52 protein-coding genes (1 of these 52 cut by a window edge) are annotated in these 57,316 nt (G+C 69.7%); 30 read left to right on the top strand and 22 right to left on the bottom strand.

Annotated features, from left to right (window positions below):
* The 9 genes in view from IT359_08375 to IT359_08335 are tightly spaced (at most 31 nt apart) and all read right to left on the bottom strand, a layout consistent with a single transcriptional unit that may run on beyond the window.
* Positions 1–1,404, bottom strand: partial view of a type II/IV secretion system protein gene (locus IT359_08375; protein ID MCC6928987.1) — the 5' portion only. It extends 222 nt beyond the left edge of the window; only the first 1,404 of its 1,626 coding nucleotides appear in the window; it begins with the start codon at positions 1,402–1,404; its stop codon lies beyond the left edge, outside the window.
* Positions 1,401–3,263 (bottom strand): hypothetical protein, encoded by a 1,863-nt coding sequence (locus IT359_08370; GenBank protein ID MCC6928986.1) that lies wholly within the window; start codon positions 3,261–3,263, stop codon positions 1,401–1,403. The genes IT359_08375 and IT359_08370 overlap by 4 nt, the downstream gene beginning before the upstream one ends.
* On the bottom strand, positions 3,260–3,787 hold the full coding sequence (locus tag IT359_08365) for a hypothetical protein (GenBank protein ID MCC6928985.1): 528 nt from the start codon (positions 3,785–3,787) through the stop codon (positions 3,260–3,262). The genes IT359_08370 and IT359_08365 overlap by 4 nt, the downstream gene beginning before the upstream one ends.
* Positions 3,788–3,800: 13 nt before the next feature.
* On the bottom strand, positions 3,801–4,364 hold the full coding sequence (locus tag IT359_08360; protein MCC6928984.1) for a hypothetical protein: 564 nt from the start codon (positions 4,362–4,364) through the stop codon (positions 3,801–3,803).
* The gene (locus IT359_08355; protein ID MCC6928983.1) at positions 4,345–5,511 is read right to left on the bottom strand and encodes a hypothetical protein; all 1,167 of its coding nucleotides are present in this window, start codon (positions 5,509–5,511) and stop codon (positions 4,345–4,347) included. The genes IT359_08360 and IT359_08355 overlap by 20 nt, the downstream gene beginning before the upstream one ends.
* Before the next feature lie 31 nt (positions 5,512–5,542).
* Positions 5,543–6,310 (bottom strand): general secretion pathway protein GspK, encoded by a 768-nt coding sequence (locus IT359_08350; protein MCC6928982.1) that lies wholly within the window; start codon positions 6,308–6,310, stop codon positions 5,543–5,545.
* On the bottom strand, positions 6,307–7,029 hold the full coding sequence (locus IT359_08345) for a prepilin-type N-terminal cleavage/methylation domain-containing protein (GenBank protein MCC6928981.1): 723 nt from the start codon (positions 7,027–7,029) through the stop codon (positions 6,307–6,309). The genes IT359_08350 and IT359_08345 overlap by 4 nt, the downstream gene beginning before the upstream one ends.
* Positions 7,026–7,364, bottom strand: coding sequence for a type II secretion system protein (locus IT359_08340; protein ID MCC6928980.1), 339 nt, complete (start codon positions 7,362–7,364; stop codon positions 7,026–7,028). Before IT359_08340 ends, IT359_08345 begins: the two co-directional genes overlap by 4 nt.
* Entirely contained in the window at positions 7,361–7,915 is a 555-nt protein-coding gene (locus IT359_08335) for a prepilin-type N-terminal cleavage/methylation domain-containing protein (protein ID MCC6928979.1), read from the bottom strand. The genes IT359_08340 and IT359_08335 overlap by 4 nt, the downstream gene beginning before the upstream one ends.
* Before the next feature lie 142 nt (positions 7,916–8,057).
* Here IT359_08335 and solA point away from each other — a divergent pair, with 142 nt between their 5' ends.
* From solA to IT359_08295, 8 genes are all read left to right on the top strand, one after another.
* Positions 8,058–9,230, top strand: coding sequence for an N-methyl-L-tryptophan oxidase (gene solA, locus IT359_08330; GenBank protein MCC6928978.1), 1,173 nt, complete (start codon positions 8,058–8,060; stop codon positions 9,228–9,230).
* 249 nt (positions 9,231–9,479) lie between these two features.
* Positions 9,480–12,059 (top strand): carbohydrate binding family 9 domain-containing protein, encoded by a 2,580-nt coding sequence (locus IT359_08325; GenBank protein ID MCC6928977.1) that lies wholly within the window; start codon positions 9,480–9,482, stop codon positions 12,057–12,059.
* 89 nt (positions 12,060–12,148) lie between these two features.
* Positions 12,149–13,432, top strand: a complete 1,284-nt coding sequence (locus tag IT359_08320) for a histidine kinase (GenBank protein MCC6928976.1) — start codon at positions 12,149–12,151, stop codon at positions 13,430–13,432.
* An 81-nt stretch (positions 13,433–13,513) separates the two neighbouring features.
* Positions 13,514–14,323, top strand: a complete 810-nt coding sequence (locus tag IT359_08315) for a response regulator transcription factor (protein MCC6928975.1) — start codon at positions 13,514–13,516, stop codon at positions 14,321–14,323.
* Between the two features lie 296 nt (positions 14,324–14,619).
* Complete coding sequence (locus tag IT359_08310; GenBank protein MCC6928974.1) at positions 14,620–15,255, top strand: Ig-like domain-containing protein; 636 nt, start codon at positions 14,620–14,622, stop codon at positions 15,253–15,255.
* 168 nt (positions 15,256–15,423) lie between these two features.
* Positions 15,424–16,281: a hypothetical protein gene (locus IT359_08305; GenBank protein MCC6928973.1), complete on the top strand. Its 858-nt coding sequence runs from the start codon at positions 15,424–15,426 to the stop codon at positions 16,279–16,281.
* Positions 16,278–16,739, top strand: a complete 462-nt coding sequence (locus IT359_08300) for a hypothetical protein (GenBank protein ID MCC6928972.1) — start codon at positions 16,278–16,280, stop codon at positions 16,737–16,739. The genes IT359_08305 and IT359_08300 overlap by 4 nt, the downstream gene beginning before the upstream one ends.
* On the top strand, positions 16,709–17,386 hold the full coding sequence (locus IT359_08295) for a YceI family protein (GenBank protein MCC6928971.1): 678 nt from the start codon (positions 16,709–16,711) through the stop codon (positions 17,384–17,386). Before IT359_08300 ends, IT359_08295 begins: the two co-directional genes overlap by 31 nt.
* Here IT359_08295 and IT359_08290 read toward each other — a convergent pair.
* Entirely contained in the window at positions 17,343–18,380 is a 1,038-nt protein-coding gene (locus IT359_08290) for an alanine racemase (protein ID MCC6928970.1), read from the bottom strand. The two genes, IT359_08295 and IT359_08290, sit on opposite strands and share 44 nt — an antisense overlap.
* A gap of 264 nt (positions 18,381–18,644) precedes the next feature.
* Positions 18,645–20,081 (bottom strand): DASS family sodium-coupled anion symporter, encoded by a 1,437-nt coding sequence (locus IT359_08285; protein MCC6928969.1) that lies wholly within the window; start codon positions 20,079–20,081, stop codon positions 18,645–18,647.
* A gap of 245 nt (positions 20,082–20,326) precedes the next feature.
* On the opposite strand from IT359_08285, the gene IT359_08280 reads away from it, so the two are divergent.
* The 9 genes from IT359_08280 to IT359_08240 all read left to right on the top strand — a co-directional run bounded on the left by IT359_08280 (position 20,327) and on the right by IT359_08240 (position 30,062).
* Entirely contained in the window at positions 20,327–20,836 is a 510-nt protein-coding gene (locus IT359_08280; GenBank protein ID MCC6928968.1) for an RNA polymerase sigma factor, read from the top strand.
* Positions 20,833–21,663, top strand: a complete 831-nt coding sequence (locus IT359_08275; protein MCC6928967.1) for a hypothetical protein — start codon at positions 20,833–20,835, stop codon at positions 21,661–21,663. Before IT359_08280 ends, IT359_08275 begins: the two co-directional genes overlap by 4 nt.
* Before the next feature lie 12 nt (positions 21,664–21,675).
* Positions 21,676–23,439 carry a HEAT repeat domain-containing protein gene (locus tag IT359_08270; GenBank protein ID MCC6928966.1) on the top strand — a complete coding sequence of 588 codons (1,764 nt, stop codon included), beginning with the start codon at positions 21,676–21,678 and terminating at the stop codon, positions 23,437–23,439.
* On the top strand, positions 23,436–24,248 hold the full coding sequence (locus IT359_08265) for a HEAT repeat domain-containing protein (GenBank protein MCC6928965.1): 813 nt from the start codon (positions 23,436–23,438) through the stop codon (positions 24,246–24,248). Before IT359_08270 ends, IT359_08265 begins: the two co-directional genes overlap by 4 nt.
* 206 nt (positions 24,249–24,454) lie before the next feature.
* Complete coding sequence (locus IT359_08260) at positions 24,455–25,651, top strand: PAS domain S-box protein (GenBank protein MCC6928964.1); 1,197 nt, start codon at positions 24,455–24,457, stop codon at positions 25,649–25,651.
* Positions 25,651–27,021 carry a sigma-54-dependent Fis family transcriptional regulator gene (locus IT359_08255; protein ID MCC6928963.1) on the top strand — a complete coding sequence of 457 codons (1,371 nt, stop codon included), beginning with the start codon at positions 25,651–25,653 and terminating at the stop codon, positions 27,019–27,021. The genes IT359_08260 and IT359_08255 overlap by 1 nt, the downstream gene beginning before the upstream one ends.
* A gap of 174 nt (positions 27,022–27,195) precedes the next feature.
* The gene (locus IT359_08250; GenBank protein ID MCC6928962.1) at positions 27,196–27,756 is read left to right on the top strand and encodes a hypothetical protein; all 561 of its coding nucleotides are present in this window, start codon (positions 27,196–27,198) and stop codon (positions 27,754–27,756) included.
* A gap of 20 nt (positions 27,757–27,776) precedes the next feature.
* The gene (locus tag IT359_08245) at positions 27,777–29,492 is read left to right on the top strand and encodes a hypothetical protein (protein ID MCC6928961.1); all 1,716 of its coding nucleotides are present in this window, start codon (positions 27,777–27,779) and stop codon (positions 29,490–29,492) included.
* A 66-nt stretch (positions 29,493–29,558) separates the two neighbouring features.
* On the top strand, positions 29,559–30,062 hold the full coding sequence (locus IT359_08240; protein MCC6928960.1) for a GTP-binding protein: 504 nt from the start codon (positions 29,559–29,561) through the stop codon (positions 30,060–30,062).
* A 32-nt stretch (positions 30,063–30,094) separates the two neighbouring features.
* On the opposite strand, the gene IT359_08235 is transcribed toward IT359_08240, so the two are convergent.
* Positions 30,095–30,568: a hypothetical protein gene (locus IT359_08235; protein ID MCC6928959.1), complete on the bottom strand. Its 474-nt coding sequence runs from the start codon at positions 30,566–30,568 to the stop codon at positions 30,095–30,097.
* Positions 30,569–30,630: 62 nt separating this feature from the next.
* On the opposite strand from IT359_08235, the gene IT359_08230 reads away from it, so the two are divergent.
* From IT359_08230 to IT359_08210, 5 genes are all read left to right on the top strand, one after another.
* A complete protein-coding gene (locus tag IT359_08230) occupies positions 30,631–31,257 on the top strand; it encodes a hypothetical protein (GenBank protein ID MCC6928958.1) in 627 nt (208 codons plus the stop codon).
* A 144-nt stretch (positions 31,258–31,401) separates the two neighbouring features.
* Positions 31,402–32,475, top strand: a complete 1,074-nt coding sequence (locus IT359_08225; GenBank protein MCC6928957.1) for a beta-propeller fold lactonase family protein — start codon at positions 31,402–31,404, stop codon at positions 32,473–32,475.
* 132 nt (positions 32,476–32,607) lie between these two features.
* The gene (locus IT359_08220; GenBank protein ID MCC6928956.1) at positions 32,608–33,477 is read left to right on the top strand and encodes a D-amino acid aminotransferase; all 870 of its coding nucleotides are present in this window, start codon (positions 32,608–32,610) and stop codon (positions 33,475–33,477) included.
* Positions 33,478–33,479: 2 nt separating this feature from the next.
* On the top strand, positions 33,480–34,574 hold the full coding sequence (locus IT359_08215; protein ID MCC6928955.1) for an asparaginase: 1,095 nt from the start codon (positions 33,480–33,482) through the stop codon (positions 34,572–34,574).
* Positions 34,575–34,614: 40 nt separating this feature from the next.
* Complete coding sequence (locus IT359_08210) at positions 34,615–35,895, top strand: M20/M25/M40 family metallo-hydrolase (protein ID MCC6928954.1); 1,281 nt, start codon at positions 34,615–34,617, stop codon at positions 35,893–35,895.
* Positions 35,896–36,258: 363 nt separating this feature from the next.
* On the opposite strand, the gene IT359_08205 is transcribed toward IT359_08210, so the two are convergent.
* Positions 36,259–37,845 carry a response regulator gene (locus IT359_08205; GenBank protein ID MCC6928953.1) on the bottom strand — a complete coding sequence of 529 codons (1,587 nt, stop codon included), beginning with the start codon at positions 37,843–37,845 and terminating at the stop codon, positions 36,259–36,261.
* A gap of 295 nt (positions 37,846–38,140) precedes the next feature.
* Positions 38,141–38,830: a hypothetical protein gene (locus IT359_08200; GenBank protein ID MCC6928952.1), complete on the bottom strand. Its 690-nt coding sequence runs from the start codon at positions 38,828–38,830 to the stop codon at positions 38,141–38,143.
* A gap of 139 nt (positions 38,831–38,969) precedes the next feature.
* Here IT359_08200 and ggt point away from each other — a divergent pair, with 139 nt between their 5' ends.
* Positions 38,970–40,730, top strand: a complete 1,761-nt coding sequence (gene ggt, locus IT359_08195) for a gamma-glutamyltransferase (GenBank protein MCC6928951.1) — start codon at positions 38,970–38,972, stop codon at positions 40,728–40,730.
* On the opposite strand, the gene IT359_08190 is transcribed toward ggt, so the two are convergent.
* On the bottom strand, positions 40,707–41,435 hold the full coding sequence (locus tag IT359_08190; protein MCC6928950.1) for an amidohydrolase family protein: 729 nt from the start codon (positions 41,433–41,435) through the stop codon (positions 40,707–40,709). The genes ggt and IT359_08190 overlap by 24 nt on opposite strands.
* Positions 41,396–42,037, bottom strand: a complete 642-nt coding sequence (locus IT359_08185; GenBank protein ID MCC6928949.1) for an amidohydrolase family protein — start codon at positions 42,035–42,037, stop codon at positions 41,396–41,398. Before IT359_08185 ends, IT359_08190 begins: the two co-directional genes overlap by 40 nt.
* A gap of 305 nt (positions 42,038–42,342) precedes the next feature.
* Between IT359_08185 and IT359_08180 the strand changes: the two genes are divergently transcribed.
* The gene (locus IT359_08180) at positions 42,343–44,037 is read left to right on the top strand and encodes an amidohydrolase family protein (GenBank protein ID MCC6928948.1); all 1,695 of its coding nucleotides are present in this window, start codon (positions 42,343–42,345) and stop codon (positions 44,035–44,037) included.
* Positions 44,038–45,001: 964 nt separating this feature from the next.
* Here IT359_08180 and IT359_08175 read toward each other — a convergent pair.
* The 4 genes from IT359_08175 to IT359_08160 all read right to left on the bottom strand — a co-directional run bounded on the left by IT359_08175 (position 45,002) and on the right by IT359_08160 (position 50,167).
* A complete protein-coding gene (locus IT359_08175; protein ID MCC6928947.1) occupies positions 45,002–46,228 on the bottom strand; it encodes a hypothetical protein in 1,227 nt (408 codons plus the stop codon).
* Positions 46,229–46,253: 25 nt separating this feature from the next.
* A complete protein-coding gene (locus tag IT359_08170; GenBank protein MCC6928946.1) occupies positions 46,254–46,826 on the bottom strand; it encodes a DUF4126 domain-containing protein in 573 nt (190 codons plus the stop codon).
* A gap of 87 nt (positions 46,827–46,913) precedes the next feature.
* Positions 46,914–48,884, bottom strand: a complete 1,971-nt coding sequence (locus IT359_08165) for a PQQ-binding-like beta-propeller repeat protein (protein ID MCC6928945.1) — start codon at positions 48,882–48,884, stop codon at positions 46,914–46,916.
* A gap of 5 nt (positions 48,885–48,889) precedes the next feature.
* The gene (locus tag IT359_08160; GenBank protein ID MCC6928944.1) at positions 48,890–50,167 is read right to left on the bottom strand and encodes an amidohydrolase family protein; all 1,278 of its coding nucleotides are present in this window, start codon (positions 50,165–50,167) and stop codon (positions 48,890–48,892) included.
* Between the two features lie 263 nt (positions 50,168–50,430).
* Here IT359_08160 and IT359_08155 point away from each other — a divergent pair, with 263 nt between their 5' ends.
* Positions 50,431–51,807: an amidohydrolase family protein gene (locus IT359_08155; GenBank protein MCC6928943.1), complete on the top strand. Its 1,377-nt coding sequence runs from the start codon at positions 50,431–50,433 to the stop codon at positions 51,805–51,807.
* A gap of 20 nt (positions 51,808–51,827) precedes the next feature.
* A complete protein-coding gene (locus IT359_08150; GenBank protein ID MCC6928942.1) occupies positions 51,828–52,352 on the top strand; it encodes a GNAT family N-acetyltransferase in 525 nt (174 codons plus the stop codon).
* A 159-nt stretch (positions 52,353–52,511) separates the two neighbouring features.
* Here IT359_08150 and IT359_08145 read toward each other — a convergent pair whose 3' ends face one another.
* Complete coding sequence (locus IT359_08145) at positions 52,512–53,579, bottom strand: DUF882 domain-containing protein (protein ID MCC6928941.1); 1,068 nt, start codon at positions 53,577–53,579, stop codon at positions 52,512–52,514.
* 260 nt (positions 53,580–53,839) lie between these two features.
* Here IT359_08145 and IT359_08140 point away from each other — a divergent pair, with 260 nt between their 5' ends.
* A complete protein-coding gene (locus IT359_08140) occupies positions 53,840–54,163 on the top strand; it encodes a hypothetical protein (GenBank protein ID MCC6928940.1) in 324 nt (107 codons plus the stop codon).
* 72 nt (positions 54,164–54,235) lie between these two features.
* Here the strand turns inward: IT359_08140 and IT359_08135 are convergent, their stop codons facing one another.
* Positions 54,236–54,616, bottom strand: a complete 381-nt coding sequence (locus IT359_08135) for a cupin domain-containing protein (GenBank protein ID MCC6928939.1) — start codon at positions 54,614–54,616, stop codon at positions 54,236–54,238.
* A gap of 133 nt (positions 54,617–54,749) precedes the next feature.
* On the opposite strand from IT359_08135, the gene IT359_08130 reads away from it, so the two are divergent.
* The 3 genes from IT359_08130 (at position 54,750) to IT359_08120 (ending at position 57,157) form a co-directional block, all read left to right on the top strand.
* Positions 54,750–55,235, top strand: a complete 486-nt coding sequence (locus IT359_08130) for a MarR family transcriptional regulator (protein MCC6928938.1) — start codon at positions 54,750–54,752, stop codon at positions 55,233–55,235.
* 134 nt (positions 55,236–55,369) lie between these two features.
* Positions 55,370–56,446, top strand: coding sequence for a VOC family protein (locus IT359_08125; GenBank protein MCC6928937.1), 1,077 nt, complete (start codon positions 55,370–55,372; stop codon positions 56,444–56,446).
* Between the two features lie 39 nt (positions 56,447–56,485).
* Complete coding sequence (locus IT359_08120; protein ID MCC6928936.1) at positions 56,486–57,157, top strand: dienelactone hydrolase family protein; 672 nt, start codon at positions 56,486–56,488, stop codon at positions 57,155–57,157.
* Positions 57,158–57,316: the final 159 nt, after the last annotated feature.

Genomic DNA, 57,316 nt, shown 5'->3' with positions numbered 1-57,316 from the left:
AATGAAGCGGCGGTCGCGATCGTCGGGGACGTACAGCTCGTAGATCCCGGTGCGACCGCGATAGCCGGTCCCGCCGCAGGCGTCGCAGCCGGCGCCGCGGCGGGCGTGCGTCGTTGCGGAATTGCGCAGGTGGGGGCCACCGAGCCCGGCGAGCGAGGCATCGCCAGGTGCAATGGGTTGCGCGCACGCCGGACAGGTGATGCGCACCAGCCGCTGCGCCAGGACACCGTGCACGGTCGCGGCCACGAGATACGGCTCGATTCCCATGTCGATGAGGCGCGTGATGGCGCCGGGGGCGTCGTTGGTGTGCAGCGTGGTGAGGACGAGGTGGCCGGTGAGCGCCGCCTGCACCGCCATCTCGGCGGTCTCGCGATCGCGCAGCTCGCCCACCATCACGATGTCCGGGTCGTGACGCAGGATCGACCGCAGCACGTTGGCAAAGCCAAGCCCCGCCTTGCGGTTCACGGGGACCTGCGTGACGCCGGCGACCTGGTACTCCACCGGGTCCTCGACGGTCACGATCTTCACCCCGGGCTCGTTGCGCCTGGCGAGCGCTGCGTAGAGCGTCGTGGTCTTTCCCGAGCCCGTGGGGCCGGTAACCAGGATGAGTCCCGACGATCGCAGGACGAGCGGTTCGAAGGCGACGCGCAGCGCCGGCGGCATCCCGAGCGCTCCCAGGTCGCGGACGCCGCCGGCACTCGTCCCCTGGTCCAGGACGCGCAGCACCAGGCTCTCGCCGTGCAGCGCCGGGAGTGTCGAGGCGCGCAGGTCGACCTCGCGGGACCCGAGCTTCACGCGGGCGCGCCCATCCTGCGGCAGTCGCCGCTCGGCGATGTCGAGCCCGGCCAGCAGCTTGAGGCGCGACATCACGCCGCCTTGCAGCGCGGCGGGGTACGTGGCCACCTCGCGCAGGACGCCGTCCAGCCGCAACCGCAGGCGCAACCCGCCGCGCGTGCATTCGAGGTGGACGTCGCTTGCCCCGCGCTGCAGCGCGTCGCCGAGGAGGGCGTTCACCAGCTGGACCACCGGGGCGTCGTTGGCCTGCGCGCGCAGGTCGCCGAGCCCGGCGTCGCCAGCCGCAACGCCGTCGCCGGCGCCTGCTCCCTCGATCGTCTCCCGCCGCGCCCCCAGCAGCGCGGCCTGCACATCGGAGGGCGGCGCCTCGACCACGCGAACCGCGCGGGCAAAGAGCCGCGCCAGTTCGTCGGTGACCGTGACGTCGGGCGTACGCCCCGCGGCGACGACGAGCGCACCGTCAGCCGCAACCTCGAGCGGCACCAGCGCATGCTCCTCGAGATATGCCGGTGGAAGGCGTGATGCGAGCTCGCCCATGGCGGCGACGCGCAGCGCCTCCGCCGTCACCATCTCCCGTCCCCCGTCCCCCGTCTCCCGGGCGCCGTTCACGGCTTCTTCTTCGGCAGGTTGGACAGCGAGTCGAGCGCCCCCGGCTGCGCGCCGTTGATCCGCCCGCGCACACGTTCGCGGATGGTGTCGGCGTCGGCGTCGGAGCGCACGATGAACGGCGTCACGAAGATGGCGACCTCGCTGCGGTTGCGGCTGGTGGTGCGCCGCTTGAAGAAGGCGCCCAGGAGCGGGATGTCCTTGAGGAGGGGGACGCCGCTCTCGATCACTTCGCGGTTGTCGCCGATGAGCCCCGCGATCACGACCGTCTGCCCGTCGCGAATCACCGTGCGCGTCGTCGCCTCGCGCGTGGAGATGACGGGGGCGTTGAGCGCCGACTGGATCGTCTGCGACGTGAGGGTGCTGACCTCCTGCAGGATCTGCACGCTCACGTAGTCGTCGTCGTTGATGGTCGGGATGATCGTCAGCTGCGTCCCGACGTCCTCGAACTGCACGGTGCGATCGATGGCGACATCGTTGCCCAGCCGCGTCGACGCGATGAAGGGGACGCGGCTCCCCACCAGGATACGCGACTCGCGGTTGTTCACCGCGAGGATGGACGGCGTGGAGAGGACGCGCACCTGCGAACGCGTGGAGAGTGCCCGCAGGATGGCGCGCACGTTGGCGTTGCGCAGCGTCACCACGCGCACGGCGAAGTCGCGGAGCGAGCTGGAGTCGGCGGCGTCGGGGTTGCCGGACGAGATGTCGGTGCTCCCCCCCACGCTGCGCCAGTCCACGCCGAACTGGTCGCCCGTGCCTAACGTCACCTCGGCCACGGTGACCTCGAGCAGCACCTGCGCCGGCCGCGCATCCAGCGCCTGGATCGTCTCCTGCAGCAGCGGGAAGTTTGGGGGACTGGTACGGATGAGGAGCGAGTTGGAGGGCCCGTGCGGGACCACCGTGGTCTGCCCGGTGAGCGCCCCCGGCGTTCCGGGCATGGCGCTGTCGCTGGGTGCCGCGCCGGCGGCGGAGGCGGCCGGCGCCGACAGCGGGACGGACAGCGGGACGTCGCGCCGCATCCGGAAGGCATCGCCTTCGCGCTGGCGGAACGACTCCAGCGTGCGCGAGAGGGCGAGATCGTCCAGCGAACGGCGCCCCGAGCGCGACACCGTCACCCCGAACAGCTGACCTAACGACTCGGCGAGGTCGTCGGCGTTGGCATACTTGAGGTTCACCACGTAGGTCCGCAGCCCCGCCTCGCCCTGCGGCTTCTCGTCCAGCCGGCGCAGGAGATCCAGGAAGCGCGCGACGTTGGCGCCGCGGTCGGTGATGAGGAGCGCGTTGGACCGCGGCACCGCTTCGATGCTCGCCCCGGGACCGGCCACCTGCCGAAGCGCCGTGGCCCCCTCGTCGGCGCGAATTCCCTGCAACGGGACGAGCTGCGTGACGAGGCCGAACGGGGGCGGATCGGGGAAGTCGAGTCCCGTGCGCACCTGCCCGGTTTTCGGCGCCTTGTCGGCGGGATACACCTGCGCCACGCTCCCCCGCACCACGGCAACGAGTCCCTTGGACTCGAGAATCCCCTCCAGCAGTGCGCCCAGTTCACCTGGCGGCACGGGTGCCGGCGTGGAGAAGGTGATGCGCGCGTCGGCCGGAACCTCGGAGGTGACCGCCGTGAGTCCCATGGCCGCGGCCAGCGACCGGATCACGTCGCCTAACGGGGCATCGCGAAAGTCGAGCCGCGTGCCAGCGGCTGCGCCTTGTTGGGCGGCGAGCGCCGAGGGGACCGCTGCCAGCGCCGCACCGAGCAGCGCGCCAAACCTCGGTGTGCAGAGCGTCAGCGCGCCGAGCGTCAGCGTGCGCCGCGCTCCGCGCCGCGCGCGATGGAGACGGTCTGGTACCACATGGTGGGAACGCCTCACGGGCGGTCCTCCGGGGAGACGAGTCGCAACGTCAAGCGCCCCTGCGGACCGGCCAGCACGACCGAGCCCGGGGCAATGGAGATCACGCGATATCCGCCCTCGCGGTCGCCCACCGAGTACAACCGGGCGCTTCCGCCGAGCGGGTCCAGCTGCAACAACGCCTGCGTCCCGCGGGCGCCGACCACCGTCCCGAGCAGCTGCGGTTCACCGGTCGCACCCTGCGGAGGGACGCCCATCGCGGCCGTGTCGGCCACCACGCCGCCTGACGAGTCCATGGCAGCGTCGGGGGGCGAGTAGCGTGACGTGGGCGGGGAGCGCCGCGGGGAGAAGACGTTGGCGATCACCACATCCTCGGCCAGCGCGGGATTGCCGGGGGCGAGGGTGGGGAGCGCCGGCGTGCTGTCACCGGCGAGGAGGGGGGGCGCGGCGTCGTTGCCCACGGCGGGCGGGAGGACGAGGAAGATCCCCCCCAGCACCGCCCCGAGAGCGGCCACGGCGAAGAGTGTGGCACGGCGTCGGCGCATCAGCGGTCTCCCGTCATGGCTCGAGGACGAACGGGGCGCGAATCGCCACCGACAGCTGCAACAACTCGCCGCGCAGCGACGGGTTGGGCGATACCGATAGCTCGGTCACTTCCACCCATTCCCCGCCATGCTCCAGCCGCGACAGGAAGTCGGCGAGGCCGTACACGTCGCTCACCGCCGAGACCAGCGCGGGGATGGCGGGGGTGGCGCCGGAGTCGGGCGTGCTGGCGACGTCGAGGCGCGTCACGCTCACGCGGGAGGCCGAGGCGTACTCCTGCAGCAGCGCCTGCAGCGCCGACGCGGCGAGCGCCGGGGTGCGTCCGCGCACCAGGCGCACGGGGAGCGCTCCGGCCTGCTGCGACCGCAGCTGCACCGCCGCCTCCAGCGCGCCGCGCTGCGCGCCTAACGCGACGAGCTGCGCGCGCTGCCGCCGCAAGGCGTCGATCATCGCCTCGCGGTCGCGCCAGCGCGCGGCGGTGGGGAGGACGACCATCGTGACGAAGGCGGCGATGGCGAGCACCGCGCCCCCGAGGGCGATGGTCCGGCGCTCGCGCGCGTCAGGCGCCAGGACGGACACGGAGGGCAAGGGAGAAGGTCTCGCGCGTGCGCGCGCCGTCGCGGAAGCGCGAGCTGGCCGCGCGCAGGCGCACGTTCTCGAAGCGTCCGTCCTTGTCGAGCGCGGGGACGAGGGCGGCGGCGCTCGACGCCGTTCCGTCGATCTCCCAGTCGCGTCCCACGGCGTGCGCCCCCTGGATGACGGCGTCGGCGGGGAGGGCGGCCGAGATGGCGGCGAGCGCCCCCAGGGTGCCGTTGCGGCTGGCGGCCAGGCGCCCGAGCATCGCGACCTCCTGGTCGAGGCGCGCGCGCGCCGCCAGCGCCGCCTCGCCGGGGGCCGCCGCCTCGCGCCGCGACGCGACCTCCGCCTCGAGCGCCTGCAGCGTGCGTGAGCGCCACCGGTCGGCCGCGAGGAGCGCGAAGGCGAGGCCGGCCACCGCGGCCACGACCGCCACGGCCAGGCGCCGCCGCCGCCGCGCCGCGAAGCGCCGCCGCCGCGCGGTGGGCGCGAGCGTTCCCCGCTCATCCTCGTCCTCGCCCAGCAGCGCCCCCCACGCCGCCAGGTGCGTGGCCGGCACGGCGCCCCCGGGGGGAAGCGTTGCGCCTGACGGGACACCGGCGGCGCGCGGGATGCGGCGCGCCGACACCAACTCGCCGCCACGCAGCGTCACCACCCCATGTTCCCCCGCTCCCGCGTCGAGCGCGAAGTCGCCCGCGATGGTCGCGCCGCCGTGCGCCAGCGCCCGCGCCAGCGCCACCGGCGCGGCGTCCACGCGCACCACCGGCGCCCAGCGCTCCACCGCGAGGGTCCACCGCTCCAGCGCATCGGCATCGACGGCGAACGCCACCGTTCCGCCAGGTGCAAGGGCGACGGTCACCGGGGCGCTGGCGGCAAAGAAGCGATCGCCCTCCAGCGCGAGGATCCGCTCGCGATCGGCGTGCGGCGCCGGCGGGAGTTCCACCCGCTTCACGTGCAGGAAGCCGAGCCCCACGGCGACCGCAATGGCATCGACACTCCCCACCTGTTCGCGCAGCCGCGCGATGGCGCCATCGGGCTCGGCGGGGTTCCACGCGACCTCCACGGTGCGCAGCGCCACGTCGCGCCACCCCGACGCCACGACGGCGCGGAGGTGCTCGGGGGTCAGCTCGAGGGCAACGCGTGGGCTCACAGACAATGGCTCGCGGTGGTCGTGATGCGGATCACAGGGGACGCTCCCGCCAGTGCACCAGGACGAGACGGTCGGCGGCAATGGCGTACACGCCCTGAATCTCGTGGGTCATGGCGTGTCCGTGCAGCCATCCCCGCGAGATGACCACCAACCGAGATGGCGCGTCACGCACGTCGCCGAACGCGGCGTCCATCACCTCGGCGCTGGCCGCGGCGCGGTTGATCGTCCCGTCGCCGTCGACGGTGAGAAAGGGCGCCGCCAGTTGCAACAGCTCGTCGTCCGCCCCGGGAATGGTGCGCAGCTCCTCCAGCGAGCGAATCGGGTGCACGGTGCGGCCGTCGCGCTCGATCCAGGTGCGAATGGCGCGGGCCAGCGCCTCGCCGCGCGGCGCGCCGCCCAGGCGCGAGAAGAGCCGTGCCAGCCGCTCCTCGGGGGCAGCGTTCACGTCCAGCCGCGCGCTGGCGTCGACAATGGCCACGGCAAAGCGCGCGTCGCCCAGCGTGACCGCGTCGGCGCGGTTGGACGGTTCCAGCGCATTGAGGAAGGCGCGCCGCGCAACGCTGTCGGTGAGGACGGCGAGCGAGTCGTCGATCGCGGCGAGGGTGGCCTCGATCCCGCTCTCGGCGGCGTAGCGGGCCACCACGCGGGCGCGCGCGTTGGCGGTGAGGCGCGAACTGTCGCGCGTGCTGGCGACCACGGACGCGCCGATGGCGCCGAGGATGACGAGGAGCCAGAGGACGAGGACGAGCGCTACCCCGCGCCGGCGGGCGAGCGTTGCAACTGGCGGCGGCGCGGTCACGGGGCACGCTCCAGGCCGCGACGGGTCAGCAGCTGCAACGACGGTGCGCCGGCGCGCTGCACCACCAGGGCCACGGCGTCCGGGGCCACGTCGCCCTCCGGCCACTGCGAGCGCCACGCGGCGGTCACCCCACGTCCCAGCGCCTGCACATCCACCCCCGTGACCCCGGCAAGCGAGGCCGAGAGCGGGACGGCGGCGTCGCTCGCCGTGGGGTAGGCGTCGCGCGCCGTGGGGTCGCGCCGCCCGGCGTCGCGCATTTCGGTGGGACGCGCTTCGACGCGCAGCGTGTCGTGCGAACGCCAGAGTGCCACGCGCCACGCCACCCCCGTCCCATAGGGCGCCGCGATGCCGCGCGAGAGAAAGGCCAGCGAGTCGGCAGCGCTCCCGTCATCTGCCACGCGGTCGGCGAGGGCGAAGACCACGTCGCCCCCCCGCAGCCCCTCCTCCTGGTGGCGCAGCGCATCGCCCAGCAGGGCGCGGACTGCCATGACCCGCTCCGTACCATCGCGATGCTCGCCCAGGCGCAACTCGGTGTCGAAGCCCGCCTGCGTGGTGGCGTACGCCAGCGTCACCACCAACCCGCTCACCACCAGCGCGACCATCACCTCGAGCAGCGTGAAGGCGGCGCGCAAGCCGCGGGTGGCCCGCGTAGCTCGCGTGCCGCGCGTTGCCCGCACGGTGCGCGAGCCGCCAAACGCTCGGCAGCGACGACGTGTCACGGGCGACGCTCCCGCGCCAGCCGACGCAGCGTGAAGGTCGTCCCGCGCGGCGACGTCACGGTGACCACGACCTGCGAGACGCCGGGACTCCACGGCTGCACCGCGATGCGCTCCTGGTATCCGTCGCCCCGATCGAGCGGCGACACGCTCCCACGATCCGCCTGCAACGCATCGCCCAGCGTTGCCCCCTCCATCGCCGACTCGGCAATCGCCACGATGCGTCCCCACTCCTCGGCGTCGCGCACCGCGCCGCTGGAGGTGCGGAATACGTCGAGGTATCCCACTGCCGACAGCCCGAGGATCACGAGCGCCACCAGCGCCTCGAGGAGCGTCATCTCCCTCCTTCGCGCAACGGGCGACGCGCGTTTGCCTGCGCAGCGATGCCCGGCGCCGTGCACCCGGCGGCATCCCATCCCGCCAACTCGGCGGGGAGGCGTGACACCGCGACGCAGGCGCCGAGGGGGGTGAGTTGCAGCCGGAAGGGCGCCGTCGGCGGCGTGCGAAGCGCCCCTCCCGTCAGGCGCAGCGAATCGTCGGGGGGGAGCGCGCGTACCTCCCACACGCCCTCAGCGTCGACGGCAAGCGAGAGGAGCTGCCCCCGCGCCACGGCGGCGCTTCGGGCCGCGCGAACGGCGTCGGCCACGGTCGCCCCGCGTGGCGGGGGAGGGGCCAGCGCCGGGAGCGCGAAGGCGGCGACGACTGCGAGCAGCGCCAGCACCACCATCAACTCGAGCAGCGTGACCCCGTGACGCGCACGCCCCCCCCACAGCCGCCACGCGACGACGGCATGCAGCGCCCTCCCCGCTCCACCCGATACTGGGGAGGGAGAGTGCTCGTGAATGGCGTGAAATGTCGTCAGGGCGCGCGCGTGAAGGTCGACCGGCATAGCTCGCTGGAAGAACTAACACTTCCGCTGTGCCCCGCCGCATGGCGTACGTCACGTTCCGCCCGCGACCGGCACTCGCTACGATACTGCAACGCCGCCCGTTCTTCACGCGCCCCCTCGCACCCGATACCTCGGCAACCCTGTGAGCAGGTCGTACAACGTCGCCATTCTCGGACTCGGCGCCATGGGCGGGGCGGCCGCGTACCACCTGGCGAAGCGCGGGCAGCGGGTGATCGGGATCGACCTGCACTCACCGCCGCACGCCGTGGGGTCGTCCCACGGCAAGTCGCGGATGATTCGCGAGGCCTATCACGAGCACCCGCTCTACGTCCCGCTGGTGCAACGGGCCTATGCGCTGTGGGGAGAGTTGGAGCGCGCCGCCGGTGACCGCACCTTCTTCATCAGGACCGGCGGGTTGATGGTGGGCGCCGCGGACGGCGCCCTGGTGCGCGGGACTCGTCTCAGCGCCGAGGAACATCAACTCCCGCACGAACTCCTCACCGCCCGCGACCTGCACCGTCGCTATCCGGCGTTCTCCCCACTGGACGACATGGTGGGGGTGCTGGAGCACCGCGCCGGAATCCTCCTTCCGGAGGCGATCGTGCAGGCGCACCTCGAACTGGCCGCCCATCACGGGGCCGACCTGCACCTGGAGACGCGAATCCAGGGGTGGGACAGTGGGCCCAACGGTGTGACGCTCCGGCTGGGCGAGGAAACGGTTCACGCACGCCAGTTGGTGGTAGCGGCGGGGGCGCAGGTGGGCGACCTGCTCCCCGACATCGGGAAGCTCCTCAGGGTGGAACCGCGCACGATTCACTGGTTCGACCCGGCGCGCTTTCCCGAGTACCACACCCCGCAGCGCATGCCCGTCTCGATCTGGGAGCTGGAGAACGGGACGCTCTTCTATACCAAGCCCGACCTTGGCGACGGTGTAAAGATCGGGATCCACCACGGGGGCGACGCCATCGGACGGCTGCCGGGCGAGAATCCCGTGTCCGAGGCCGAGGACGCCGAGATCTACGACCTGCTGCGTCGCTTCGTCCCCTTCGCCAAGGGGCACCCGCGGGAGCGGGCAACCTGCCGGTACACGATGACTCCCGACGCTCACTTCATCGTCGACTGGCACCCGCGCTCCGAGCACGTCCTGGTCCTGAGCCCGTGCTCGGGTCATGGCTTCAAGTTCGCGAGCGTGATCGGTGAGATTACGGCCGACCTGTTGACCAGCGGTACATGCGCGTTCGACCTGACCCCGTTCGCGCTGCGCCGCTTCGGTGAACGTGGTTCGGCGGTGTCGCAAGACATTGCGAGTCAATAGGTTGATACCGCGTTCGCAATCATGCGTTTGCGTCGACTGGGCGCGCCGTTCACCACGCGCCAACTTCGCGTGCGGGGCGTTCGTGGTGCCGCGGACGAGTCACGGCCGCTGCGATCTCCCCCCAATCCTTCGCCTTTCCGCGACATGCTGATGTCTCTCGCCCGCCGCTTGATCCTGGCGGGGTGCTCGACCGCCGTTCTACCTGCAGTAGCCCATGGTCAGCAGGCTGACTCGCTTCCTCGCCCCACGATGCGCGCCGAGTGGCGCACGGGGGCGATTCGCGTAGATGGGCGGCTGAACGAGGATGATTGGCGCCGCGCGGAACCGGCGACCGACTTTCTCCAGTCGCGCCCGAACCCGGGGGCCAAGGCATCGTATCGAACCGAGGGGCGCGTGCTGTACGATCGCGACGCGATCTACGTCGGGGTCCGGATGTTCGACCCGCGCCCGGACTCGATCGCGCGCCAGATCGCCCGTCGCGATTCCGACGACATCTACTCCGACTGGATCCGGATCGCGCTGGATTCGTACCTCGATCGCCGGACCGCGTTTGTCTTCGCTGTCTCGCCGCGGGGGCTGCAGCGCGACGAGTTCCGCTACAACGACGTCGAGAATGACCCGTTGTGGGATGCGGTGTGGGCGAGCGCGGCGCACGTCGACTCGCTGGGGTGGAGCGCCGAGGTGCGGATCCCGCTCTCGCAGCTTCGCTTTTCCGTGGGGACGGACGGGGTGTCGAAGTGGGGGATTCAGTTCGGGCGTATCACGGCGCGCAACCAGGAAATCTCGGTCTGGTCGCCCATGCCGCCGGAGAATCCCGGCGTGGTGTCGCGCTACGGCGACCTGGTCGGGCTGGACTCGCTGGCGGTCCCGCGCCGGCTGGAGGTGCTCCCCTACGTTTCCTCGCAGCTGGCGCGTACGCCGGGCGATGTTGGCGACCCGTTCCACGATCCGACCAAAGTGTCCGGGCGCGTGGGCGCCGACGTGCGGTACGGCCTTCCCGCCGGGCTCACCCTCACGGCGACGGTGAACCCCGACTTCGGGCAGGTGGAGGTCGATCCCGCCGTGGTGAACCTGACGGCGTTCGAGGTCTTCTTTCCCGAGCGTCGTCCCTTCTTCCTGGAGGGGGTCGACATCTTCCGCTTCGGGCAGAGCGTCACCTTCAATGACAACAACCCGAGCAACTTCTTCTACACGCGGCGCGTGGGGCGTGCGCCGCGCCGTTCGCTCGACGCGTTGGGCGCCGTGCACAGCGACATCCCGGCCCAAAGCGAGATTGCCGCGGCGGCGAAGCTCTCCGGCAAGACGCGACGCGGACTCTCGTTAGGGCTGCTGGGGGCGCTCACGCGCGAGGAGCATGGGCGCTACTCCCTGTCCAGCGGGGAGCGCGGGTCGGCGATCGTGGAGCCGCGCACCGAGTTCATGGTCACGCGCCTGCGCCAGGACTTCCGCGAGGGGAACACGGTCGTGGGTGGGGTGCTCACCGGGGTGCAGCGCAACCTGCACGACTCGGCGCTGGCGCCGCTCTTTGTGCGCAACGCGCTGGTGAGCGGCGCCGACTTCGAGCATCGCTGGGGGAACCGCACGTGGGCATTGAGCGGCTTCATGGCGGGGAGTCGCGTGGCGGGCGATCGCCGGGTGATGAGCGCACTGCAGCGTTCTCCGATCCGCGCCTACCAGCGCCCCGACGCCGAGTCGATCTCGCTCGACACCACGCGCCGCTCGCTCGCCGGCTATTTCGGCACGCTGTCGTTTGCCCGGACCGGCGGCCTTCACTGGCTGGGCTCCTTGACGTACGAGGAGACCTCGCCGGGCTTCGAGGTGAACGACCTGGGCTTCCAGACGCGTGCCGACTTCCGCTCGCTGTCGGGCGCCATCCAGTATCGCGAGGCGACCATCGGGCGGTACCTGCGCAACTACGACGTGCAGGTGTACGGCACGCAGGCGGCCAACTTCGACGGCGACGTGGTGGAGCGCCGCGTGTCGGTGCTCTCGTCGGGGCTCCTGAACAGCTTCTGGGGCTACTCGTTCTGGGGATTCGTCCAGCCGGAGACGGTGGATGACCGACTGCTGCGCGGCGGCCCGCTCACGCGCAAGCCGCGCGAGTGGCAGCTGCAAGGCTCGCTCACCTCCGACACGCGCCGCGGCGTGGTGGGGGAGCTGCAATACGAGTACAACCGCAACGCACAGGGCGAGTGGCGCCACACCGTCTCGCTCGGCGCCGAGTTCCGGCCCACGAGCGCGATCCGTCTCCAGCTGCAACCGCAGTTCGTGCGACAGTGGGACGTGGACCAGTATGTCACCGAGGTGCGCGACCCGCTGGCCACCGCGACCTACGGCGCGCGCTGGGTCTTTGGCGACATCGACCAGAGCGAGCTGTCGATCGAGACGCGCGCCGAGTGGACCTTCTCGCCCACGCTCACGTTGCAGCTGTGGGCCCAGCCGTTCGTGGCGTCGGGGCGCTTTGCCCGGTACAAGGAGTTCACCACCCCCGGCGACTTCGCCTTCGCTTTCTATGGCCGCGACCGCGGTGTGGTCACCAGGGATGCCCAGGCGACCGGGCAACCGATCGTGATCGACCCCGACGGGAGCGGGGCGGCGCCGGCATTCTCGCTCGCCGAGCAGGACTTCCTGGTGCGATCGCTGCGCGGCAACGCGGTCTTGCGCTGGGAGTACCGCCCGGGATCGACGCTCTTCCTGGTCTGGCAGCAGCAGCGCGAGGGCGGCGCCGACTTCGCTGATCTCTCGGCCACGCGCGATGTGTTCTCACCGCTTCGCGACCCGGCGCGCAACGTCTTCCTCCTCAAGCTGAGCTACTGGCTGGGGAAGTAGGCGGCGACGGCGCGTCACTGGCCATGGTCGCGGCTCGGGTGAAGTATTGCAGCGTGACATCCCGAGCCTCCGATCGCCGAGACCCGACGGTGCCGTACGCGACGGCGCCGGGCGAGGTCCTCGCCGTCGAGCGCGATCGCGCCGAGCGTGCGCTCAACGTGGTGCGCATCATCGTCGTCCTCCTCCTGGGGGGGGCGGCGCTGCTGTATGCGCCGTCGCTGACGCCCGCGCTCAACGCGACGAACGTCGCGATCATCGTCCCGACGCTGGCCTGGGCGGTGGTGCAGGTCCCGCTCTTCCACCGGCGCCGGCGCCTTCCGCCGTGGCTGAGCGTGGTGAACCCGGTGCTCGACATCACCGCCGTCAGCTGCATCATCGGCGGCTACGCGCTGGCGTCGACGCCGATGCTGGCGCTCAAGACGCCGATCATCACGGCGTACTTCGTCATCCTCGCCGCCCTTCCCGTGGCCTCCAGCACGCGCAAGGCCGCCTTTGTCTCGGCGCTGGCCGTGGCGGAGTACGCGGCACTCGTGGTCGGCTTCGCGCTCAGCGGCGACCTGGCCATCGTCCACAGCCCGGTGCAGGCGCTGGGGAGCGACGGGGTGTCGCCGCTGGACGAGGGGGCGCGGCTCTTTCTCCTGGCCTGTGCCGGTGCGGTGGCGACGTATGCCACGCGCTGGCAGGAGCGCGTGTGGCGCCGGTATGCCGAGGTGTCGCGCGCCAGCGAGCAGTTGCAAGCGCAGCTCGACCAGGCGCAACTCCAGACGCTCAAATTGCAGCTGCACCCGCACTTCCTGTTCAACACGCTCAACGCCATCACGGCACTCATCCACCGCGCCCCCGACCGCGCCGAGCGGATGGTCGACGGGCTGAGCGAGCTGCTGCGCATCTCGCTGGGGAGCGCTGCCGAGCAGGAGGTCCCCGTGTGGCGCGAGATCGAGGTGCTGGAGCACTACCTCGACATCCAGCAGGAGCGCTTCCAGGGGCGGCTCGTCGTGCACCTGACGGTGGACGACGGCGTGCGCGAGGCGCTCGTCCCCAACCTCATCCTGCAGCCGCTGGTGGAGAACGCCATCAAGCACGGCATCGGGCCACGCGCCTCGGGCGGGATGGTCGACGTGACCGCGTCGCGCGTCGATGATGCGTTGCAGCTGGTGGTGCGCGATGACGGCGTGGGCGAACCCGATCCCGTCACCCGGCGCGAGGGAGTCGGGTTGGCCAACTCACGGGCGCGCCTCACCTCCCTCTATGGCGAGGCACACCGCCTGATCGCCCGGGCGCGCGTCGACGGCGGCTTCGAGGTCGCGATCACCATCCCCTTCCACACCGACCCCGCCCCGCGACTGGTGTCGGCCGGGATGGCGATGCGCTGAGGCGCGGTGAAGCGCGCTGAAGCGCGGTGAGACGCGCGCCGCCACCGCCCCGGCCACTTCCCCCGCGTGTAGCTTCATCCCATGCCCCTCGCGCCAGTCCGCACCCTCGTCATCGACGACGAACCGCTCGCGCGGGAGCACATGGTGTCGCTCCTGTCGGCGCGCGACGACATCGAGGTGATTGGCGAGTGCGGCGACGGCGCCTCGGCCATCGCGCGCATTCGCGCCGACGCGCCGGAACTCGTCCTCCTCGATGTGCAGATGCCCGAGGGGGGTGGCTTCGACGTGGTGCGCGGCGTCGGTGCCGATCGCATGCCGGCGGTCATCTTCGTCACCGCGTACGATCAGCATGCGCTGGCCGCCTTCGAGGTGCACGCCGTCGACTATCTTCTCAAGCCGGTCAACCGCACGCGCCTGGCACGGTCGATCGATCGTGTCGTTAGGCTCCTGCGCCCCGCGGACGGGGGCCTCACCACGACCGGCGAGACCGCCGCGCCTTCGCGCGCCGGGAAGGGAGGCGACCTCGGAGGCGCGATGCAGGCCGTGGAGTCGGCGCGCGCCGGCGCCGATCGCCTCACCGTGCGCGTGGGCGATCGCATGCTCTACCTGCGCATGCAGGACATCGATTGGGTCGAGGCGGCCGACGATGTGGCGCGACTGCACGTGGGGAAGCAGGTCTTCGAGCATCGCGCCACGCTCTCCAACCTCGAACAGCGCCTCCCCGCGCGAACCTTCGTGCGCGTCCATCGCTCGGCGATCGTGAACGTCGAGCGCATCCGCGAGTTCCAACCCTGGTTCCAGGGCGACTGGATCATCGTCCTGGCCGACGGGACGCGGGTGCAGACCGGGAAGAGCTATCGCGCGAGGGTTCGCGAGCTGATCGGCGCCTGACGTCGATTGCCGTGTGCGGGCGGCGCCGCGTGCCGTGCGCGTGCGGTGCCGCGTGCCGTGCGCGTGCGATGCGCGTGCGATGTACGTGCGGTGCCGCGTTCACGCCCTTGGTCGGCGCCCCGTTTGCCGTCGCCTTCACCGCCCCCGCCGGTCCGTTCACCGGCGCGGCACGCGCCTTCACCGCGCGCGCGTTGTGGGCAATGCGGGAGGAGTCCTAGCTTCGCCTCCGTTCACCGCTGTACGGCCTCGCCGGCCGCGCGCATCGCCACCACTGGAGAAGCCTGGGGAGGGTCCTCGTGTTCGCATCGGCTCCGAGATTCGTGCTGCTGGCCGCCGCGTTGCTGCTGGCGGGGTGCGGGGGCGGGGGCGACGGCGGGACGACCAACCCGCCTCCGGCATCGACACTCGACAACGTGCAGGTCACGCCGGCCACCGCGAACCTCGCGGCCGGAGCGTCGACCACGCTCACCGCCACTGGGCGCGACGCCTCCGGTGCGTCGCTCGCCGCCACCACGTTCACCTACAGCTCGAACAACACCGCCGTTGCCGCCGTGTCGCAGGGCGGCGTCGTCCTCGGGATCAGCGCGGGGACGGCGACCATTACCGTCACCGGCGCCCTCAACGGCGTCACGAAATCGACGACGAGCGCCATCACCGTCAACGGCGCGCTTCCCTCGGCGGTCGCCGTCACCGCAAACGATGGCAACAACACCTTCACCCCGAAGGACGTGGCCCTCGCGAAAGGGGGAACGGTGACGTGGACCTTCTCGTCCGTCGTGCACAACGTCGACTTCCAGGGCACGAGCGGCGCGCCGAGCGGAATTGGCAACACGTCCAATACCTCCGTCGCCCGGACGTTCAACAACTCGGGGAGCTTTGCGTACGTCTGCACGCTGCATAGCGGGATGTCGGGCACCGTCGTGGTGCCGTAGGAACAGCCGCGCGTCATGCGCCGCATGCGAGGTCTGGGCACGCCGTCGTCGATCGTGGGGGTGGAGCAGGCAAAGGATCGGCGGCGGTGTGTTCCCCTCTCGCGCGTAGCGAGTGTGGCGCGCGTAGCGAGTGTGGCAAGCGTGGCCCGAGCCGTTGGGAGCGCACTGATGATGAACGCGACATCGGCAGGGGCGCAGGGGCGGGTGGAACAGGTGCACCGCGCGTCGGAACCCGAAGGGCGGCTGCTCGCGTACTACTCGGCGACGATGGCCTTCTCCCCGTTAGGCACCGTGGCGGAGGGGCGTCGCTGGTCGGTGGGGATGGAAGCGAGCTGGATCCCCAGGTTGTCGGAAGCGCAACGCCGTCCCGGAATCGACAAGCCGGAGACGACCAACCTTGCCAGCGTCCTCCCGCGGCCGCGCATCGCCGTGCGCACCGCCGTGGTCACGCTGGAGGCGTCGTGGGTCCCTCCGCTCACGGTTGGCGACGCCAGGGCGAACCTCTGGGGCTTCGCCGCGTCGCGCACCGTGGTCACCTGGCGTGGCGTGCGACTGGCGCCGCGCCTGTCGCTGGTGGCCGGGCGCGTCGAGGGGAGCATCACGTGCAACGCGCGGACCATGGCCAATCGCGGGCGCGACCTCGCCGTGTACTACGCCCGGGTCTGTCATGGCAACGACAGCAACGACTGGTTTGTCCCGCGCCTCATGGCCGGCGAGCTGATGGGGACGCATACGTTTCGCGCCGGGCGCGGCGAGGCGTGGCTGCTGGCGGGGGGACGCGTCGATCGTTCGCGCTTCGACATTGGCGTGCGCACCGCGGCTGGCACGCGCGACACCGACCACCCCATCCTGCAGCTCGAGGACACGCGCCCCCACCTCGGCGCGGGGATGCGGGTGGCGGTGACGTCGCGCATGAGTGTCGCCAGTGAGCTGTTCTTCGCACCGGGGAGCGTGGCGACGGTGCGCGCCCTCGTGGCGTTCACCGCGAAGGACGCCGCGCACGGTGCGACCGGAGCCGGCCGATGATCGCGCCGCTGCGCCGCGCCACCGCCGTCGGCACGGGGGCGCTTGCAGCGGTCGTGTGGAGTGTTGCGTGCGTCGACTTCACCGAGCCCGATGTCATCAGCTTCGGGCTCCCCGATGCGGTTGTGGACGCACCGACGCTGGTGCACGACGTCCAGCCAATTCTCGACCGGCGTTGCGCCTTCGGCGGCTGCCATTCGGCGGCGACTCGTCAGGCAGGGCTCGACCTCAGCACCGCTGCGTCGCATCACGCGCTCGTGCTCCGGCGCGCGCGGCTCAACCCGGTCGACACGCTGGTGATACCCGGCGCCTCGGCGCGCTCGTGGCTGATGAAGATGCTGGGGAGCGACGAAACGGCGCGAGCCGGCGTGAGTCGCATGCCGCTCGCGGCGCAGCCGCTGACCGCCAACCAGCTCACCACGATCGCGCGATGGATCGATCGTGGCGCGCCGCGCCAATGATGTCGATGCGCGAGCCCATGCGCGAATCCGTGCGCGAGCCGGTGCGCGAGCCGGTGCGCGAGCCGGTGCGCGAGACGCTGCGCGATCCCACGCGCTTCGCCCTCGACGAGCGAACCATGCGCGTCACCTTCACCGCGTGGTTAGGGCCATTGCGCGTGGACGGGCACTTCAACAAGCTGCGGGGGGAGCTGCTCCTCCCCGACACCGACATCGAGCGGGCCACGCTGCGCGTGGACGTCGCGGCGGCGAGCGTCGATACCGGGCTTGCCATGCGCGACCGGCACCTGCGCGGCCCTTCCTTCCTTGACGCGGCGCGGTTCCCCCTCATCACGTTTGCCTCGCGCCGTGTGACGCGCGACAACGGCGACCTCCAGGTGGTGGGAGTGCTGACGCTGCGCGATCACGCGGTGGAGATGGTCACGCGCTGCGCGCTGCGGCGCATGGATGGCGAGGGGATCGGCGGGCGCGTGGCGTTCAGCGGCGAACTCGACGTGCCGAGCCATGCGCATGGCGTCGGCGTGGCGCGCGGCATCGACGTGCTGAACCCGATCTTCCTCGTGGTGGGGAGGCGCGTGCAGGTGCAAGCGCGCCTGGTCGTTCCCGCTATGCGTCTCCTGCCGGCGCTCCTTCCCGCCCTCGGGCACTGACCGGCCAGCGGGCCTCCACCACGTCACCGCGCACCCCGTGGATGACGTCGTTGAGGTGCACCACGATGCAGACGTGGTTGGGGATGAGGCGGACCACGTCGCCCACGCGCGGGCGCCACGACGTCCTGGAGAGGTCGAGAATGCCGTGCTCCTCGGACATGCGCTGCACCGTGACCTCGGGGCGGTCGACGAGCGCGGCGAAGCCCTCGGCCGTCGCGCCGCGCATCGGTTCGCGCCCTAACGCCTTCGTGCCGGCGTCGATGACCGCCTGCCCCGCCACCGCGGTGCTCACCACGGTGGCCAGGACGGTGAAGGCGCAGTCTTCCCAGCTGCAGGCGCCGATCTCCGCGGTGGTGCGGTCGTTGTAGACGTAGGTCCCGGGGCGCACCTCGGTCACGCCCGGGATCTCGTGCATGCGCCAGGCGAGCGGCGTCGAGCCGCCGCTCACCACGCCGGGGCGGATCCCCGCTGCCTCCATCAGGTCCAGCGCGGCGGCCAGCTCCTCGCGCAGGCGGGCGATCTTCGCCTCCTGACCCTGCACCGGTTCGCGGATGTGCCCGGGATAGAAGGTGATCCCGGCGAACTGCAGCGGCGGCTGCTCGGCGATGCGCATCGCCAGCGCGATCGACTCGGCCGCGCTCTGCACCCCGACGCGATGCATCCCCAGGTCGAGCTCGACGTACACCTTCACCGGGCGATCCATGATGCGCGCCGCGGCGGCGAGCGCATCGACGGCGATCATCGAGTCGACGGCCACCGTCAGTTGCACGTCGCGCGGGAGCGACAGGGCGCGGGCGAGCTTGGGCGCGCCGAGGAGCGGGTAGTTGAGCAGGAGGTCGTCGGTGACGTCGGACATCACCTCCAGCTCGCGCGGCGTGGCACAGGTGAGCCCCACCGCCCCCAGCCGCAGCTGCTGCGCCGCGATGCGCGGCGACTTGTGCGTCTTCACGTGCGGCCGCAGCGACAAACCGTGCAATGCTGAATACTCGGCCATCCGGTCCAGGTTCAGCGCCAGCGTGTCGAGGTCCACCAGCGCCGCCGGCGTCTCCAACTGGTCGATGCGAACCGGTGGCGCCGCGTCGGCGTCGTCTTGCAGCGAGAGGTGAGGGCGACGCACGAGACTCTAGAAGACGAGAAGACGAGAGGACGAGAAGACGAGAGGACGAGTGCGGGCTAGTGTACGGCGCGGGATTCGAGGTTGGTAAGCCCCCCCACCGTTCCTCGTCTTCCCGTCTTCTCGTCCTCTCGTCTTCTGCCCCTACCAGAGGCCCAGGATGCGCCACCACAACGGACCGATCGTCCCGAAGATCAGGATCGTCGTGCACGCGGTGACGAAGCCCAGGCGCCACCACTCGCGCTGGCTCACGTAGCGCGCACCGAAGTAGATCGGCGACGTCGTCGTCCCGAAGTGCGTGAGCGCGGCGTCCAGGTTCGACGCGAAGGCGAGCGCGAGCACGGCGAGCGCGGGTGGGGCGCCGGCCGCAATCACCACCACGAGGAACGGCGTGAACATCGCCGTGGCGTGCGCCGTGATGCTGGCAAAGGCGTAATGCGCAAAGAAGTAGATCAGCACCAGCGCGATGAGCGCCGACCCCCACTGCCATCCCACCGTCAGCGATGCGGCCACTTCGGCAAAGCGCTTCGTGATCCCCGTCTCGCCTAACGCTTCGGCCATGCGCACCAACCCGCCGTACCAGATGAAGACATCCCAGGCGGCGCGGTCGCCCATCACGTCGTCCCATTGCACGACCTTCGTGATGATGAGGAAACAAACCCCCATCAGCGCCACGACGGTGTAGTTGATCCCGTGCCAGCGCGTCGTGGTCCACAGCAGCGCGACGACAATGAAGACGCCGAGCATCATGCGCTCACCGCGCGACATCGCCCCCATGCGATCGAGCGCGCGCCCGGCGAAGGCCGCGGCGTCGGGGGTGTGCGTGACCTCGGGGGGATAGATCCGGAAAAGGAGGACAGGGATCAGCGCCAGCGAGACGAGCCCGGGAACGAGCCCGGCCAGCATCCAGCTGGCGAAGGTGAGTTCCACCCCGCTCACCTCCCGGGCGAAGCGCGCGATGAGGACGTTCGACGCCTGTCCCGTGATGAACATCGCGCAGGCGACGACGTCGCACTGATAGACCGCCATCATCAGGTAGGCGCCAAGCCGGCGCGCCGTCGGGCCGGGGTTGGAGTCGTACGCCTGGGCGAGCGAGCGCGCGATGGGGAAAATGACGCCGCCGGCGCGCGCGCTGTTCGACGGGATGAGCGTGGCCAGCAGCGTGTCGGTCCCCACCAGCGCGTACACCAGCCCGATGGATCGCTGGCCGATGGCGCGGATGAAGAGGTAGGCGATGCGTTCGCCGAGCCCGGTCTTCATCACGCCGCGCGAGATGAAGAAGGCGCACAGCACCAGCCAGACGAGCGGGTCGCTGTACCCCTTGAGCGCGTTGGCCGGCGTCATCGCCCCCGTCGCCGCGATCGCGCAGACGCCGAACAGGACCACGGCGCCGGCCGGGGCAGGGCGCAGGATGGAGCCGACGATGGTGGCGATGAAGATCGCGAAGAGGCGCCACGCCTCGGGGGCGATTCCCGCCGGCGCACCGTAGGCGACAATGGCGAGGGCGATGCCTACGACGATGAGCCAGCGCAACCAGACCGAGTCGTGCTCGGTCTGGGGGGGGTTGGGGGTGGCGGACATGGGGCGCCAAATTGTCGCCCCGCTCGCCAAACGGCGACCCTGTGCCCGACTTCCTTATCCCGCGCCCCATTCGCCGCAGTGGGCGAGGGCAATGGCGCCGCTCCCGGCGGCGCGCAACCATTCCGGCGGAGCCCGTGTCCCAAGGGCGGTCGCGTGATCGGTCCCCTGCCGCTCGCGCGGCCGGCCAAACCAACGGTGGGTGGGTGAACGAGCGAGCGGATGCCGCAACGATCGAGCGTGCACGGATGGGCGACCGTCCCTCCCAGCGCGCGCTCTATGAGGCGAATGTGGACCGGATCTACCGCCTGGCGTTTCGCCTCGCGGGAGACGAGGAACTCGCGCGCGACTTCACCCAGGAAGCCTTCATCCGCGCTTTCGAGCGGCTGGCGGACTTCCGGGGCGACTCGGCCTTCTCCACCTGGCTGCACGCCATCGCCGTCTCGGTGGCACTCAACGGCTTGCGGAAGGTCAAGCGGTTGCGCCTGCGGGAAACGGTCCTCGAAGCCGCCGAGTCGTTAGGCACGACGCCGCGCCACGCCGACCCGGACCTGAAGGACCGGCTGCACCGGGCCATCGATGCACTCCCCGAAGGCTACCGCACGGTGTTTGTCCTGCACGACGTGGAAGGCTACACACACGAAGAAATCGGCCAGATGCTCGGCATCCAGGCCGGCACCTCCAAGGCGCAGCTCTTTCGCGCCCGGGGTCGACTCCGCGAGGCGCTCGCGGATTTCGCAGGAGCATGGAGCGCATGAACCACGAATCTGAAGACGACGGCCACGCCGAAGGGCCGGATGCGATGAGCGACGAGAAGTTCGACCACTGGCTGCAATCGGCGGTTGGGGAATACAACCGCCCGCCCGACGCCCTCCCGGCCGCGCCGCGCGCGGCGATGTGGGGAGCGATCGAGGGGGCGCTGCACGCCGCGCGCGCCGCGGCGCCGGCTACCTCGCACGCTACGGCGCCCGCCGGCGCGACGGTCGTGCCGATCGCCCGTCGCCGCGTGATGATGCGCTACTGGCAGGGAGCCGCCGCGGTCGCCATCCTCGCCGCTGGCGTCGGGATCGGGCGACTGTGGTCGGCACGCCAGGCGACGTCGCCCGATGCGCCGTCGCTCGCGTCGGCTCCCGCTGGCCCTGATGCATCGCCCAGCGCGCAGCTCCCCGCGCGCGACGTGTCCTCGAGCTCCGGCCGCACGCCCTCGGCGACTCCCGGTTCGCGGGCGACGCCGGACGGTGGCGCCATCTACGATGTGGCCGCCGTCCAGCACCTCTCGCGCGCCGAAGCGCTCCTGACGGCCTTCCGCGCGAACCGCGATGGGTCGATGGAGGCGCCCGCCTCGATGAACCGCTGGGCGCGCGACCTCCTGGTCGACACGCGCTTGCTCCTCGATTCGCCAGCTGCAAGCGACGCCCAGCGCCGCCACCTTCTCGAGGATCTCGAACTGGTGCTCGCGCAGATCGTGCAACTCCCGGCCGAATCGTCGGCCGATCGCGGACTGGTCCAGCGCTCCATCGAGCGCGGCGCCGTCCTCTCCCGCCTTCGCTCGACCATTCCCGCCGGCTACACCAGCGGTACGTAAGGAGACGTCCATATGATGACCCCCCATCCCTCCCTCCAGATCCCCGGCCGCGCCGTGGCGCGACGCCTGACGACCGTGGTGTCCATCGCAGCGCTCGGCGGGCTGTCGGCGCTGACCCCGGTCGTGCTCACCGCGCAGGTCGTCGTGTCGGGCGCCGCGACGGCGGCATCGGCGGCATCGGCGGCATCGGCTGCGCGGGCCTTGGCGGCCGCCGCTCGCGCGGCGCGCTCGGCCTCGGCGCCGTCGGTCGCGGCGGCGCGGGCACTCGCCCACGCCGACTACCGACTCGCAATGGATGCGGGGGGATTGTCCGCGTCGGTCGCCGGACTGTCGCGACTGCGCGAATTCACCGCGCTCACGTCGCTGTCGTCACTGGCGACGCTGGCGACGCTGGCCGACCTCGACGAGGACGCGGTGATCCTCCCGTCGCGAGCCCGCACGCCGTGGAGCAACGACCAGGTGTCGGATTCGCTCTATCGCCAGGCGCGCGAGCGGATGAACCGCGGCGACTATCGCAAGGCGGCCGATCTCTTCATGGAAGTGGCGAAGCGCGCCGGCAAGGCGCCGTTGGCCGGCGACGCGCTGTACTGGAACGCCTACTCGCTCTATCGCGACGGGGCATCGGGTTCGCTCAACGAGGCACTGTCGGCGCTCGACCGGCTGAACGAGGAGTTCCCGTCGGCTGCAACGCTGGGCGATGCAAGCACGCTGCGGATCCGCGTCTGTGGCGAGCTGGCCAAGCGCGGTGATGAGCAGTGCGCGGCGCAGGTGGCGGAGAGCGCGGGGGCGGGGGAGTCGCGAGGCGGAAGCCGCATGACGACCGTGCGTGCCCCGCGCCCGCCGCGTCCTCCAATGCCGCCGTCGGCGCGTCGCTCCGCGTCGTCGCAGGAACCCGGCTGCCCCGACGAGGACGACGACGAGCGCATCGCCGCGCTCAACGCCCTCCTCCAGATGGACGCCGATCGCGCCCTCCCGATCCTCGAGAAGGTCCTCGCGCGCCGCGACAAGTGCTCGGTCTCGCTGCGTCGCAAGGCGGTCTTCCTCGTCTCGCAAAAGGGAGACGCGCGCGCCGCCGACATCCTCATGGGGGCCGTGCGCAACGATCCCGATGGCGAGGTGCGCGAGCAGGCGGTCTTCTGGCTGGGGCAGACGCGTGACGAGCGCGCGGTGGAGATGCTGCAGGAGATCCTGCAGAAGGAGTCCAACGACGAAGTGCTGCAGAAGGCGGTCTTCGCCCTGTCGCAGCACCGCAGCCAGCGCGCCTCGACCATCCTGCGCGACCTGGCGCAGCGCGACGGCGCCGCCCTCAAGGTGCGCGAGCAGGCGATCTTCTGGCTCGGCCAGCAGCGCGATGGCGCCAACGCCGACCTGCTGCGGAGCCTCTACGGTCGCGTGAAGGAAGAGGAACTCAAGGAGAAGATCATCTTCTCCATCTCCCAGACGCGCGCCACCGACAACAATCGCTGGCTCCTCGACTTGGCGATGAACGGCAAGGAGCCGATGGAGATGCGCAAGAAGGCGCTCTTCTGGGCCGGCCAGAGCCGCGCCACGTCGATGGACGACCTGGCGGCGCTCTACAACAAGGCCGACGATCGCGAGATGAAGGAGCAGATCATCTTCGTCTACTCGCAGCGCCGCGACGCGGCGGCGGTCGACAAGCTCATGGAGATCGCCAGGTCGGACAAGGACAAGGAGCTGCGCAAGAAGGCGATCTTCTGGCTGTCCCAGTCACGCGACCCGCGGGCCGCGAAGTTCCTGGAGGATCTCATCGGATGATCACGACCTCGCTCGTGCGCGGGACGCTCGGGGCGCTGCTGGTCACGCTCGCCCTCGTCCCTCACCGTCAGATGCAAGGCCAGGACGCCGCGCGACGCCTCGCCGCGGTGCAGGACGGGCGCGTGCGCTTCACCGTCAACCTCCGCCCCGACGTGTGCGGGTCGGGCCAGAGCATCTGGCGCAACGGCGACCGCCGCGGGCGCACCACGTGGGGCGATCGCTACTCGCGCGACGTGGAATACGATGTGGACTGCGAGCACGGCCCGGGACGCATCGTCATCGACAAGGACGCGGGGCGGGTGCGCGAGGTGCGCTTCTACGTCGGCGGACGGTGGCGCACCGAGTCGTCCGCCACCGACCTGGGACAGCTCTCCACCAAGGACGCGGCCTCCCTCCTGCTCGGCGTCGCTCGCACCAACCAGGGAAAGGGGGCGCACTCCGCCATCTTTCCGCTCACGGTGATCGACTCGGTCGAGGTCTGGCGCGACCTGCTGCAACTGGCGCGCGACGACTCGCGCCCGCGAGAGGTGCGGCGCCAGGCGGTCTTCTGGCTCGGACAACTGGCCGAGGCGCCGGCGACGGCCGGTCTCGACGAGCTGGTGGGCGAGGCGGCGCTCGATCGCGACGTGCGCGAACAGGCGATCTTCGCCCTGTCCCAGCGCCCGCGCGACGAGGGGATCCCCGCCCTCATCAAGGTCGTGCGTACGTCGCGCGATCCGGAGCTGCGCAAGAAAGCGCTGTTCTGGCTGGGGCAATCGGACGATCCGCGCGGACTCCAGTTGATCGAGGAGCTGCTCGCCAAGCGGTGAGCAGAGGTGCGCGCGACACATGTCGCATGTTTCGCGCATGTTTCGCACTCGCATGGCGATGAACGCCAGCCGCAAACGGCCGTTTCGCCCACCGGCGAGACGGTCGTCGCGCATGTCCCGGCATTGACACCACTCCCGGGTGTCCGTATGTAGCCGTGGCGAGGCGACTGTCCGCTTCGCTTCGCCACTTGCGGACTCGCCGATCCATGGCTGACGACCTTCGGGCGCACGACCGTACGCCCACCGGGACGCTCGACACCACCCACGATCGCTACCGTCAGCTCTTCGAGCAGAACGTGGCGGTGCAATTGGTGGTCGACCCGGCCACCGGGGCCATCGTCGATGCCAACCGCGCGGCGTCCGACTTCTACGGCCTCCCGCGCGACGTGCTCACGCGCTGTGCCCTGACCGACCTCGCCGCCATTCCCGACGACGACGTGCTGCAGACGCTGGAGGTCGCGGCGGAAATTGGCGCGCACTCGTACGGCTTTCCACATCGCCATGCCTCGGGCGAGTTGCGCCTGGTGGAGATCTACGCCGGCCCGCTGTCGATGGGCGCGCGCGCCCTGGTCCACATGATCGTGCACGATGTCACGGAGCGCGTGCGCGCCGAGGAAGCGGCCCGCGAGCTGCACGCCGAGCGGGTCGCCCACCAGCGCACCGTGGAATTGCACGAACAGCTGCGTCGCCAGGAGACGCTGTCGCGCGTCGGCGCCCTGGTTGCCGCGGTGGCGCACGAGGTGCGCAATCCGCTGTTTGCCATCTCGTCCACGCTCGATGCCATGCGCACGCGCGTGGGCGCGCTCCCGGAGGTGCAACGCTACTTCCCGGTCATCGCGGCGCAGGTGGAGCGCCTCAACGCGCTCATGCGCGAACTCCTCGATTACGGCAAGCCGGCGGTCCTCTCGCTGGAGGACACCGACCCGGTGGCGCTCGTGCACATCGCGCTCGACCTGGCGCGAGCACTCGCGTCGGGCGAGCAGGTGCAACTCTCCGTGACCGAGGGCCCCGACCTGCCGCTGGTGCGCGCCGACCGGCAGCGCGCCGTGCAGGTCCTCCACAACCTCGTCACGAACGCCATCCAGCACGCCCCGCGCGAGAGCACGGTGGAGCTGCGGTTGCACCGGGCCACCTGGCGGGACGAACCGGCGGTCGAGTTCCTCGTGCTCGATCGCGGTCCGGGGTTCTGGAATGGCGACGAGGCGCGCATCTTCGAGCCGTTCTTCTCGCGCCGACAAGGCGGGACGGGGATGGGGCTCGCGCTCGCGCACCGCCTGGTGCACGATCATGGCGGGGAAATCGCGGCCGCCAACCGCGAGGACGGGGGGGCATGCCTGCGCGTCATCCTCCCTGGCGCAGGAGCCGCACGAGCTGCAGCGGATGGGAGGACTTCAATACCGTGATGCCGAACGTCAAGACACGCCTGCTCCTGGTCGAGGATGATGCCGCGATTCGCTTCGCCATCCGCGACTTTCTCGAAGTGCACGACTTCGAGTTGATCGAGGCACCCAGCTGCGCCGAGGCCGAGTCCGCCTTTATCGAGTACCGCCCCGACCTCGTCCTCAGCGACTACATGCTGGGAGACGGGAACGCGCTCGAACTCCTCCCGCGCCTGCGCTCCATCAATGCGCACGTCCCGGTCGTGATCCTCACCGGGCACGGAACGGTGGAGTTGGCGGTGCAGGCCATGAAGCAGGGCGCGGACGACTTCCTCACGAAGCCCGTCTCGCTCCCCGCGCTCCTCGTGGTGCTGCAGCGCGCGATGGAGCGCCAGCGCGACCGCCAGCAGCAACAAGCGCGCAGTGCCAAGCAACGCCGCGTGTCCATCGACCCTTTTGTCGGTACGTCACGCGCCATCGCGCGGCTGCGCGAACAGGCGGAGCGCGTGGCGACGGCCGAGCGCCCTATCCTCATCCTGGGTGAGACGGGGGCGGGAAAGGGTGTGCTCACGCGCTGGATTCACATGCACGGGCTGCGCGCCGATCAGCCGTTCGTCGACCTCAACTGCGCGTCGCTCCCGCGCGAACTGCTGGAATCGGAACTGTTCGGTCACGAGCGCGGCGCCTTTACCGGTGCTGTGGCGCAGAAGACCGGACTGGTCGAGCTGGCGCACCGCGGGACGCTGTTCCTGGACGAGATCGGCGACCTGGAACTCGTCCTCCAACCCAAGCTCCTCAAGGTCCTCGAGGAGCAGACGTTTCGCCGCGTCGGGGCGCTGCGCGACCGGCAGGTCGACGTCCGGCTCATCGCCGCCACGCACCAGGACCTTTCGCGCCAGGTATCGGAGAGCAAGTTCCGCAGCGACCTCTACTTCCGCATCAGCACGCTCCCCATCACCGTCCCGTCGCTCCGCGATCGCGTGGAGGACATCCCGGTGCTGGCGCGCCAGCTCCTCGACCGGCTGTCGGTGGAGCTGGGGAGGCCGCGCGTGGAGCTCACCATGGACGCCCACCGGGCGCTGGCGCGCTATGGGTGGCCGGGGAACATCCGCGAACTCCGGAACGTCCTTGAACGTGCCGTCCTCCTCTCCAACCGCCAGGAATTGCGCGCCGAAGACCTCAGTTTCGAGGCCGCGCCCGTCGCCGCACCTTCCGGTGAGGTAGACCTGGAGTTGACATTAGACGAGTTGCAGCGGCGCCATATCGTGCGCGTGCTGCAGGCGGTCCATGGACACGTGGAGCAGGCGGCCGCCCGGCTCGGGGTCCCGCGCTCCACGCTGTACCAGAAGCTGAAGGCGATGCAGATCGTCGTTACCCGGGAACGAGCCCGGTAACCAATGGGGCGAAAAGCGAAGCGCGCCACACATGCATCGCCACCAGTTGGAGCGGACGGGGCACATGGGGCACACGGGGCGGCCGGCGCCGTTGGACCGACAACCGATAAACGGGACACCTTCACCACTGAACGGGAGCGCAGCGGCGACGCCACGCTCCCAGGGCTGGACACGATGAGCGAGATGACGAACGGCGCAATCCCGGATACGGCGCCAGTGCCGACGCCTCCCGACACGGGGAACGTCGACAAGATCCGAGACATCCTGTTCGGGTCGCAGATGCGCGACTACGACCGGCGCTTCTCCACGTTCGAGGAGCGATTGCTGCGCGAGTCGGGGGAGCTGCGCGACGACATGCATCGCCGCCTGAGCGCGTCGGAGCAGCACCTGCGCGGCGAACTCGAGTCGCTGGCCGGTTCGCTCTCCTCCGAGCAGCGCGATCGCAAGCAGGGCGTGCGCGACGCGATGGATGCGACGGCCAACCTGAACCGCGAGCTGTCCGACCGCATCAGCGCGCTGGCGGAGCAGGTGGCGCAACAGCAACGCGAGCTGCGCAACAGCATCACCGACCAGCTGCGCCAGTTGGCGGAGGATCATTCGCGCCGGCACCAGGAGCTGTCGGAAACGCTGCGCCGGGAGGCCTTCGACCTGCGGAGCGCCAAGGCGGACCGCACACACATCGCCGCGATGTTCGCCGAGTTCGCCCAGCGGCTGGCCGACGGCGAGCAGCGTTAGGCATCCGCCGGGCCGGGCCCGTGGCCGAACCACTGCGACAGAGCGAGCGTGAAGTGTCAATGAACGGCGAGGACCGTCTCGCCGAGCTTCGCGCGCTCCTACTCGACCCCGATCGCGCGCGCATCCGCGACATCGAGCGCAAGCTCGCCAGCCCCGCGCTGCACGTGGAGGACGTGGCGCGCATCCTGCCCGAGGCCATCACGCGCCGCGCCGCCGCCGACGACCGCATGGGGGCCGCGTTGGGATCGGTGGTCGGCGAGGCCATCAAGGCGTCGGTGCGCAAGGACCCCCAGCCGCTCGTCGACGCGATCTTCCCCGTCATGGGGCCGGCCATCCGCCGCGCCATCTCCAACGCACTCGGCGAACTGGTCCAGTCGCTCAACACCACGCTCGAACACACCGTCTCGCTCCGCGGGCTGGCCTGGCGCATGGAGGCGATGCGCACCGGGAAGTCGTTCGGCGAGGTGGTGCTGTCGCACTCGCTCGTCTTCCGCGTCGAGCAGCTCTTCGTCATCCACCGCGACTCGGGGCTCCTCATCGAGCACCGCACCGCCCCCGGGGTGCAGGCGCTGGCGCCTGACCTCGTGGCCTCGATGATGACGGCGTTGCGCGACTTTGCGCGCGACTCGTTCAAGGTGTCGGAGCACGAGTCGCTCGACTCGCTGGCACTGGGCGACCTCACCGTGTGGGCGGAGAGCGGCCCCGGCGCCATCGTTGCCGCCGTCATCCGCGGCCAGCCGCCGCTCACGCTGCGCGAGACGCTGCAGGGTGCGGTGGAGGAGTTGCACCTGGCGCACGCCGAGGAGATCGAGCGCTTTGGCGCCACCGGCGTCCCCTTTGCCATCCGCGACGGGATCCTCGAGCGGTGCCTCGTGTCGCAGGCCAGCACGCCCGCGCGCGCCGGGCAGTGGCGCACCATCCTGTTAGGGGTTGGCGTCCTGGCCGTAGTGGGATGGTGCGCCGTTCCGCGCGTGCTGGAGCAGCGGCGCTTCGACCGCTACCTGGGCCAGCTTCGCCAGGAACCGGGGGTGGTGGTGGGCTCCACGGGGCACAGCGACGGGCGCTTCGTCGTCACGGGGCTGCGCGATCCGCTGGCGCGCGACCCCAAGGCGCTCGCCGCCGCGGCGGGATTCGACTCGTCACGCATTGCCGACAAGTGGGAGCCGTACATTGCCCTCCGCCCCGAGTTCGTGCTGCGCCGGGCCCAGGCGCTCCTCGCGCCGGCGGCGACGACCACGTTGCGCCTGGCGGGCGACACGCTCGTCCCCGGCGGCATGGCCTCGGCGGCATGGCGCGCCGAGGCCCAGCGCCTTGCCCTCGCCGTCCCCGGCATTGCCCAGTTGCGCCTGACGGAACTCCGCGACTCCGCCGAGGTCGCCCTGCGCGCCGCCGCCGATTCCATCGAGGCCATCGTCTTCGACTACCCCATGGGCGGCACCTCGCCGGTCGCTGAACAGAGCGCACGCATCGACTCGCTCGCCGCGCGCTTGCGCACCTTCATGGGTGATGCCGACCGCGCCGGGCGCTCACCACACATCGAGCTGATCGGCTCCGCCGACCGCGTGGGTACGGAAGAAGCCAACGCACGCCTCCGACGCGCCCGCGCCCAGCGCATGCGCTCCGCACTCGAAGCGCGCGGCGTCACGGTCCAGTCACTCCTTGCCGGTCTCGACACCTCCAACGTCTCGCGCACCGGGCGCACGCTGCGACTCCGCATCAGGCTCGAGCGACCATAGCTTTCCGCAGCGCTCCGCATCTTTCCGCCGCCGTCGCACTGCCACCCCAGCCTCCCGCCACCGGACATGCCCGTCGTCCAACGCAAAGTCTGCATGCTCGGCGCAACCGCCGTTGGCAAGACGAGCCTCGTCCGGCGCTTCGTGGAGTCGATCTTCTCCGAGAAGTACCAGGCGACCATCGGGGTAAAGATCGACCGCAAGCTGGTGACGATTGGCGACACCACCGTCTCGCTCCTGTTGTGGGACCTGCAGGGCGAGGACGAGTTCCAGCGCGTACGACTCTCGTACCTGCGCGGCGCCTCGGGCCTCATCTACGTCGCCGACGGGACACGCCCCGAGACGCTCGCCTTGGTCAAACCCATTCGCGCCCTTGCCGAGGACACGCTCGGCCACGTCCCGTCACTTCTCCTCCTCAACAAGAGCGACCTGGGTGATAGCTGGGTGATGGACGATCACTTCGTCGAGGCCAACGGCCCCACGGGGATACCAGTGCTGCGCACCTCGGCGCGAACGGGCGACGTGGTCGACGACGCCTTCCACCACCTCGTGCGTCGAATGCTCGACGGCTGAGCCGTCGATCCACCTTCCAGACCGAGCGTCCGTCAACGGGATGCCGGGTGTGGAATCGCGCGATGAACCGAATCGCTAAAACGTTGTTGCGCATCTAGTTGCAGAGTTGCTCTGCGGTGCCGGGCCGTGGCAAGCGCCTTGCTTTTCCTTGCCTCGTCCGCCCCGATCGAGTGAGCGATTCTGTGAACGTTTCCTGCCAGCGCGTCCTCATCGTCGATGACGAGAGCGCGCTTCTTTTCGCCCTGAGCGAGTACCTCACTTTCCGCGGCTGTCGCGTCGACGGCGCCGAGGGGATCGCAGACGCCAGGGCGCTCGTGCAGCACCTGCACTATGACGCGATAGTCGTCGGCGTCTCGCCGGTCAACGTTCACGACGCATGCGCGCTGGCCTTCGAGAGCCGACTCCGGCTGCCGATGGCGCGCCTCGTCGCGCTCGCCGTGGAGTGCTCGGAGGGGGGACCGAACGCGGGTGCGCTTCCCGGGTTCGATCAGGTACTTGAGCGTCATCTTCCGACGGCGCGGTTGGCGAGGGTGCTGTGTCACTCTATCGCCGCCTGAGGCATCGCGCCGTGGATCCGCAACCATTGCAGCCGAAGCCGCGCGTCGTCCTCGCGCGCGAATCGCTCTGGAAGCTGACGGTCCCGAACAACTGCGCCGAGCGTGCGCTCCTGCACGAACGGCGAAAGGAGCTGGTGCTGTCGGCGTACGCCATCTACTCCGACGTGGATGGCTTGCGTGATTTCGATGTCTATGTGCAGCCGGTGCTGCGCACCATTGCGTCGTCCCGATCGCGCTCGATGCTCACGCTCGCCTTGACGCCGGCAACGTTCGACGCCGGGCTCCTGCGGCACGCCCTGGCCAGCGCCAACGAGCTGGGGATCCCGTCGATGGTGGAGGTGCGGGACCTGTGGGGGCGGACGATGCTCGAACTCCTCGCCGCGGCCCGGCCGACGTATGTTCGCCTGTCACCGGAGTTCGTGCATGGTGCTGGTGCAGTCCCCGATGTCTTCCGGGCCATGGTCACGTTCGGCGAGTTCGCGCGTGCGCGGGGGTTGCAGCTGGTGGCGCGCAATCCGCGGGACGACCACGAGGTCGATGCGGCGCGCGTGGCCGGCATTGCCCTCGTGCAGTGGGGGAGCCTCCCCTTCTTCCGCGACGAAAGCGACGGCCTCGCGCGCCCGACGCTCTTGCGCTAGGCCCGCGGCCTCCGGGAAACGACTGGTCACCGTCGCGTTGGCACCCCGGCGCGCGTGGCGTTAGCGTCTGGGCCGGACGACGTCGTCGCACCTGCACCCTGCCGGTCGCAGCTTCGCCCCCCCCCCATACCGCCCCCTGCCAAGATGCGCGTCAGTCTCTTATCAACGCGTGCCGTTGTCGCGGCGCTTGCCCTGGCCGGCGCGATCGCCGCGTCGACCTTCTTGGCGGCGCTGCTCCCGGCGCAGCCGGCGCGACCGGCGCTGATCGTCCTCAACAAGAGCGACGCGAAGGCTTCGATCGTCGACCTCGCGACGGCCACAATCGTGCGCACCTTCCCCACGGGCGATGGCCCGCACGAGGTGGCGGTCTCGCCCGACGGGGCGACGGCGGTGGTGACAAACTACGGGAATCAGGGGCCGGGCAACTCGCTCACCGTCCTCGACCTGGCGGGGAAGGCGGCGCCGCGCACGATCTCCCTGGGCGACTGGCGCCGCCCGCACGGGATCGTTTGGCTGAAGGATGGGCGGCGCGTCCTCGTCACCTCGGAGCTGGGAAAGGCGCTGCTGGTCGTCGACGTCGCGGCCGGGACCGTCGCCACGGCGATTCCCACCGAGCAGAACCTCTCGCACATGGTCGCGCTGGCCCCCGACGAGCGGACCGCGTATACGGCGAACATCGGGTCGGGGAGCGTGTCCAAGGTCGACCTGGCGGCAGGGAAGACCGTGCGGGTCAAGGTGACGGGGAAGGGACCCGAGGCGATCGACGTCTCACCCGACGGGAAGGAGGTGTGGGCGGCCGACCGCAACCTCGACTACCTCACCATCCTCGATGCCGCAACGATGGACTCGTTAGGGTCGCTGCCGACGATGCGCTTCCCCAACCGCCTCAAGTTCACCCTCGACGGCAAGCGGGCGCTGGTCTCCAATGCGGCGGCGGGGACCATCACCGTGTACGACGTCGCCCGGCGCGCCCAGGTCGCGACCATCACCATCCCCTTCGATCCGTCCAAGAAGAAGGCCGAGGCGGTGCTCGGCGACATGGGGAACAGCGCCGTCCCGCTCGGCATCCTCATGGACCCCAACGGAAAGCGCGCCTGGGTGGCGACCGCGGCGTTGGGTGAGGTCGTCGAACTCGATCTCGCGACGCTATCGGTGACTCGCACCATCAACGCCGGGAACAACCCCGACGGGATGGCCTTCATCGCGCGCCTTCCGTGACCGTGCGGGCGACCATGGCGGTGACGATCGCGATGCGCGGCGGACTTGGCTTGACTTGACGCCCTCCCCGCCGTAGAAAACGACCCGTGCCCCCGAGTGGAGGGCACGGGTCGTTTCACGACAGGGGAAGCCATGTCCAGCATCGTGTACCTCAACGGGGAGTACCTCCCCCGCGGCGAAGCCAAGCTCTCGGTCGACGAGCGCGGCTTCTTCTTTGGCGACGGCGTGTACGAGGTGACTCGTGCCGTCGATGGTCGCCTGTTCGAGTCGGGGCGCCACATGACGCGTCTGGCGCGCGGGTTGCGCGAGCTGCGCCTCGAACCGTCCATCTCGCTCGCTGAGATCGAGGCCGTCTCGCTCGAGCTGCTCAAGCGCAACGACATCACGTCGGGCGAAGGGACCGTCTACCTGCAGATCACGCGCGGTGCGGCGCCGCGCACGCATCACTTTCCGCCGGCGGGTACGCCGTGCACCGTCTTCCTCTCGGCGCAGCGCTTTTCGCTCCCCACCGAGAAGCGCTCGAACGGGATTGCGGTGGTGACGTATCCCGACATCCGCTGGTCGCGCTGCGACATCAAGACCGTGAACCTGCTGGCGGCCGTCATGGCCAAGCAGCATGCGGTCGACCATGGCGTCTTCGAGGCGATCTTCGTGCGCGAGAGCGCCGTCACCGAGGGGTCGCACACCAACGTGTTCGGGGTGATCGACGGTGAGCTGCGCACCTATCCGTCGAGCAACCTGATCCTTCCGGGGATCACGCGCGACGTCGTGCTCGAGGTGGCGCGCGAGCTGGGGATGGCGGTGAACGAGACGCCGTTCCACCTCCACCATCTCCCGCAGCTGCAAGAGGCCTTCCTCACCGGGACCACGACCGACGTGATGCCGATCGTGTCGATCGACGGGGCGCCGGTGGGCGACGGGAAGCCGGGAAAGGTGTCGATGGCGTTGTACGACGCGCTGGCCGCCCGCATCTATGGGGCGGTGCCGGCGGGGGGACGTTAGGCATGGCGCGGGCGGCGACGCGAGCGCTCCTGCCGGCCCTCGCGCTCGCCGCGACGTCATCGCTGGGGGCGCAGGGCGCGCCGCCGCGCGTCCACGTCCTCGCCACGGGCGGGACGATCTCCAACATCGGTGACGGCGGGCGCCGCAGCGGGCGCGAGCTGGCCGATGCGATCCCCGACCTGGGGCGCCTTGCCACCGTGACGGTGGAGCAGTTCAGCAACGTGGCCTCGGGGAGCGTGACGCAGGCGATGTGGCGCGCGCTGGCGGCGCGCATCCGGCAGCTGCAATCCGGCGACGGCGCCCCCGCCGGCTACGTCATCACGCACGGCACCGACACCATGGAGGAGACGGCGTACTTCCTCTCCCTCACGGTGGGCGGGTGCGAGCCCGTGATCCTGACCGGGGCCATGCGCCAGGCCAACTGGGCGGGCGCCGATGGGCCGGCCAACCTGCGCAACGCCGTTCGCACCGCTGTTGCCCCGCTCGCGCGCGGACGGGGGACGCTCGTCCTCATGAACGACGAGATCTTCGCGGCTCGCGACGTGACCAAGAGCAACACCACGCGGCTCAACGCCTTCACCGCCCCCGATGCCGGCGTCCTGGGGCTCGCCGATCCCGACACGCTCGTTTTTCATCGTCCTCCTCCAGCGCAGCCTTCGGGGCGCTGTGCCGCCCCCCGTTTCGACCTCAAGCGGATTGGCGAGTTTCCGAGGGTCGACGTGGTGTACGCGTACATCGGCGCCGACTCGGTGCAGGTCGACGCGCTCGTGAATGCGGGTGCGCGCGGGCTCGTCCTGGCTGGCGTGGGGCGCGGTGGCGCGACGCCGGCCATGTCGCGCGCCCTCGAACGCGCCACTCAGCGCGGCGTGACGGTCGTGATCTCCAACCGTACCGGGAGCGGGCGCGTAGGAATGGGGCGGGGCAGCGGCTCGCGCGATGCTTCGTCGCAGGGCCGCGACGCCGCGACCGGCGCCACAATCGGCGCCACGATCGGCGCCACCGACCTCAATCCGCAGAAGGCACGCATCCTCCTCATGCTCGCCCTTGGCGTCGGTCTCGACGCCGGCGCGATGGCCGACGTGTTCGACGCGCGCTGAGTCCCGCTCCACTCCCCAGCCACGATCCATCTCGCACGCCATGTCGTTTCGCACGCACGCCTCGTCCACCGCCGCCGCGACCGCGCTCCTCGCCGTCGCCGCGCTCCCGCTCATCGCGCAGCAGCCCGCGATTCCCACCACGCACCCCGCCGTGAAGGCGGCGATGGAGCAGATCCAGCGCGACAACGCGTGGACGCTCGAGCAACAGGTCTCGATCTGCGAGATCCCCGCCCCGCCGTTCAAGGAGGAGAAGCGCGGGCTGGAGATGAAGCGACGCTTCGAAGCGTTAGGGCTCAGCGTGACGATCGACTCGATCGGCAACGTGATCGCCGAGCGGAAAGGGCAGGGGAATGGCCCCACCGTGGCGATTGCCGGTCACCTCGACACCGTCTTCCCCGAGGGGACGGACGTGAAGGTGAAGCAGGACGGCTCGAAGTACACGGCCCCGGGAATCGGCGACGATTGCCGCGGGCTGGCGACCGTACTCGCCGTTGCGCGCGCCATGCAGGCGCAAAAGGTGCAAACGCCGGGGACGATCCTCTTCATCGCCAACGTGGGCGAGGAGGGGCCGGGGAACCTGCGCGGGATGCGCTACCTGTTCCGCAAGCCGCCGATGAAGATCGACTACTTCATCTCCGTCGACGGCATTGGCCTGGGCCTCACCACTGGCGGCGTGGGAAGCAATCGCTACCTCGTGCAGTTCGTTGGTCCGGGCGGGCACAGCTATGGCGCGTTCGGCATGCCCAGCCCGATTCACGCGATGGGTCGCGCGATTGCCAAGATGGCCGACTTCCAGGTTCCCAGGACGCCCAAGACGACGTTCAACGTCGGCATTGTGTCTGGCGGCACGTCGGTCAACACCATCTCGCCGATGGGGCAGATGGAAGTGGACATGCGCTCCGAGTCGCCGGACGAGTTGGCCAAGGTGGATGCGAAGTTCCGCGCGGTGCTGGCCGCCGCGCTGCGCGAGGAGAACGCGCGCCTGCCGGGATCGAAGGACAGCGTGTCGCTCAAGATCACCGAGATGGGGTTCCGCCCGGCGGCGCAGGTGAACGACACCTCCTTCATCGCGCGCACCGCGCTCGCCGCCGGCAAGTCACTCGGCTTCACCTCGCGCACGGGCGCCAGCAGTACCGACGCCAACATCCCGATGAGCCTCGGCATTCCCGCGATCACCATCTCCGGCGGCGGCATCGGGAGCGGCGCGCACGCGATCACCGAGTCCTACGACGACGGCAAGGAGGGGTGGAAGGGGCCGCAGTGGGCACTGCTCATCGTCTCGTCGCTCTCTGGGGTTGGGCGGGCGACGTATACACCGTAGGACGAGAGGACGAGAAGACGAGAAGACGAGAAGACGAGAGGACGAGAAGCCTGCCCCAGCGAAAGCTGGGGACGAGGGGGTGGGGTGCGAGAGGCCTGCGCGCGACGCCAAGGGGAAGTGGAGCCCCCAACACAGAAAGCACGACACGGAGGATCACGGAGGGAGCACGGAGGCGCACGGAGGAGTTTGTCATGGCGCGACCTTCCTCCGTGCCCCTCCGCGTACCTCCGTGTCAAGCTTCAGTCCATGCCCTACCTCATCCCCCGCCTTCGATGGGCTCAGGCCCCTCGTCCCCAGCTTTCGCTGGGGCAGGCTTCTCGTCTTCTCGTCTTCTCGTCTTCTCGTCCTCTCGTCTTCTCGTCCTCAGACGAGTATCTCCTGCAGCTTCGCCAAGAAAGTCTGCGGCGAGAACGGCTTCTGCAGGAACGCGGCGCCCGCTTGCAGTACATCGTGATGGCGTAGCGCGCCCGCCGTGTAACCGGAGACGTGGAGGATCCGGATCCCGGGGCGTTCGCGGCGCAGGACGCGCGAGAGTTCGCCGCCTCCCATGCCGGGCATGATCACGTCGGTGACCAGGATGTCGATCGTCGAGTCGTAGGCGCGCGCGATTTCCAGCGCCTCCTCGCCGTTGCTGGCCTGCATCACGGAGAAGCCGGCGCGCTCGAGGACGCGCTTCATCATCAGGCGGACGGTGGGCTCGTCCTCCGCCAGAAGTACGGTGCGCCGCCCGCTGCGGTCGCTCGCCAGGTGCGACGGCATCGCCGGCGTCGGGAGCGACGACGCCGGGAAGTAGATGGTGAGCGAGACCCCGGTCTGGGCAGGCTCGAGCACCACCGCCCCGCCGCTCTGCCGCACGAAGCCGTACATGGTCGCCAGCGCCAGCCCGGAGCCTAACGAGGGAATCTCCGAGCCAGCGAATGGCTCGAGGAGCGACGGCCCGATCTGCGACGAGAGCTGCACGCCGGAGTGCTGCAGGCGGATGGCGACGTACTCGCCAGGTGCCACGAGGTCGGGGAGCGCGGCCCGCGCCTCGGCCACGCGGTCGCGACGCACGTCCATCGCGAATGCGCCGCGCTCGCCGATCACCTCGGCGGCGTGCGTCGCGAGGTGGACGAGCATCTGCTCCAACTCCTCCATGTCGACGTGCGCGATCCCCGGTCCGTCGCCGAAGGTGAAGTCGACCTTCGCCGTCGAGGCAAAGACGTTGCGAATGTCGCCCTCGATGCGTCGCACCAGTGCATGCACGTCGATCGGGCGCGGCGCGAGCACCTGCTGGCGGGACAGCGCGAGGAGCTGTCGCGTAAGCTCGGCCCCCCGCCGCGCCGAGCGACGAATTTCCTCCGCGTCGCTCCGCGCTGGCGATGCCGAGTCGAACTGGTCGAGCAGAAGTTCGACCGAGGTGAGGATCGTCGTGAGAAGGTTGTTGAAGTCGTGCGCGACGCTCCCCGCGAGACGGCTCACCGCATCCATCGCCTGCGCCTGACGGGCCTGCGCCTCGGCGCGCTTGTGCTCGGTGATGTCCGTCTGCGAGCCCCACGCCTCGACCAGCATCCCATCGCGCACGATCCCCACCAGCGAGTTGAGGACAATGCGCCGCGTCCCGTCGACCGTGCGCTCGATCGACTCGTGTCCCTCCAGGCGATAGCCGTTGCGCACAAACGCGCTCAGGTAGTCCTGGTTCTGCGGATCTCCCTCCGCGATCAACTGCCCGATCCTGAGCCCCGTGAGCTGCGGTCCCTTGCGGAGTCCGCACATGCGCGCCATGGCGTCGTTGCACTCCACCATGACGCCATCGCGCAGGATCAGTCGTACCTGTTCCTCCACTGGTAGCGTGATGGCAATGCCGGGTGTGGCACACGCGTGCCAGATCCCCTCACTCGTGAGGTCGAGGAATGAACACGATTTCGATTCGGGAGGCAGGCGCTCCCCAACAGGAGGGACAGCCGTCAAGGTCGGAAGCAGTCGCAGTCTCCAACCGATGATGGCAGGGAGCCGGTCGGTTTGGAGCGTGACGGCGGGAAGGAAGAGAGACGCGATGTGCCGTCGACATCGCGCCCCGAAGGCGCTGCAAAGATTGGGTCTGATCAAAGAAAGCGGAAGACCCGATTTCATTAGAAACGCGGAGCGACCAACGCGGCACGTTCACGGTGCCTTCACGTCTCTGTTCCTGGACTTGACGTCGACACGACGTCGCCCTCAGGGCGTGCGCGTTGCACCTCGCCGCACGCTGCCGCACCCTGGCGCGCTACCACCAGCGGTCGACCTGCTCGCCGTACAGCGCGCGCTGGGAGCGCCGCGTGATGGCCCGCCCACTCGCCTTGAACGCCTGGAAGCGGCGCAGCGCTCTCCGATAGCGCCGTTCACCCATCGCCAGCGGAGCATGCGGCATGTCGATGAGGGCGCGCTCGACCCGTCGCACGCTCTTGCCGCTTAGGCGCCAGTCGGCCCTCGTCAGCTGGTCTAGGTGGGCCACGCCCCACGCGTTGAGGCGCCCAGTCCCGTCCACGTACGGGTCCATGTAGCTAGACACGAGGGCGGGAATGGTGCGAAAGACCGCGGGGCGCCCGTGCAACCCGAAGTCCCGCGAGCGCGCCACCGTCCCCCACTTCCCACCCTCCCGGAAGAGAAAGAGGACATGATCGAGCCCGTCATCCGACTCGATGTCGAGAACGGTCGGCGGATAGCCGTGGTGCTCCAGGATGGCGGCGGCAAAAAATACCGCCTCCAGGCAGTGGGCCCGCCCCACCGCCACCGAACCGCGAAAGCTGCGCAGCGTGTGTTCCCAATTGTATGGCAGCGAGCGCAGGTAACGTTGCACCTGACGAGGCGTGCGCAGCCGCTCGATGAGGCGCCATTCAGCAGCGGTGTACGCGGCGCGCCCCGGCGTGCGGAGCGGCGGGACGAGGAGTGCGTCGAGATCCGGACGACGGGACATGGGCGGAAAGATGGCCAGGTCGCGATTGGGCGCGCGAACGCTACCAAGCCCGAGGCGCGGAGGCCAGCGCCACTTTCCCGGCCGTGCAGGCGAATCACGCCGCCTTGACGAGCGACGCCGCACGGTCGAATGTCGCCCCATGCCGACACCCCTCGATTCGTCCAGCGTCACGCCGCGGACCCTCCGTCGCGCCGCGCTCCCGTCGCTCGCCTTCCTCGCCATGCTCCCTTCGCAATCGGACGCGCAATCCACTGCCGCGGCGCCGCTCCCGGTCGTCGGCCGCTCGATGGTCACGACCACGCTCGGCATCGTGGCGTCGTCGTCGCCGCTCGCGGCGCGCTCGGGGACGCAGATCCTCGAGCAGGGAGGGAACGCGATCGACGCCGCCATCGCCGCCAACGCCGTCATTGCCCTCACCGAGCCGTCGGGCGATGGCATTGGCGGAGACCTCTTCGCCATCGTCTACGAGGCGAAGACGGGACGGCTGCACGGGCTCAACGCCGCCGGGTGGTCGCCACGCGGACTCGACGCGGCGATGTTGCGCGCCAAGGGAGAAACGCGCGTGCACGGGATCCATGCCGTCACCGTTCCCGGCGCCGTGGCGGGGTGGCAGGCGCTGCATGATCGCTTCGGAACGTTAGGCTTCGCCGCGCTGCTCGCTCCGGCCATCCATTACGCGGAGCATGGCTTCCCAGTCACCGAACAGGTGGCCCGCATGTGGGGGAACGCCGTCGCCAAGCTCTCGGCCAACCCGTATACCCGGGCCACCTTCCTGCTCGATGGGGGGCGCGCGCCCCGGGAAGGCGACGTGTTCCGCAACCCCGACCTTGCCGCCACGCTGCGCCGCATCGCCGCCAGCGGTCGCGACGGCTTCTACACTGGTCCCGTGGCCGAGGCCATCGTGCGCCTGTCGCGGGAGGAAGGGGGGACGCTGCAACTCGACGACCTCCGCGAGCTGCAACCCGACTGGGTGGACCCGATCAGCACCACGTACCGCGGGTGGACGGTGTACGAACTCCCCGCGCCAACACAGGGAATCGCCGCGCTGATGATGCTCAACCTCATGGAGCAGTTCCCCATGCAGGCGTGGGGCTTTCACAGCACGCGCGCGCTGCACACGATGATCGAGGCCAAGAAGCTGGCCTACGCCGACATGCTCAGGTACACCGCGGACCCGCACTTCACCACCGTGCCGGCCAGGGCCATGCTCGACAAGGCAAAGGCCGCCGAGCGTGCGAAGGCGATCAACCCGGCACGGGCAACCTGCGACGTGCCACCGGCCCAGTACGCATCGGTGAGCGGCGTGAAGGGGAGCGAGACGATCTACCTGACGGTCGTGGACAAGGACGGGAACATCGTCTCGCTCATCCAGTCCATCTATTCCGAGTTTGGCTCGGGCCTCACCGCGCCGGGCACCGGCGTCCTGCTGCACAACCGTGGTTCGCTCTTCTCCCTCGACGCGAATGCGGTGAACGTCCTCGCGCCGCGCAAGCGCCCGTTGCACACGATCATCCCCGGCTTCATGGAGAAGGATGGCGTGCGCATCGGCTTCGGCATCATGGGCGGGTGGAACCAGTCGCAGGCGCACGCGCAGTTCGTCTCCAACATCGCCGACCACGGGATGACCATACAGCAGGCGCTGGAGGCTGGGCGATTCTCCAAGTCCTCGTTCGAGGGGTGCGACGTGAACGTGGAGACGCTCGTTCCCGCCAGCGTGCGCGCCGAGCTCAAGGCCATGGGGCACGATGTGCGCGATGTGGGGCCGCGGTCGAGCGTCTTTGGCTGGGGGCAGGCGGTGCTCCGAACTCCCGGCGGCGTGAACTTCGGCGCCAGCGAGCCCCGTCATGACGGGCAGGCCGCGCCACAGGGGACGCCGCTACCGGCGCCGCCCCGCCGCTAGCCCGGACCACTTGTATATCACCCCGCCCCGCATCACGAAGACCACGCGCCGCACCGCGGTGGGATCGCTTCGCGGATCGCCGTCCAGCGCGATGACGTCGGCGTCGTATCCTGCGGCGAGCGTCCCGATCCGGTCGCCCATGCCGATGGCCCTCGCAGCCAGCGACTGCGCCGACACGAGCGCCGCCATCGGCGCCTGCGCGCAGTGCTCGATGCGGCCAATGAATTCGTCCGCGTTGCGCCCGTGGGCCCCCGCCGTGGCGTCGGTCGAGAAGACGACCTGTGCACCCGGTGCCGCCATTGCGTACCGGCAGACCTCGAAGTCGAGTGGCTGGTCGCGCCCCATCGTCGCCATCCCTTCCTCCGTGTAGTTCCCCACGCCCAGGTAGCGCGCCTTGTTGGCCAGGTAGTTCTGCACGACCAGCCCCACCTGCGGACTGAGATAGGCGCCCGCCTTGGCCGCCGTCGCGATCTCCTCCCGCGTGGCGTAGGTCATGTGCTCCACCTGCGTGCAGCCGGCGAGTGCGGCCGCCGCCACCTGCGATCGGTAGGCGTGCACCATGGTGCGCATGCCTAACGACCTGGCCTCCCCGCACAGCACCGCCAGCTGCGCCTGCGTGAGCGTGGGGCGCGCCCCCACGCGCTGCGACGTGGAGGCGAAGATCTTCACCAGGTCGGCCCCCTGCTCCTTGCGCTCGCGCACCATCGCGCGCAACCGCTCGTCGCTCCCCGTGCTGTCACCCTTCCCGACGATGGGGGCGAACGAGCTGAGGATGCGCGGACCCGGAAGCCGTGGTCGCGCACGATGTCCCGCACCGCGCCCTCGCTCGGGTCGCCGACCGTCTGCACGGTCGTGAAGCCGCCGAGCAACGTCTCCCACCCGGCGAGCGCGATCCCCAACGCCCACTCGGCTGCGGGCTCGGTCTCGGTTGCGATGCGACCGCTGCGATCGAAGTGCGAATCGAGGTGGACATGCGTGTCGATCCACCCGGGCATGACCGTGTACCCGCGCAGGTCGATCGTCGTCGCCGTGTCCGATGCTTCCTGCGTAACCGCCGCACCCGCGTCCGGCGATGCGCTATCGATTGCAGCGATGCGGCCGTTCGCGATCGTCACCGTGCGCCGTGTGATCACCCCGCCGCGGCCGTCGAAGGCGAGATCGGTCAGGAGTCGCATCGGTCGCGCCGGCGGTGCAGGGGGCGGGACAGGTGCGACCTGTGCCTCGGCGTGTCGCGCCGGCAGCACCGACGCCGTGGCGACGAGGGCGACCGAAGTCAGCGCATTGCGAACGAATGAGTGCGTGTGCATGGCGACAGTGCGAGGCGTCGAGGCGCGGCGATGCCGCCGGAGCGCGGCGATACCGCTGGAGCGCGGCGATGCCGCTGGAGCGCGGCGATTCTGGGGCGCAACGTTAACGTCGAACGTCCTTGCGTCCAACGCCGGTGCTCCGTCACTTCTCTTCCCGCGCCACGGCTCGGGATGGGAGAGCGTTCAGTGACGTTGATTCCGTTGGCCCCAACACTCCCTTCCTCGCCCGCGTTGGAACCGTAGCCACTTCCGTCGTCGTCCCTCGCGGACGCCACCTTCGCGATTCGTCCCGATCTGACACCGCCATGTCGTTCCGTACTCCACGCATTGCACTCGATGCCCGCGTTGCACGCGTAGCCCGCATCACGCAGCCGCTGGCGCTTGCCGCGCTGCTGACGCCATCCCTCGCCTCGCTCGCGGGGGCGCAACAGCGCCCCACGACGACGGCCGCGGCCGCGCCGGCGCCGGCGATCGTCACGAAGAAATTCGGCGACTTGGCCGAGGGGCCGTACAAGTCGCTCGTGATCCGCAACGCGATGGTGATTCCCGGACACGGTGGACCGCCGACCGGGCCGTACGACATCAAGATCGAGGGGAACATGATCACGCAGATGGTCCCCTTCGACCCGGTTGCAGCTGAGCGGCGCGGTGCGGGCGAGCGGATGACGGGCGACCGGATCATCGAGGCCGGTGGGAAGTACGTGATGCCCGGGATGATCGACCTGCACACGCACATCCGTACGCTGCCCGAGGAGATCGAGTACGTCTACTACCTCAAGCTGGCGATGGGCGTCACAACGATGGTGAACGCCGCCGATCGCGGCTTTGCCGACGGCATGGCGGAGGCGAAGAAGAGCGCGAACAATGAGATCGTGGCGCCGCGGATGTTCCCGCTGGTGAGCTACGGCGCCGGGACGAGATTCTCGCGCCGCGAGCTGGACGACCCGGCCATGGCGCCGCAGGTGGTGAAGGCGATGGCGGCGAACGGGAACCGCGTGATCTCGATGGACCCGTTAGGGTGGTCGCTGGAGCTGGTCACGGCGATCGCCAAGGCAGCGAAGGAGAACGGGATGATCACCTCGTTCCACCTGCAGCCGTCCAACACGGCGGTGACGCAGGCGGTGAAGGCGGCGTGCGCGGGGATCACGATGATCGAGCACCACTACGGCTACGCCGAGTCGGCGCTGGACAACAAGACGCAGGACTTCCCGCGCAACTACAACTACGGGAATGAGAACGATCGTTTCCGCGAAGCGGGGAAGGTGTGGACCTACACGAACCGGGAGCGCCTGCTGAACGAGGTGGCCGACTCGCTCGTGAAGTGCGGCGTGACGATGCTTCCCACGCGCGTGGTGTACGAGGCCAACCGCGACATGGTGCGGGCGACGTCGCTTCCGTGGACGGACAAGTACACGCATCAGGCGCTGTGGAACTGGAACATGCCGAACCCGGCGTTCCACGGCGCCTTCCACTACGACTGGACGAGCGACGACGAGTACTACTGGACGACGGCGTTCCGGCTGTGGGGGGACCTGATCTACGAGTTCAACAAGCGTGGCGGGCGCGTGGCGTTCGGCACCGACGACAACTACATCTGGGCGACGCCGGGCTTCTCGTCGATCCGTGAGCTGCAACTGCAGCGCGAGACCGGCATGCACAACCTCGAGGTGCTCAAGACCGCAACCTGGAACTCGGCGCAGACGCTGCTCGAACCCTCGCTCGGCCTCGTGCGCCCCGGCTACAAGGCCGACCTCCTCCTGGTCGACGGCAACCCCGCGGCGAACCTCAAGTTCATGTACTCCTTCGGCGACCTCACGCTCGACAAGGACGGCAAGATGTACCGCACGAAGGGGATCGTGCACACTATCAAGGACGGCGTGGTGGTGAACAATGACAAGCTGATGGCCGAGGTGGAGCGGATGGTGCAGAACTCGCGGAAGCTGGCGCCGGCCAACGATCCGGTGCGGGATCCGTTCAGGGTGACGAAGGTCGTGCCGTAAGGGAGAGTCGCGGCCGTCTCGGGCTGGCATCGCGGCGCGCCGCACCCAGCCCCGCGGCGTGCCGAACCCAGCCCCCGCAGCGCGCCGAACCCAACCCCGCAGCGCGCCGAACCCAGCCCCCGCGGCGCGCCGAACCCAGCCCCCACGCCCACCTTCCCAGCGAAAGCTGGGATCCATTTGTCCTCGGCACACTCGCGATCGGCCGCCTCAAGCGCCCCACAGCGCGCCGAACCCAGCCCCCACGCCCACCTTCCCAGCGAAAGCTGGGATCCATTTGTCCTCGGCATGCTCTCGAACCCTGCCTCGGGCATCCGTGACCGCAACGTCACAACCTCGACACGGAGTAGCACGGAGGAGACACGGAGGCGCTCGGAGGAGAGACGGAGGCAAACGAAGGAGCGCCGCGCAGCGCGCCGAACCCATCCCCCACAGCGCGCCGAACCCAGCCCCCACAGCGCGCCGAATCCAGCCCCCACAGCGCGCCGAACCCAGCCCCCACGCCCACCTTCCCAGCGAAAGCTGGGATCCATTTGTCCTCGACACACTCGCGATCGGCCGCCTCAAGCGCCCCGCAGCGCGCCGAACCCAGCCCCGCAGCGCGCCGAACCCAGCCCCCGCGCCCACCTTCCCAGCGAAAGCTGGGATCCATTTGTTCTCGGCACGCTCTCGATCCCTGCCTCGGGCATCCGCGACCGCAACGTCACAAGCTCGACACGGAGGCGCACGGAGGAGACACGGAGGCAAACGAAGGAGTGCCGCAGCGTGCCCTGATCCTCAACGCGACGCGCATATCCCAGCAGCGGTGGCAACCCGGCGTGGCCACCACCGCTAGGCTTTCAACACAGCTACTCCGTCGTCTCTGTGGTGAAAGATCTCGATCTCGCCCTACCGCGAGTGCCGCGCTGAAAGACCTTGCCGTTGCGTCTATCGCATTCGGAGTCGCGACACCGCCCAACCACCGCCCCTAACGCCGCACCGCCGTGAGATACACCGCGATCTCGTCGTTGCGCTGGTTCACGAAGTCCAGCCGCACGCGACCGTCGTCGGTGCGGCTCACGGTGGCCGGCACGGAGCAGTTTGCCAATACCCATCCACTGGGCAGGACCATGGCGTTCGCCGGGCACCCGAAGGCGCGGTCCCAAACCAGCGTGTCTCCCTTGAGCGTGTAACGCGCCGGGTCGGTGTAGGTCTCGCTGATGCGCAAGCGCTTCGACTCGCCGGCCCCGGGCGCCGCGAAGTCGATGACCACGACCTCGGTCTCGGGCTTCACCGTCTCGCCGATGTCGAGCTTCGCCCTCGTGATCGCCTCGCCGCGTAGCGTGCGCACCACGAGCTCCTCGCCGGTGTCGAGGACGCGCGCCGAGGGACGCGACGCCTTGCTGCCGGCGCGCACGACGTTGAGGTACTTGTTCACGCCAGGACGCGATTCGGTGTAGTCGTGGTAGAGATCGAAGGCGTGCGTTTCCGGCGCTTGGAGGAAGTAGACGATCTCGCGATCCTGGTAGGCGCGCTCGGACAGGCGCGCCGTCTCGCCGGCCGCGGCGCGCCCGGCGCCGGCGTGCGCGATGCGACGCCCCTTCACGATGTACGGCACGTCGCCCACGCCGGTGTTGATGAACGAGACGGCAATGCGCCCGTCACCCTCGCGCAGCACCTGCGACGGGTAGTTCACCGACTCCAGCTCGTAACCGACCGGGAGGACGACCGCGTTCTTCCGGATGCCTAACGGGCGGGTGAAGACCACCGAGTCGCCGCCGGCCAGGTAGCTGCGCGCGTCTTCATAGGTCTTGTCGATGCGGATGCGCCCCTCGCCGTCGGTCGGGACGGGACGCGCCAGCGAGACCTTGATGTATTCCTGCGTCGAATCGGCGCCGCGCACGCCGCCGGCGCGCGCCGCCACGCCGCCCACGACCTCGAAGGGGAGCGGCTTGCCGGTCATGCGGTCGAACACCGCCTCGTCAGTCGCAACGCTCCCCTTGCGGATGGGATTGTAGTACGCGGTTGCGCCGGCGGTGGTGGCGGTCACCTCATAGATGATCCTGAACTTCCCCGTCCCGGGCGCCAGGAGTTCGTAGCGCGTGTAGTGATCGGCGTCGGTCTGCCGCGGCGCCTGAGCGGCCAGGCGCGCTGGTCCAGGCGCGAACGTCAGCGCCGACATCGCGGGCACCAGGAGTGGAAGCAGGTTGCGCATGGCCAGTCTGTTTCGAGAGTGAACGCTAGGCGACGGTGCGCGCACGCGCCGCGCGTCGCCGCCGGAGGATGCGCGCCAGAACGTAGGTGAACACGACGCAAGCGGCGAGGGCCAGCAGCGGAACGAGAATCGCGATGACGGTGATCCCGATCGCCCCCACGGTCTCACCCGTGGCGACGATCGGATTGGCGAGCCCGCCGGTCGTCACGGTCGACTTGACGCGCGCCCCCACGGAGAGCATCTGCACGAGGCCGGCCGCGCCGCCACCACCGATGATCGCCACGGTCCACGTGACAAACGGCGGAAGGTCGGTCATCACCGCGGCGCTGGCGACGATGCCAGCCACCACTGCCGCTGGCGACGCCACCACGTCGAGCGCGTGATCGAGCCACGGGATGTAGTACGCGCCGATCTCGAGCACCGTCGCCGTGCCGAACGCAATGAGCGCCGGCGTCGACCCTACCCACGCAAAGCTGTGCGACAACGGGAGCGCGCCGAAGTGCGCCGCTAGCCCCGCCCCGAAGACGGGGACAAAGACGCGCAGCCCAGCCGCGGCCGCGAGTCCGAGCCCTAACGCAACGCCGAGCAGAGTCTCCATGGTCATCACGGTCATCCCGAATGAAGGAAGCGCCGCGCATCCGGCGGCGTGATGCACTACGTGTCACACCTCCCGCCGGTGCCAGGGCTACCGAAGCGCGAACGCCTGCAGCGCGGTGTTCCCGCCCATGCCGGTCGCGATCACCACGAACTGCGTCCCGGCGCGCGTGCGGTAGGTCATCGGGTTGGCGTATCCCATCGTCCCCAGGTCGTGCGACCAGCGCACGCCCCCCGTGGCGGCGTCGAGGGCGTAGAGCACGTTGCCGCCGCCGGAGGCGAAGACCAGGCCGCCACGCGTCACCAGCGGTCCCGGCGAGCCGGCCACGCCTAACGCGGCCGGCAGCGTCGCGCCGGCCAGCGCCGGGTGCTTGCGCACCGCCGGCGTGTCGCCCAGCGGGACCTGCCAGCGAATCGCCCCCGTCGCCAGGTCGATCGCCGTCATGGTCCCGTACGGCGGCTTGCTGATGGGGAGCGGCGGCACGGCGTTCCCCTGCGCGTCGCGCTCGAAGCCCGGCACCGTCACGCCTAACGACGGCGCCGCCGGGTCGGTGAAGAAGCGGTTGTCGTTGGTGTCCGAGGCCGCCGCACGCTCGGCCAGCTTCCATAGCGCCGGCGCGTTGGTCGCCTTCACGTAGAGCAGGTTCGTCTCCGGGTCGAAGGCGGCGCCGCCCCACCCCGCACCGCCGATCGCCCCCGGCATCGTCACCGTCCCCCGGGTCGACGGTGGCGTGTACAGCGGGCCCGTCCTGAACTGTTGCAGCTGGGCCAGCGCCGCGGCCTTCACGGCCGGCGTGAAGGCGATGACGTCCGATGCCTCGAACCCCTGCGCCGCGAACGCCGCCGGCCGTCGCGGCGCCGGCTGCGTGGGCCACGCCTCCTCACCCGCCACGTCGCTCGCCGCCACCGGGCGCTCGTCGATGGGCCACAGCGGCTTCCCCGTCACACGGTCGAAGGCGAAGACCCACCCCTGCTTGGTGGGCGCCACCACGGCCTCGATGCGTTGCGCCCCCCGGCGGATCGTCACCACGTTAGGCGGCGCCGGGAGGTCGTAGTCCCAAAGCCCATGATGCACCAGTTGATAGTGCCAGAGGCGCTTCCCGGTCCGCGCGTCGAGCGCCACCAGCGCCTCCCCGAACAGGTTCGCCCCCTTGCGGCGCCCGCCGTACCAGTCGTTGCTCGGCGTCCCCACCGGGAGGAAGACGATCCCGCGTGCCGAGTCGACGGTGAACGGCGCCCAGACATTGGTGTGCCCGGTGAACTTCCATGACTCGTCACGCCACGTGTCGTTGCCGAACTCGCCCGATACGGGGACGGTGCGGAAGGCCCACACGCGCCGTCCCGTGCGCACGTCGAACGCCTGCACGTCACCCGGTGGGTCGCCCTTGTAGGCCAAACGATCGCCAACGCCATTGCCGAGGATGACGAGATCGCCCCACACCACCGGTGGCGACGTGTTGGTGTAGTGCCGGCGGTTCACCGGGCGATCGAGCTGCGCCGTGAGGTCGATCTCCCCGTTGCTGCCAAACGATGGAATGGGGCGCCCGGTGGCCGCGTCGATGGCGATGAGGCGCCAGCGCGAGTTGATGAAGATCCGGCGCGCACTGCCGTCGCTCCATTGCGCGACGCCGCGGTGCACGAGCCCCGTCCCGTTGGACGGCTGTCCCGCGCGATAGGCGCCTGGATCGAAGCGCCACAGCTCGCGCCCGGTGCCCGCGTCGAGCGCCACCACCTGGTTGAGCGGTGTCGGCAGGTACAACGTGTCGTTGATCATCAGCGGCGTGGCCTGGAAGTTCCCCGGGCGCGCCGGCCGCCCCGAGTCTGCCGGGGGATTGGCCGGGTCGCCGGTCTTCCACTGCCACGCCCGCTCGAGCCGCGCCACATTACCGCGGTTGATGTCGGCGAGCGGCGAGTACTTCATCCCACCGGCATCGCCGCCGTAGGTGGGCCACTCGACCAACGTTCCCCTCTCCCTCCCGTTTCCCTGCGACAGCACGAGCGAAGGGGCGAGGACAGCGGCCGCCGCCAATGCGATGACGGCCGCGCGCCGCGAGCGCGTCATGATCGTCACTGGTCGTTGCGGTACACGCGCCCGCCCTTCATCACGAACTTCACCCGGCGCAGCGCCGTTGCATCCTTCATCACGTCGCCGCGCACGGCGATGAGGTCGGCCACCATCCTCGGGGCAATCGTCCCTAACGAGTCGGCCATCTTCATCGACTGCGCCGCCACCGACGTCGCGCTCGCCAGCGCCTCCAGCGGCGGTTGTCCCGCCTCGTTCACCCGGCAGATCAGGTCCTCCACGTTGCGCCCGTGCGCCCCGGCAACCGCGTCGGTCCCGAAGACGACCTTGAGCCCCGGCGTGTGCGTCGCCTTTCGCACCGCGGCAATCCCCAGCGGCAACGACTCCTCCATCGACTTGAAACCGGCGTCGTTGTAGTTGCCGATCCCCTGGTAGCGGGCCCGGTTGTCCAGGTAGTTGCGGAACACGAGCCCGCACTGCGGCGAGAGGTACGTCCCCTTGCGGATCATCAGCTGCAACACCTCGTCGGTCGCAAACACGCCGTGCTCCACCTGGTCGCAGCCGGCATTGACCGCCGCCTTCATCGCCTCGGCGGCGTGCGCATGGACCAGGACGCGCAGTCCCTGCGCGTGCGCCTCACCGCACGCCGCTTGCAGCTGCGCGTCGGTCATCGTCTGCCCCCCGCCTTCTCGAATCGACTTCGACGCGAACAGCTTGATGAAGTCGGCGCCGCGCGCCTTGAAGGCGCGCACCTTAACGCGCAGTTCGTCGGGCGTGCCGCTGCTCTCGCTCAGCGAGCCAAGCGACGTGAGGAGCCGCGGCCCGGGGAGCGCGCCACGGTCGATCGCCACGCGCAGGTCCTTGTCTTCGGGCGACCCCGGCGACTGGATGGTCGTCACGCCGGACATGAGGGTCGCGTACGCGTTGGCCGCCGAGGCGATCGCCCCCTGCGCATCCGTCTCGCCGTCGTCGTTGGTATGGAAGCGCCCCTGCGCGTTGAAGTGCCAGACCACGTGCGCATGCACGTCCATCAGCCCCGGCATGAGCGTGGCGTCGCCGAGGTCGTAGCGGGCGCCGCGGAACGTGGCGGGAAGTGCCCCCACGCTCACGATACGTCCCCCCTCCACGACCACCGTCGCGTTGGTCAGGAGCCGCGTCCCGTCGAACACTCGGCGCGCCGTGATGGCCGCCGACTGCGCCTCGAGCGCCGTCGCGCTCGCCGCGACGAGTACCGTCAGCTGCAGCGCGCGGCGCACGCGACAGATGCGTGACACGCTCGTGCGGCGCGGCGCGGACAAAGCCGTGATGAACACTGGCGACATCGTCTTCTCCCTGGCGGGGATGAGGTGTGTCCTGGGGTAGCGAAACAGCAGGCGAGACTGGGGACGCGCCGCCGGCAGCGCGTGCAGCGCGCGCTCGCACCCGCACCCGCACCCGCGGCACCCCCAATCGGGCGCGAATGTATCGCTGCCTCCGCTCGGCACAAGCAACCGCGCCCGCCGGCTTGCCTCACCCGCGGGCTTGCCGCGGGCGCTGGACAGCGACGCCCGATCTTGAGAGGTTGGGGCTTCACTCGCACGCCCGCATGCATCCTCGTCTCATCAAGTGCACCGCGCGCATCGCGCGCACCGCGCGCCGAGCTGTCACCGACATCCCGGCTACGCTCCTAACCCTCGGAGTCGCGGGAGCGTGCCTCGCGGTCGCCTCGCCGGCCAGCGCGCAGGGGAGCGGCGCCAGCAGCACCCCACGCCGCCTCACCGCCGTGAAGGCGGCCCACTTCGTCGATCCGGCCAGCGCGCGCAGGCTCGACCAGGTTGTCGTCGTGGTACGAGGAGACTCGGTGCTCCGCGTCGAGGAACGGGGAAAGGTGCCTAACGGCGCCGACGTGATCGACCTCGGCGCGGCCACGCTCCTCCCCGGGCTGCTCGACGTCCACACACACCTCACGTCGGAAAGCGGGAGCTACTACGACGACCTCTTTCGGCGGTCGCCCATCGACGACGCGGTGCGCGCCCATCTCCATGCGCGTCGCACGCTCGAGGCGGGGTTCACCACGGTGCGCGACGTGGGCGGCGGCTCCTACGTCGACGTTGCGCTGCGCAACGCGATCGACCGCGGCGACATTCCGGGGCCGCGGATGCTGGTTGCCACGTACTCCCTCAGCGCAACCGGCGGGCACGGTGACCTGAACGGCTTCGCCCCCAACGTGCGCTTCGAGGGAGAGAGCGGCGTCGCCGACGGCATCGATGCCCTGCGCAAGCGCGTGCGCGAGAACGTCAAGCGCGGTGCCGACCAGATCAAGATCCTCGCCGGTGCCGGCGTGCTGAGCGAAGAGGAGTCGGTTGGCGCGCCGCAATACACGCAGGACGAGATGAACGCCGTCGTCGAGGAGGCGGCCATGTGGGGGCGAAAGGTCGCGGCGCACGCCCACGGCGCCGAGGCTATTCGCCGCGCTGCACTCGCCGGCGTGGCGTCGGTGGAGCACGGCGGGCTCGTCGACAGCGCGGGGATCCGCATCATGCTGGAGAAGGGGACCTTCATCGTCCCTGACATCCTCACCGATGTCTATCTCCTCGAGCACGCGCACGAGAATGCATGGCCCGAGAAGATCATCGAGAAGGAACGACAGCTGCGCGGGTCACAGGACGTGAACTGGAGCCGCGCCTACAAGGCCGGAGTGAAGTTCGCCTTCGGGACCGATGCCGGCGTCTACCCGCACGGACTCAACGCGCGGCAGTTCGCCCTCCTCGTGAAGTACCTCGGGCTCACGCCGATGCAGGCCATCCAGATGGCAACGGTGAACGCTGCCGAGTTGATCGGATGGAAAGGAAAGGTCGGCGTGGTTGCACCCGGGAGTCATGCGGACCTCATAGCGGTCGCCGGAGACCCGCTGACCGACGTGTCCGAGCTGGAGCGCGTGACCTTCGTGATGAAGGGGGGCGCGGTGGTGAAGCGTCCGTGATGCGTTAGGCTTTCCCGCGCATGCTCCTCTCCCTCGAACGCTGCGCCATCCGCTCGTGGCGCCCGGACGATGTGCCGCGCCTGGCCGCCATCGCCAACGACCGGTCGGTCTGGTTGATGGTGCGCGACCGCTTTCCGTTTCCCTACACGGAGGCAGATGCGGCCGCCCACATCGCCACCTGCCTGTCGCAGGAGCCGCAGACCAACTTCGCCATCACGGTCGGCGACGTCGTGATTGGCGCCATAGGCCACATTCCCGGCGAGGACATCAACCGGGTGCGCAGCGAGGTAGGGTATTGGCTGTGCGCCGAGTCTCGGGGGAAGGGCTACGCCACCGAGGCGCTGCGCGGCTTCGTGCAGTGGTTGTGGCGCAGCACCGCGCTGCATCACCTCACCGCCGCCGTCTTCACGCACAACCCCGCGTCGGCCCGCGTCCTGGAGAAGGCCGGCTTCGAGCGCACATACCTGGCGCGAAAGTGCGCGATCAAGGACGGCGAGCTGCGCGACGAGTGGAACTACTCGCTGGTGCGAGAAGCCGAGCCCTGACTCCTCTCGTCCCCAGCCTTCGCTGGGGCAGGCTTCTCGTCCCCAGCCTTCGCTGGGGCAGGCTTCTCGTCCTCTCGTCTTCTCGTCTTCTAACGACAAGGGTGGTGCTCTCGCACCACCCTTGTCGTTTGCTAGGCCCGTCCCCTGCAGGTTTGCCGCCTACCGGCGCCCCTGGCAGAGGACGGCCATCGCGCCATCGGCCTGACACGATCCAGACGGACGAGCCACGCCTGCGGTCACACCCGACCAGGCGCCACTCGCGGGGCGACGACGCCGGCCGACGTTGGTCCACCGCGCCCGCGTCCCGCGAACGTCGATGTGCGTGAACGGCCCACTCGGCCCCGTCTCGTGGTAAAGACCGAGCCCGCCGACCAGGTCGGGCCACTTGTGCTCCACCAGCGCCACCGCGCGGTCAATCACCTGGACGTCGGAGAAGTCGACGCGCCCGTCGAAGTTCAGGTCGTCCATCCTCCCGTCGCGGTTGGCGTCGATGATGATGTCGGCAGCGTCGCCAAACTGGTGGCGGCTGGAGCGCGCCATCCCCTCCCCCACGCCGCGCGCGTTGTACTGTGGCGAGCGAAAGCCCGACAGGACGACGATGTGCTGCGTTGCCACCCCGAACGACTGCAGGGCGTTGAGCACCAGCTCGAGCTTGTCGATCAGGTCCTCACGCAGGACGATGTACTTGGGCCAGACCGACTGCTGATCGTGGGTGATGAAGTCGCGCAGCGCGAAATGCGTCGAGAGCGGCGTGTCCGCGCTCTCGCGCGTGACCTCGATGAATCCCTCAGGGTTCTCGTACTGCTCGCTGACGGCGCGCTGCTCCCCCGGCCAGACCCCCAGGTGGTAGCCGTTGACATAGCTGCCGAGCTTCCGCTGCCACGGGGTGAGCGTCGCAAAGGCGAAACGCGCCGCCCCATCGCTGGCGCGCACGTCGTGGACCCCTGGGGTGCGGATCCCCTCGCCCAGCCGCTCGACCAGGGTGGGGTAGGCGTCGAGCTCCGCGGGAGAAATGATGCGGAGCCGAAGGTCGCCCGAGCGTCCGCTGAGCGAATCGAAGTCGATGGCGTCGACCGGAACCGACCCGTTGCTGACGACGGGGACGTTGACCAGCTCCGCGAGAGGCGCGGGGGGCGTCGACTCGCCGCGCTGAGCCGTTTCACCGGCGGTCACGCCGCGGCTGGCCGCGGCAACAATGAGCACCGCCGCCGCAACGGCCGATATCACTCGGAGCTTCGCGGCGCGGTGTGAGGAACGCGAGGGAGGGGGAGGCATCACCATCGAGGACGACCGAAGCGTGGCGAGGGCAACGCGTTACGCCACAACGTGTTCGCGACGTGACGCACGAACCGTCACGATAGCGAGCGCTGTCACCTCGACGTCACGCGTGCCCTCTGGGCGCGAGTATCGTCCTGAGGGAGGCGACTCCTGAATCGCTTCTGCCCGGGTTCCTCCGATCCGACTCCAAACACCCGTCCTCGCCCCCTGTGACTGCCCCGACCGCCCCGACCGATTCAGCCGACCTGATCGCCAGTGCGCCGCCGGCCTCGGTGCGTTTCACGGATCGCGTGGTAGACGGCGTGGCGGCGCTCCTTCTGGTGGGAGGCGTCTCGCTCTTCTTCCTCGGCCGAAGCGCGCTTCAATCGCTGGCGGCTGGGACGTACCCGGCACCACTCGGCGAGACTTGGGTGGCCCGCACCGAATTCCACGACAGCCAGACCAGGCTGGGGATCTGGCTCATCGCGGCGGGAGCTGCCATTGCGCTGGTCGGCGCGGTGCGCCACTTCCTGCATAGCCGCCGCGCCCGTTAGGCAACGCGAAAGCGCGCCCCGCGACGTGCGATGCGCGCCCCTGGTTCCACTGCGCCCTCCACTTGGGGGGCGCTACTTGTTTCCGGATCGCAGGTAGTCGTCGGTCTTGTTCAGCCAGTCTTCACGCGGCGGATTGAAGATGTCGACGTCGAGCGTGTCCTCGAGCGCCTCGGCCTTGTGCCAGGCCCACGCCGGGATGTGCAGCACCTCGCCGGCGCGCACGTCCTGCACGCGCGACTCGTCCTCGTCCAGGTAGAAGCGCAGCGCCCCTTCGAGGATGTAGGTGAGCTGCTCGTTGTGGTGCTGGTGCCGCGGCACGATCGCGCCCTTCTTGAGAAAGACCTGCGCGATCATCATCCCGTTGCCGGTGATGAGCTTGCGGGCGATGTGGGAGGTGACGTCCTCGAGCGGGACCTCGCTCCAGGGGTGATGCGTGCATTCCTTCGACGACATGCGAGTCTCCGGTCGGGCGTAGCGGGTTGGGGAATCGCGGCAGAGAATAGCGCGTGCCACTGTCCGTTACCAGCCGCGCGGGAATGGTGGCATTGACGTCTGGGGGTTCGTCAATATCTTATTACTGAGATATATGCCGCGACTCAAGGATCCCCCGCCAGCCACGACCGCCGACCTTCCTGCCCAGCAGCAGGTGGCGCTCAAGCTCTGGATCACGCTGGCGCGCGCCCACGCGGCGGTGCACGAGCAGGCCGTCGCCGACGCGCGCGCCGACGGACTGTCGATTGGCGAGTTCGCCGTGCTCGAGCTGCTGTACCATCGCGGGCAAACGCTCCTTGGCGAGATCCAGAAGCGCGTCCTCGTGTCGAGCGGCGGGATCACCTTCCTGGTCGACAAGCTGGTGGCCAAGGGGTTGGTGGAGCGGCGCGACTGCGAGGGCGATCGCCGAGCGCGCTACGCGGCGCTGACTCGCGAGGGGACGCGCTTGATGAAGCGCATCTTTCCGCGGCACGCCGCGCGGATCGCGCAGGCCATGGCGGGGCTGGACGAATCGGAGCAACGCCAGGCCGCGCGTCTCCTCAAGCAGCTTGGGCTCACGGCCGCGACGCCGGAGCCCTGACGCCGAGCGACCCGGGCACCTTTTCGACGCGCCCCGTGTTCATTCCGTAGATATCTCAGTTCTGAGGCATTTGGCCGGACGCCGGCCCCCTCGGACACCCTCATCACCCGCTGTCCCTCTGCAGGAGCATGACCATGACCACCCGTCGCACCGCCGGTTTCCATCACGTCACCATGGTGTCGTCCGACGCCCGCCGCACCATCGCCTTCTACCGCGAACTGCTCGGCGTGGGGCTGGTGAAGCGCACCGTCAACTTCGACGACCCGTCGTCGTATCACCTCTACTTTGGCGATGCCAACGGTGCGCCGGGGACGATCCTCACCTTCTTCGAGTCGGTAGGGGTTCCCCGCGGTCGCTGGGGGGTGGGTGGCGTGCATCACCTGGCGCTGGGCGTTGCCACGCCCGAGGCGCAGCTCAAGTGGAAGCGGCGCCTCAACGACGCTGGCGTCCCGGTGAGCGGTCCCTTCGACCGCGGCTGGTTCCGTTCCATCTACTTCAGCGATCCCGACGGGCAGGTGCTGGAGATTGCCACGCGCGGTCCCGGATACACCGTGGACGAACCGATCGAGGCGTTAGGCAGGCGGGAACTGGCGCCGCCGTCCAACGCCGAGATCCGCGGTTCGCGCGACGAGGCGTCCATTGCCGCCCGCACGTGGCCGGAGCCGGTGGCGGTCATCACCCCGGACATGGCGCTCGAGGGGATCCATCACGTCAGCGCCATCACCAGCGACCTGGAACGCATCAACGACTTCTATGACAGTGCGCTCGGGCTCAAGCTCGTGAAGAAGACCTTCAACCAGGACGACCCGAGCACGAAGCACTGGTTCTGGGCGTCGTACGATGGCACGGAGGTCAAGCCGCACTCGGCGCTCACCTACTTCGGGTGGCCCAAGGGCGGTCGGCCGGCACGCGGCGGGGTGGGGCAGATGCACCACATGGCCTTTCGCGCGGCCAACGCCGACGAACAGCTGGCGTGGCGCGATCACCTGATGTCGTTAGGTGTGTCGGTCTCGCCGGTGATGGACCGCACGTACTTCCAGTCGATCTACTTCCGCGATCCCGACGGCCTCCTCCTCGAGGTGGCCACCGATGGCCCGGGCTTCACGATCGACGAGGAAATCGCCACCCTGGGGACGGAGCTTCGCCTCCCGGCGTGGCTGGAGACAGAGCGCGAACAGATCGAGAACGGACTGCAGCCCTTGCAGCTGTAGTCCGCCCCCCTCAACGACCTGACGGTGGAGCACATGCGCATGACGCAATCGATTCCGGGGCCGCCGCACGGCGGCCCCACCGGGCCGCATCAGGGCGGCTACATCCTCACTGGCGGCGCGCCACTCGACACCGCGCGCGGCGCGCTCATCCTCACGCACGGGCGCGGCGCGACCGCGGAGAGCATCATGTCGTTGGCGCCGCAACTCGGCGCCACCGATCTTGCCTGGTTTGCGCCGCAGGCGAGCGGAAACACGTGGTATCCCTACTCGTTCCTCGCGCCGATCGCCGACAACGAACCGGGGATCTCGTCCGGGGTGCAGGCCCTGCGTGACATCGTCGCCTACATCGAGAAAGCTGGGATTCCCGCCGAACGCATCGCGCTCGCCGGCTTCTCGCAGGGAGCCTGCCTCACGCTGGAGTTCGTGGGGCGCCACGCGCGGCGCTACGGCGCCGTCGCCGCCTTCAGCGGTGGCCTTATTGGTCCGGAGGGAACACCGCGCGACTACGACGGCTCACTCGACGGAACCCCCGTCCTGATCGGGTGCTCCGACGCGGACAGCCACGTGCCGCTGGCGCGCGTGCACGAGAGCACGGAAGTGCTCACACGCCTTGGCGCCGTGGTCGATGAACGCATCTACAAGGGAATGGGGCACCTCGTGAACGACAACGAGATCGAGGTGACAACAGCCATGCTGCAGGCGATGGCGTGATTCGGACAGGAGGGCTCGAGGGTCGATACAGGTCCACTTCAAAAGCTTGACACGGAGGTTCACGGAGGATTCACGGAGGTACACGGAGGTGGTCGGCTGACGAGCATTTCCTCCGTGCTACTCCGCGATCCCTCCGTGGACCTCCGTGTCGTGCTTGTG

The organism is Gemmatimonadaceae bacterium (assembly GCA_020852815.1).
In the GTDB taxonomy this organism is placed as follows: Bacteria; Gemmatimonadota; Gemmatimonadetes; order Gemmatimonadales; family Gemmatimonadaceae; genus SCN-70-22.
The sequence above is the reverse complement of the archived record's forward strand: the minus strand, read 5'-3'. Positions and strand labels throughout refer to the sequence as shown.

What these genes read in the sequence shown, in the direction of transcription:
- IT359_08280 (MCC6928968.1), top strand. Translation starts at nt 20,327, where the DNA reads ATGGGCGACCGTCCCTCCCAGCGCGCGCTCTATGAGGCGAATGTGGAC.
- IT359_08185 (MCC6928949.1), bottom strand. Translation starts at nt 42,037, where the DNA reads ATGCACACGCACTCATTCGTTCGCAATGCGCTGACTTCGGTCGCCCTC.
- IT359_08215 (MCC6928955.1), top strand. Translation starts at nt 33,480, where the DNA reads ATGGCGCGGGCGGCGACGCGAGCGCTCCTGCCGGCCCTCGCGCTCGCC.
- IT359_08210 (MCC6928954.1), top strand. Translation starts at nt 34,615, where the DNA reads ATGTCGTTTCGCACGCACGCCTCGTCCACCGCCGCCGCGACCGCGCTC.
- IT359_08265 (MCC6928965.1), top strand. Translation starts at nt 23,436, where the DNA reads ATGATCACGACCTCGCTCGTGCGCGGGACGCTCGGGGCGCTGCTGGTC.
- IT359_08270 (MCC6928966.1), top strand. Translation starts at nt 21,676, where the DNA reads ATGATGACCCCCCATCCCTCCCTCCAGATCCCCGGCCGCGCCGTGGCG.
- IT359_08255 (MCC6928963.1), top strand. Translation starts at nt 25,651, where the DNA reads ATGCCGAACGTCAAGACACGCCTGCTCCTGGTCGAGGATGATGCCGCG.
- IT359_08315 (MCC6928975.1), top strand. Translation starts at nt 13,514, where the DNA reads ATGCCCCTCGCGCCAGTCCGCACCCTCGTCATCGACGACGAACCGCTC.
- IT359_08200 (MCC6928952.1), bottom strand. Translation starts at nt 38,830, where the DNA reads ATGTCCCGTCGTCCGGATCTCGACGCACTCCTCGTCCCGCCGCTCCGC.
- IT359_08340 (MCC6928980.1), bottom strand. Translation starts at nt 7,364, where the DNA reads ATGACGCTCCTCGAGGCGCTGGTGGCGCTCGTGATCCTCGGGCTGTCG.
- IT359_08150 (MCC6928942.1), top strand. Translation starts at nt 51,828, where the DNA reads ATGCTCCTCTCCCTCGAACGCTGCGCCATCCGCTCGTGGCGCCCGGAC.
- IT359_08325 (MCC6928977.1), top strand. Translation starts at nt 9,480, where the DNA reads ATGCGCGCCGAGTGGCGCACGGGGGCGATTCGCGTAGATGGGCGGCTG.
- IT359_08290 (MCC6928970.1), bottom strand. Translation starts at nt 18,380, where the DNA reads ATGGCCGAGTATTCAGCATTGCACGGTTTGTCGCTGCGGCCGCACGTG.
- IT359_08300 (MCC6928972.1), top strand. Translation starts at nt 16,278, where the DNA reads ATGATCGCGCCGCTGCGCCGCGCCACCGCCGTCGGCACGGGGGCGCTT.
- IT359_08365 (MCC6928985.1), bottom strand. Translation starts at nt 3,787, where the DNA reads ATGCGCCGACGCCGTGCCACACTCTTCGCCGTGGCCGCTCTCGGGGCG.
- IT359_08225 (MCC6928957.1), top strand. Translation starts at nt 31,402, where the DNA reads ATGCGCGTCAGTCTCTTATCAACGCGTGCCGTTGTCGCGGCGCTTGCC.
- IT359_08235 (MCC6928959.1), bottom strand. Translation starts at nt 30,568, where the DNA reads ATGACGCTCAAGTACCTGATCGAACCCGGGAAGCGCACCCGCGTTCGG.
- IT359_08165 (MCC6928945.1), bottom strand. Translation starts at nt 48,884, where the DNA reads ATGACGCGCTCGCGGCGCGCGGCCGTCATCGCATTGGCGGCGGCCGCT.
- IT359_08190 (MCC6928950.1), bottom strand. Translation starts at nt 41,435, where the DNA reads ATGGTGCGCGAGCGCAAGGAGCAGGGGGCCGACCTGGTGAAGATCTTC.
- IT359_08260 (MCC6928964.1), top strand. Translation starts at nt 24,455, where the DNA reads ATGGCTGACGACCTTCGGGCGCACGACCGTACGCCCACCGGGACGCTC.
- IT359_08160 (MCC6928944.1), bottom strand. Translation starts at nt 50,167, where the DNA reads ATGTCGCCAGTGTTCATCACGGCTTTGTCCGCGCCGCGCCGCACGAGC.
- IT359_08220 (MCC6928956.1), top strand. Translation starts at nt 32,608, where the DNA reads ATGTCCAGCATCGTGTACCTCAACGGGGAGTACCTCCCCCGCGGCGAA.
- IT359_08335 (MCC6928979.1), bottom strand. Translation starts at nt 7,915, where the DNA reads ATGCCGGTCGACCTTCACGCGCGCGCCCTGACGACATTTCACGCCATT.
- IT359_08305 (MCC6928973.1), top strand. Translation starts at nt 15,424, where the DNA reads ATGATGAACGCGACATCGGCAGGGGCGCAGGGGCGGGTGGAACAGGTG.
- IT359_08180 (MCC6928948.1), top strand. Translation starts at nt 42,343, where the DNA reads ATGTCGTTCCGTACTCCACGCATTGCACTCGATGCCCGCGTTGCACGC.
- IT359_08275 (MCC6928967.1), top strand. Translation starts at nt 20,833, where the DNA reads ATGAACCACGAATCTGAAGACGACGGCCACGCCGAAGGGCCGGATGCG.
- IT359_08155 (MCC6928943.1), top strand. Translation starts at nt 50,431, where the DNA reads ATGCATCCTCGTCTCATCAAGTGCACCGCGCGCATCGCGCGCACCGCG.
- ggt (MCC6928951.1), top strand. Translation starts at nt 38,970, where the DNA reads ATGCCGACACCCCTCGATTCGTCCAGCGTCACGCCGCGGACCCTCCGT.
- IT359_08240 (MCC6928960.1), top strand. Translation starts at nt 29,559, where the DNA reads ATGCCCGTCGTCCAACGCAAAGTCTGCATGCTCGGCGCAACCGCCGTT.
- IT359_08135 (MCC6928939.1), bottom strand. Translation starts at nt 54,616, where the DNA reads ATGTCGTCGAAGGAATGCACGCATCACCCCTGGAGCGAGGTCCCGCTC.
- IT359_08170 (MCC6928946.1), bottom strand. Translation starts at nt 46,826, where the DNA reads ATGGAGACTCTGCTCGGCGTTGCGTTAGGGCTCGGACTCGCGGCCGCG.
- IT359_08295 (MCC6928971.1), top strand. Translation starts at nt 16,709, where the DNA reads ATGGATCGATCGTGGCGCGCCGCGCCAATGATGTCGATGCGCGAGCCC.
- IT359_08250 (MCC6928962.1), top strand. Translation starts at nt 27,196, where the DNA reads ATGAGCGAGATGACGAACGGCGCAATCCCGGATACGGCGCCAGTGCCG.
- IT359_08130 (MCC6928938.1), top strand. Translation starts at nt 54,750, where the DNA reads ATGCCGCGACTCAAGGATCCCCCGCCAGCCACGACCGCCGACCTTCCT.
- IT359_08285 (MCC6928969.1), bottom strand. Translation starts at nt 20,081, where the DNA reads ATGTCCGCCACCCCCAACCCCCCCCAGACCGAGCACGACTCGGTCTGG.
- IT359_08125 (MCC6928937.1), top strand. Translation starts at nt 55,370, where the DNA reads ATGACCACCCGTCGCACCGCCGGTTTCCATCACGTCACCATGGTGTCG.
- IT359_08120 (MCC6928936.1), top strand. Translation starts at nt 56,486, where the DNA reads ATGACGCAATCGATTCCGGGGCCGCCGCACGGCGGCCCCACCGGGCCG.
- IT359_08175 (MCC6928947.1), bottom strand. Translation starts at nt 46,228, where the DNA reads ATGCGCAACCTGCTTCCACTCCTGGTGCCCGCGATGTCGGCGCTGACG.